Annotated in this window: 44 protein-coding genes; 24 read left to right on the top strand and 20 right to left on the bottom strand. The window is 71.8% G+C overall.

Features of this window, described 5'->3' with window-relative positions:
• Positions 1-216: 216 nt before the first annotated feature.
• The 3 genes from ABZX90_RS40425 (at position 217) to ABZX90_RS40415 (ending at position 5,521) form a co-directional block, all read left to right on the top strand.
• Positions 217-3,378 (top strand): molecular chaperone Hsp90, encoded by a 3,162-nt coding sequence (locus ABZX90_RS40425; protein WP_355213333.1) that lies wholly within the window; start codon positions 217-219, stop codon positions 3,376-3,378.
• Positions 3,379-3,608: 230 nt separating this feature from the next.
• Entirely contained in the window at positions 3,609-4,388 is a 780-nt protein-coding gene (locus ABZX90_RS40420) for a calcium-binding protein (protein ID WP_351120610.1), read from the top strand.
• A 281-nt stretch (positions 4,389-4,669) separates the two neighbouring features.
• Complete coding sequence (locus tag ABZX90_RS40415; protein WP_351120608.1) at positions 4,670-5,521, top strand: DUF5707 domain-containing protein; 852 nt, start codon at positions 4,670-4,672, stop codon at positions 5,519-5,521.
• Positions 5,522-5,535: 14 nt separating this feature from the next.
• On the opposite strand, the gene ABZX90_RS40410 is transcribed toward ABZX90_RS40415, so the two are convergent.
• Positions 5,536-7,935: a cation-translocating P-type ATPase gene (locus ABZX90_RS40410; protein WP_351120606.1), complete on the bottom strand. Its 2,400-nt coding sequence runs from the start codon at positions 7,933-7,935 to the stop codon at positions 5,536-5,538.
• 113 nt (positions 7,936-8,048) lie between these two features.
• Entirely contained in the window at positions 8,049-8,324 is a 276-nt protein-coding gene (locus ABZX90_RS40405) for a DUF2530 domain-containing protein (RefSeq protein WP_351120604.1), read from the bottom strand.
• Positions 8,325-8,586: 262 nt separating this feature from the next.
• Between ABZX90_RS40405 and ABZX90_RS40400 the strand changes: the two genes are divergently transcribed.
• On the top strand, positions 8,587-10,038 hold the full coding sequence (locus ABZX90_RS40400; RefSeq protein WP_351120602.1) for an NCS2 family permease: 1,452 nt from the start codon (positions 8,587-8,589) through the stop codon (positions 10,036-10,038).
• A gap of 22 nt (positions 10,039-10,060) precedes the next feature.
• Here ABZX90_RS40400 and ABZX90_RS40395 read toward each other — a convergent pair whose 3' ends face one another.
• Positions 10,061-10,243 carry a BrnA antitoxin family protein gene (locus tag ABZX90_RS40395; RefSeq protein ID WP_261701844.1) on the bottom strand — a complete coding sequence of 61 codons (183 nt, stop codon included), beginning with the start codon at positions 10,241-10,243 and terminating at the stop codon, positions 10,061-10,063.
• Positions 10,244-10,388: 145 nt separating this feature from the next.
• Here ABZX90_RS40395 and ABZX90_RS40390 point away from each other — a divergent pair, with 145 nt between their 5' ends.
• The 3 genes from ABZX90_RS40390 (at position 10,389) to thpR (ending at position 13,144) form a co-directional block, all read left to right on the top strand.
• Entirely contained in the window at positions 10,389-10,826 is a 438-nt protein-coding gene (locus ABZX90_RS40390) for a MarR family transcriptional regulator (protein ID WP_351120600.1), read from the top strand.
• Positions 10,827-10,975: 149 nt separating this feature from the next.
• On the top strand, positions 10,976-12,340 hold the full coding sequence (locus tag ABZX90_RS40385) for an MFS transporter (RefSeq protein WP_355213332.1): 1,365 nt from the start codon (positions 10,976-10,978) through the stop codon (positions 12,338-12,340).
• Positions 12,341-12,553: 213 nt separating this feature from the next.
• Complete coding sequence (thpR, locus tag ABZX90_RS40380; protein WP_355213331.1) at positions 12,554-13,144, top strand: RNA 2',3'-cyclic phosphodiesterase; 591 nt, start codon at positions 12,554-12,556, stop codon at positions 13,142-13,144.
• Between the two features lie 133 nt (positions 13,145-13,277).
• On the opposite strand, the gene ABZX90_RS40375 is transcribed toward thpR, so the two are convergent.
• The 3 genes from ABZX90_RS40375 to ABZX90_RS40365 form a co-directional block, all read right to left on the bottom strand.
• Positions 13,278-14,270, bottom strand: coding sequence for an aldo/keto reductase (locus tag ABZX90_RS40375; RefSeq protein WP_351120594.1), 993 nt, complete (start codon positions 14,268-14,270; stop codon positions 13,278-13,280).
• A 75-nt stretch (positions 14,271-14,345) separates the two neighbouring features.
• A complete protein-coding gene (locus ABZX90_RS40370) occupies positions 14,346-14,954 on the bottom strand; it encodes a Uma2 family endonuclease (protein ID WP_355213330.1) in 609 nt (202 codons plus the stop codon).
• Between the two features lie 88 nt (positions 14,955-15,042).
• The gene (locus tag ABZX90_RS40365) at positions 15,043-15,726 is read right to left on the bottom strand and encodes an SGNH/GDSL hydrolase family protein (protein WP_355213336.1); all 684 of its coding nucleotides are present in this window, start codon (positions 15,724-15,726) and stop codon (positions 15,043-15,045) included.
• Positions 15,727-16,007: 281 nt separating this feature from the next.
• Here ABZX90_RS40365 and ABZX90_RS40360 point away from each other — a divergent pair, with 281 nt between their 5' ends.
• Entirely contained in the window at positions 16,008-17,009 is a 1,002-nt protein-coding gene (locus ABZX90_RS40360; protein ID WP_351120588.1) for a WD40 repeat domain-containing protein, read from the top strand.
• Between the two features lie 99 nt (positions 17,010-17,108).
• On the opposite strand, the gene serC is transcribed toward ABZX90_RS40360, so the two are convergent.
• The 7 genes from serC to ABZX90_RS40325 form a co-directional block, all read right to left on the bottom strand.
• Entirely contained in the window at positions 17,109-18,227 is a 1,119-nt protein-coding gene (gene serC, locus ABZX90_RS40355; protein ID WP_351120587.1) for a phosphoserine transaminase, read from the bottom strand.
• 134 nt (positions 18,228-18,361) lie between these two features.
• Positions 18,362-19,585 carry a cytochrome P450 gene (locus ABZX90_RS40350; RefSeq protein WP_355213329.1) on the bottom strand — a complete coding sequence of 408 codons (1,224 nt, stop codon included), beginning with the start codon at positions 19,583-19,585 and terminating at the stop codon, positions 18,362-18,364.
• Positions 19,586-19,691: 106 nt separating this feature from the next.
• Positions 19,692-20,912 carry a cytochrome P450 gene (locus tag ABZX90_RS40345; RefSeq protein WP_355213328.1) on the bottom strand — a complete coding sequence of 407 codons (1,221 nt, stop codon included), beginning with the start codon at positions 20,910-20,912 and terminating at the stop codon, positions 19,692-19,694.
• The gene (locus ABZX90_RS40340; RefSeq protein ID WP_355213335.1) at positions 20,909-21,514 is read right to left on the bottom strand and encodes an ATP/GTP-binding protein; all 606 of its coding nucleotides are present in this window, start codon (positions 21,512-21,514) and stop codon (positions 20,909-20,911) included. Before ABZX90_RS40340 ends, ABZX90_RS40345 begins: the two co-directional genes overlap by 4 nt.
• Before the next feature lie 13 nt (positions 21,515-21,527).
• A complete protein-coding gene (locus tag ABZX90_RS40335; protein WP_351120581.1) occupies positions 21,528-21,884 on the bottom strand; it encodes a DUF742 domain-containing protein in 357 nt (118 codons plus the stop codon).
• Positions 21,881-22,288: a roadblock/LC7 domain-containing protein gene (locus ABZX90_RS40330; protein WP_355213327.1), complete on the bottom strand. Its 408-nt coding sequence runs from the start codon at positions 22,286-22,288 to the stop codon at positions 21,881-21,883. Before ABZX90_RS40330 ends, ABZX90_RS40335 begins: the two co-directional genes overlap by 4 nt.
• On the bottom strand, positions 22,285-24,171 hold the full coding sequence (locus ABZX90_RS40325) for an ATP-binding protein (RefSeq protein ID WP_355213326.1): 1,887 nt from the start codon (positions 24,169-24,171) through the stop codon (positions 22,285-22,287). Before ABZX90_RS40325 ends, ABZX90_RS40330 begins: the two co-directional genes overlap by 4 nt.
• Positions 24,172-24,621: 450 nt before the next feature.
• On the opposite strand from ABZX90_RS40325, the gene ABZX90_RS40320 reads away from it, so the two are divergent.
• On the top strand, positions 24,622-27,588 hold the full coding sequence (locus ABZX90_RS40320) for an FAD-binding and (Fe-S)-binding domain-containing protein (RefSeq protein WP_355213334.1): 2,967 nt from the start codon (positions 24,622-24,624) through the stop codon (positions 27,586-27,588).
• A 38-nt stretch (positions 27,589-27,626) separates the two neighbouring features.
• The gene (locus tag ABZX90_RS40315; RefSeq protein ID WP_355213325.1) at positions 27,627-28,751 is read left to right on the top strand and encodes a peptidoglycan bridge formation glycyltransferase FemA/FemB family protein; all 1,125 of its coding nucleotides are present in this window, start codon (positions 27,627-27,629) and stop codon (positions 28,749-28,751) included.
• 77 nt (positions 28,752-28,828) lie between these two features.
• Here the strand turns inward: ABZX90_RS40315 and ABZX90_RS40310 are convergent, their stop codons facing one another.
• A complete protein-coding gene (locus ABZX90_RS40310; RefSeq protein ID WP_355213324.1) occupies positions 28,829-29,806 on the bottom strand; it encodes an EamA family transporter in 978 nt (325 codons plus the stop codon).
• A 279-nt stretch (positions 29,807-30,085) separates the two neighbouring features.
• On the opposite strand from ABZX90_RS40310, the gene ABZX90_RS40305 reads away from it, so the two are divergent.
• The 8 genes from ABZX90_RS40305 (at position 30,086) to ABZX90_RS40270 (ending at position 40,342) form a co-directional block, all read left to right on the top strand.
• The gene (locus ABZX90_RS40305) at positions 30,086-30,889 is read left to right on the top strand and encodes a TIGR03084 family metal-binding protein (RefSeq protein WP_351120572.1); all 804 of its coding nucleotides are present in this window, start codon (positions 30,086-30,088) and stop codon (positions 30,887-30,889) included.
• Complete coding sequence (locus ABZX90_RS40300) at positions 30,886-32,580, top strand: acyclic terpene utilization AtuA family protein (RefSeq protein ID WP_355213323.1); 1,695 nt, start codon at positions 30,886-30,888, stop codon at positions 32,578-32,580. Before ABZX90_RS40305 ends, ABZX90_RS40300 begins: the two co-directional genes overlap by 4 nt.
• Positions 32,577-34,175, top strand: a complete 1,599-nt coding sequence (locus tag ABZX90_RS40295) for a carboxyl transferase domain-containing protein (protein ID WP_355213322.1) — start codon at positions 32,577-32,579, stop codon at positions 34,173-34,175. Before ABZX90_RS40300 ends, ABZX90_RS40295 begins: the two co-directional genes overlap by 4 nt.
• A gap of 8 nt (positions 34,176-34,183) precedes the next feature.
• Positions 34,184-36,124: a biotin carboxylase N-terminal domain-containing protein gene (locus ABZX90_RS40290; RefSeq protein ID WP_355213321.1), complete on the top strand. Its 1,941-nt coding sequence runs from the start codon at positions 34,184-34,186 to the stop codon at positions 36,122-36,124.
• 108 nt (positions 36,125-36,232) lie between these two features.
• Positions 36,233-37,423 carry an acyl-CoA dehydrogenase gene (locus tag ABZX90_RS40285; protein WP_351120564.1) on the top strand — a complete coding sequence of 397 codons (1,191 nt, stop codon included), beginning with the start codon at positions 36,233-36,235 and terminating at the stop codon, positions 37,421-37,423.
• 17 nt (positions 37,424-37,440) lie between these two features.
• On the top strand, positions 37,441-39,006 hold the full coding sequence (locus tag ABZX90_RS40280; protein ID WP_351120562.1) for a 4-coumarate--CoA ligase family protein: 1,566 nt from the start codon (positions 37,441-37,443) through the stop codon (positions 39,004-39,006).
• Positions 39,003-39,737: an enoyl-CoA hydratase family protein gene (locus ABZX90_RS40275; RefSeq protein WP_355213320.1), complete on the top strand. Its 735-nt coding sequence runs from the start codon at positions 39,003-39,005 to the stop codon at positions 39,735-39,737. The genes ABZX90_RS40280 and ABZX90_RS40275 overlap by 4 nt, the downstream gene beginning before the upstream one ends.
• Entirely contained in the window at positions 39,725-40,342 is a 618-nt protein-coding gene (locus ABZX90_RS40270; RefSeq protein ID WP_351120559.1) for a TetR/AcrR family transcriptional regulator, read from the top strand. The genes ABZX90_RS40275 and ABZX90_RS40270 overlap by 13 nt, the downstream gene beginning before the upstream one ends.
• A gap of 94 nt (positions 40,343-40,436) precedes the next feature.
• Here ABZX90_RS40270 and pdxH read toward each other — a convergent pair whose 3' ends face one another.
• A complete protein-coding gene (gene pdxH, locus ABZX90_RS40265) occupies positions 40,437-41,075 on the bottom strand; it encodes a pyridoxamine 5'-phosphate oxidase (RefSeq protein WP_351120808.1) in 639 nt (212 codons plus the stop codon).
• A 442-nt stretch (positions 41,076-41,517) separates the two neighbouring features.
• On the opposite strand from pdxH, the gene ABZX90_RS40260 reads away from it, so the two are divergent.
• Positions 41,518-42,618 carry a citrate synthase 2 gene (locus ABZX90_RS40260; RefSeq protein WP_351120557.1) on the top strand — a complete coding sequence of 367 codons (1,101 nt, stop codon included), beginning with the start codon at positions 41,518-41,520 and terminating at the stop codon, positions 42,616-42,618.
• Positions 42,619-42,655: 37 nt separating this feature from the next.
• Here the strand turns inward: ABZX90_RS40260 and ABZX90_RS40255 are convergent, their stop codons facing one another.
• On the bottom strand, positions 42,656-43,720 hold the full coding sequence (locus tag ABZX90_RS40255; protein WP_355213319.1) for a 2-oxoglutarate and iron-dependent oxygenase domain-containing protein: 1,065 nt from the start codon (positions 43,718-43,720) through the stop codon (positions 42,656-42,658).
• A gap of 694 nt (positions 43,721-44,414) precedes the next feature.
• Here ABZX90_RS40255 and ABZX90_RS40250 point away from each other — a divergent pair.
• A complete protein-coding gene (locus ABZX90_RS40250) occupies positions 44,415-45,797 on the top strand; it encodes a PAS domain-containing protein (RefSeq protein WP_351120553.1) in 1,383 nt (460 codons plus the stop codon).
• Between the two features lie 41 nt (positions 45,798-45,838).
• Here ABZX90_RS40250 and ABZX90_RS40245 read toward each other — a convergent pair whose 3' ends face one another.
• Entirely contained in the window at positions 45,839-46,594 is a 756-nt protein-coding gene (locus tag ABZX90_RS40245; RefSeq protein ID WP_355213318.1) for an SIS domain-containing protein, read from the bottom strand.
• Between the two features lie 360 nt (positions 46,595-46,954).
• Between ABZX90_RS40245 and ABZX90_RS40240 the strand changes: the two genes are divergently transcribed.
• Both ABZX90_RS40240 and ABZX90_RS40235 read left to right on the top strand, forming a co-directional pair.
• Positions 46,955-47,647 carry a metal-dependent transcriptional regulator gene (locus ABZX90_RS40240; RefSeq protein ID WP_261701816.1) on the top strand — a complete coding sequence of 231 codons (693 nt, stop codon included), beginning with the start codon at positions 46,955-46,957 and terminating at the stop codon, positions 47,645-47,647.
• 746 nt (positions 47,648-48,393) lie between these two features.
• Positions 48,394-49,260 carry an alpha/beta hydrolase gene (locus tag ABZX90_RS40235; protein ID WP_351120549.1) on the top strand — a complete coding sequence of 289 codons (867 nt, stop codon included), beginning with the start codon at positions 48,394-48,396 and terminating at the stop codon, positions 49,258-49,260.
• A 57-nt stretch (positions 49,261-49,317) separates the two neighbouring features.
• Here ABZX90_RS40235 and ABZX90_RS40230 read toward each other — a convergent pair whose 3' ends face one another.
• The 3 genes from ABZX90_RS40230 to ABZX90_RS40220 form a co-directional block, all read right to left on the bottom strand.
• On the bottom strand, positions 49,318-50,931 hold the full coding sequence (locus ABZX90_RS40230) for a transporter (RefSeq protein ID WP_355213317.1): 1,614 nt from the start codon (positions 50,929-50,931) through the stop codon (positions 49,318-49,320).
• Positions 50,928-51,725, bottom strand: coding sequence for an ABC transporter ATP-binding protein (locus tag ABZX90_RS40225; protein WP_351120545.1), 798 nt, complete (start codon positions 51,723-51,725; stop codon positions 50,928-50,930). Before ABZX90_RS40225 ends, ABZX90_RS40230 begins: the two co-directional genes overlap by 4 nt.
• Positions 51,726-51,837: 112 nt before the next feature.
• Positions 51,838-52,491, bottom strand: a complete 654-nt coding sequence (locus ABZX90_RS40220) for a bifunctional DNA primase/polymerase (RefSeq protein ID WP_351120543.1) — start codon at positions 52,489-52,491, stop codon at positions 51,838-51,840.
• Between the two features lie 305 nt (positions 52,492-52,796).
• Here ABZX90_RS40220 and ABZX90_RS40215 point away from each other — a divergent pair, with 305 nt between their 5' ends.
• Together ABZX90_RS40215 and ABZX90_RS40210 are read left to right on the top strand one after the other, a co-directional pair.
• Positions 52,797-54,182 (top strand): transcriptional regulator, encoded by a 1,386-nt coding sequence (locus ABZX90_RS40215; protein WP_351120542.1) that lies wholly within the window; start codon positions 52,797-52,799, stop codon positions 54,180-54,182.
• Positions 54,183-54,741: 559 nt separating this feature from the next.
• Positions 54,742-56,394, top strand: a complete 1,653-nt coding sequence (locus tag ABZX90_RS40210) for a hypothetical protein (RefSeq protein WP_355213316.1) — start codon at positions 54,742-54,744, stop codon at positions 56,392-56,394.
• The last annotated feature ends 348 nt before the right edge of the window (positions 56,395-56,742 follow it).

Here is a 56,742-nt window from a genome sequence, read left to right as displayed (position 1 = left end):
GCTTACGTTCGGATCGAGCAGCGGTTCCCTCGGAAGCTCACGTCTGATCCAGCGGCGACGGGCGGATGTACCGGCACGGCCCCGACCCACAACGAACCCGCAGACGCCCCACGCGGTGGCAAGCGGCGGCAGAAGTCAGGGATAGCGCGCGGTACCTTCATGCCGCGACCCGCCGCTGCATTCGCGGTCGCGCCAGGCGAGAGGGAGAGTGAACCCGTGAGTAAGTTCGTGCGGCCGGCTGCCGAGGGCGCGGACCCGTTCGGCACGGCGCGTCTGCGGCGCGGTGTGCTGGACGCCTGGGCGACCAGCCCGGCCCGGTTCCGTGAGGACGCCAACGCCGAGGAGGACCTCGTCCTCGGCGGGTACCGCGACCGGCTCGTCGTGGAGCTCGCCCAGAACGCCGCCGACGCGTCCGCCCGCGCGGGCACCCCGGGCCGTCTGCGCCTCACCCTCCGCGACGGCGTCCTCGTGGCGGCCAACACCGGCGCCCCCCTCGACGCCGCCGGCGTCGAGTCGCTGGCCACCCTCCGCGCCTCCGCGAAGCGGGACGCGCACGACACGGCCGTGGGCCGTTTCGGTGTCGGGTTCGCCGCGGTCCTCGCGGTGACGGACGAGCCCGCCGTCGTCGGGCGGCACGGCGGTGTCCGCTGGGCGCTCGCCGAGGCCCGTGACCTCGCCGCCGGCACCGCCGGGAACAGCCCGGGCCTCGGCGACGAGATCCGCCGCCGGGACGGCCATGTGCCGCTGCTGCGGCTGCCGTTCGCGGCCGAGGGCACCGCCCCGGACCCGTACGACACCGCCGTCATCCTGCCGCTGCGCGACACCGCCGCCGAGGACCTCGCCGAGCGCCTCCTGCGGAACATCGACGACGCCCTCCTGCTCGCCCTTCCCGGCCTGGAGGAGGTGGTCGTCGAGATCGGTGACGCGGAGGTCCGCACGCTGCGTCGCGGCGACGCCGAGCACGGGGCCGTCATCGACGACTCCCGTGACGGCACGACCCGCTACCGCACCGTCGCCCACCACGGCCCCCTCGACCCCGCTCTGCTCTCCGACCGTCCGGTCGAGGAGCGGCTGCGCCCGCACTGGTCCGTGACCTGGGCCGTCCCGGTCGACGCCGAGGGAGCCCCGGCCCGCCCGCGGACCAGCCCCGTCGTGCACGCGCCGACGCCGAGCGACGAAGCCCTCGGCGTGCCCGCGCTCCTCATCGCCTCCCTCCCGCTCGACACCACCCGGCGCCGCGCCGCCCCCGGCCCGCTCACCGACTTCCTGGTGGAGCGCGCGGCGGACGCCTACGCCGAACTCCTCGCCGCCTGGCGGCCGGTGAGCACCGGGATCATCGACCTGGTGCCCGGCCCGCTCGGCCAGGGCGAGCTGGACGGCACCCTGCGCCAGGCGATCCTGGACCGGCTGCCGCGCACCGCGTTCCTGCCGCCCGCCGCCCCGCCGGACCGGATGCCGGCCGCCGACACCCCCGCCGACTGGCCCGAGAGCAGCCCCGCGGAGAACCCCACCGCGCTGCGGCCGCGCGATGCCGAGCTGGTGGAGGGCGCGGGCGCCGAGACCGTCCGGGTGCTCGCCGAGGTGCTGCCCAGCCTGCTGCCCGCCGGGCTCGAACGGCGGGTGGAGCTGCGCACGCTGGGGGTGGCCCGGGTGCCGCTCACCGAGGCCGTGGACCGGCTGGCCGGTCTGGAGAAGGACCCGCAGTGGTGGCACCGGCTGTACGAGAGCCTCGCCGGGGTCGACCCGGACCGGCTGTCCGGACTGCCGGTGCCGCTGGCCGACGGCCGGACGACGATCGGGCCCCGCCAGATCCTGCTGCCCACCGCCGACGGGTCCCTGGTTGCCCCCGACACGCTCGCCCGCCTCGGCCTCAAGGTCGCGCACCCGGACGCGGCCCACCCGCTCCTGGAGAAGCTGGGCGCTCTTCCCGCCTCGCCCCGCGCGGTGCTCACCACCCCGCAGGTGCGGGCCGCCGTGGCCGCCTCGCTCGACGACGAGGGCGCAGCCTGGGACGAGGACACCCCGGACGCGGAGGAGCTGGCGGACACCGTCCTCGCGCTGGTCCGTGACGCGGCTCTCGAACCCGGCGACGAGCCCTGGCTCGGCGCCCTCGCCCTGCCGGACGACGAGGGGGAGCTGGTGCCCGCCGGTGAACTCGTGCTGCCCGGAAGCCCGTTCGCCCGGATCATGCGCGAGGACGAACTCGCCTTCGTCGACTCCGAGCTGGCCGAGCGCTGGGGCGAGCAGCCGCTCGCCGCCTGTGGCGTGCTCGCGGGCTTCGCCCTGGTGCGCGCCACCGACATCGTTCTCGATCCGGACGAACTGGAGCCGCGCGACGGGGACTTCGCCGAACCCGACGACGCGGGTCTGCTGGACGCGGTGGACGTGTGGTGCGAGGACGTGCTGGACCGGCTGCCCGAATCGCCGGTGCCGCCCGTCGCGACCGAGATCGTCGCCGTACGGGATCTGGACCTGGTGGACGACGACCGGTGGCCGCAGGCGCTCGCCCTGCTCGCGCAGCCGCCGCTGCGGGACGCGATCACCCAGCAGGTGCGCATCCTGCTGCCGGACGGCACGCACGAGATCGTCCGGCCGTACACGGCCTGGTGGCTGCGCGGGCATCCGGTGCTCGACGGGCGCCACCCGGCGGGTCTGCTCGCGGCCGGCGGTGATCCGCTGCTGCGCGGCCTGTACGACGAGGCCGACGCGACCGGCTTCGACGACGAACAGGTGCTGCGGGCGCTCGGCGTCCGTACGTCCGTGGCCGCCCTGCTCGACGAGCCGGGCGGCGCCGCCGAACTGCTCGACCGGCTCGCCGACCCGGACCGCGAGGTCTCAGGTACCCAACTGCACGCCCTCTACGGCGCCTTGGCCGATCTCGACCCCGAGCAGGTGACACTGCCGGACGAGCTGCGGGCCGTCGTGGACGGTGAGGTGCGGGTCGTGGACGCCGCCGACGCGGTGGTCGTGGACTCGCCGGATCTGCTGGCTTTCACCGACGGGATGCCGCTGCTGCCGGTGCGGCCGTCGCGGGCCGCCGAGCTCGCCGAGCTGTTCCAGGTGCGGCGGCTCAGCGAGTCCGTCACCGGAGAGGTGACCTCCGAGGGCACCGAGCACGACGTACCGGAGTCCGTACGGGTCCTGCTGGGCCCCGCGACCCCCGCCTCGTACGTCGAGCACGAGGAGCTCGTGGTCGACGGCACCGAACTCGACTGGCGCCGCACCCGGGACGGGGTGCTGCACGCCTCCACCCTGGAGGGCGTCGCCGCCGGACTCGCCTGGTCGGCGGGTCAGTGGCCGCGCCGTTTCGAGGTCGCGGCGCTGCTGGAGGACCCGTCCCGCACTGAGGAACTGGCGCGCGACCGCTGGTTCGACTGAGGCCGGGGCCGAGCCCCGGGGTCGTACACGCTGAGGGTGTGCGACCCCTTGGGCGGGCCTGTGCTGTGACCTTGGTCATACACGCATAAAGGTTTTCTGACTCGTACAACCATTCGCTTCCGTCACGGATCTGAGCACGCGAGTCAAGAGACTCACGATCATTTGGCCCCGTCCGTGACCGCGAGCCGTGGAACGAGGAGCGGCGGGGCCCTTCTCGACCTGGGGAATACATGCGCATGCGTGCCACCCTCGGCGTTGTCACCGGCGCCCTGGCCCTCTCCGCTTTCGTCGTGCCTGCCGCGCAGGCCGACGAGGTTCAGGGAGACACCACGATCTCGAACGTCGTGGTGAACGGCGGCAACCCGGTCGTCGTCGGCGCGACCGCGACGAAGACCATCACGGTCAGCTTCACCGTCAAGGACGCCTCGGGCGTCGACTGGGCGCAGGCGATCCTGTACCACGGTGCGAACATCGACGCGTCCGACAGCGGTGCCGTCGCCAACGGCAGCGACGGCCGTGCCACCTGCACCGTGGTCAGCTCCACGACGTCGACCTGCAAGTCGACCTTCGACCTGGAGCCGGGCTACAACCTGCTCAACTCGGTGGCCGGCGGCTGGAAGGTCTGGGCGATCGCCACAGGCAAGGACGCCGACTACACGCTGAAGGAGAACGCCAAGAGCTTCCAGGTCCAGCGCCTGTCGAAGCTGACGGTCAACGCCTCGCCGGAGCCGGTGAAGAAGGGCAGGACCGTCACGGTCACCGGCGCGCTGACCCGCGCGAACTGGGACACCGGCAGGTACGCGGGCTACACCGCCCAGTCGGTGCAGCTCCAGTTCCGCAAGAAGACCAGCGACACCTACACCACCCTCAAGACGGTCAAGACGGACAGCTCCGGCAACCTGAAGACCACCACGACGGCCACCGTCGACGGTTACTTCCGCTACAGCTTCGCGGGCACCTCGACCACCCCGGCCGTCAAGGCCACGGGTGACTACGTCGACGTGCAGTAACCCACGGCTCGACACGGCTCGATCTCGATCCCCGGCCCTCAGGGCCGGGGATTTTCGTTTGCCCCCGCCGGGCCGGGACCGCGAGGGCTCGGGGCCGTCCCCTCCCGTCCGTCGCGATGTGGTCCAGAGGAGAACAAAATTTCACCTCCCGTACAACCATTCGTACATCTGGGTGATCTTTTCTTCCGAGTCAGCAGACTCCACCATCACGTGGGCCCCGTGTGAAGGCGAGCCGTAAGGAACGACCACCCCCGGGGCCCCTTTCTCCACTTGGGGATCGCATGCGCATCCGTGCCACTGTGGCCGCCGTCTCCGGCGCCCTGGCCCTCTCCGCCCTTGCCGTGCCGGCCGCGCAGGCGGACGGCCACATCTCGCTCGCCTCGTTGGTGCCGACCACCTCGAAGATCACGCCGTTCACCGGCTCCTCGCCCGCGGACGAGGTCGTCGGTGACACCCAGATCACGGGTGTCACCGTCAACAGCGGCAAGGACATCGTGGTCGGCATCAGCCAGAAGAAGACCTTCACCATCTCGGTGACGGCCACCGACCCGTCCGGCATCTACGACGGCTACGCCATGCTCTGGCACGGTTCGGACCTCGACAACGTCGATGGCGCGATCGTTCCGGACGCCGACATGGGCACCTGCACCGCCACCAGCGACACCACCGGGACCTGCTCGGTCACGGTCGTCGCCGACCCGAACGACAACATCTACGCCAACATCCTGGCCGGCACCTGGAAGGTGTGGGCCGGCGCCGTGGGCAACGACGGCGACTACGTCATCACCGACGCCTACAAGACCGCCCGGGTCCAGCGCGCCTCCAAGCTGACGGTCAACGCCGCCCCGGAGCCGGTCAAGAAGGGCCGGACCGTCACGGTGACCGGCAAGCTGTCCCGCGCGAACTGGGACGACCTCGCGTACCACGGCTACACCGCCCAGTCGGTGCAGCTCCAGTTCCGCAAGAAGACCAGCGACACCTACACCACCCTCAAGACGGTCAAGACGGACAGCTCCGGCAACCTGAAGACCACCACGACGGCCACCGTCGACGGTTACTTCCGCTACAACTTCGCGGGCACCTCGACCACCCCGGCCGTCAAGGCCACGGGTGACTACGTCGACGTGCAGTAACCCATGAAGTAGCCCTACGCGGGAACGCGGCGGTCGACCCACCTCCACAGGAGTTCCAGGACGGCCGCCGCCACCACCGAGATCAGCACCGCGATCCATGGCATCGTCGCGCCGACCAGCTTCAGCGCGAAGAAGTGCTGCAACCTCGGCACGACGAGCACCAGCAGGAACGCCCCGCCCATCGCGGCGACGAGGCAGATCCGCCACCAGGTGTACGGCCGGGCGATGATCGCGAGCACCCACATCGAGATCAGGAAGAGCGTCAGCGTCGCGGCGCTCGTCTCCGCGTCCAGCGAACCCTCCCCCGTGTAGTAGTGGCGCGCGATCAGATACGTCAGGAAGGTGGCCACCCCCGCGACGACCCCGCCGGGGATCGAATACCGCATCACCCGCCGCACGAAGTGGGGCTGGGCGCGCTCCTTGTTGGGGGCGAGGGCGAGGAAGAACGCCGGGATGCCGATCGTCAGCGTGGACAGCAGGGTCAGGTGGCGGGGCAGGAAGGGGTATTCGACCTGCCAGCACACCACCAGGACGGCCAGCAGCACCGAGTAGACCGTCTTGACCAGGAAGAGCGTCGCGACCCGGGTGATGTTCCCGATGACCCGGCGGCCCTCCCCGACCACCGACGGCAGCGTCGAGAAGCTGTTGTTGAGCAGCACGATCTGCGCCACCGCGCGGGTCGCCTCGGACCCCGAGCCCATGCTCACCCCGATGTCGGCGTCCTTCAGGGCGAGGACGTCGTTCACGCCGTCGCCGGTCATCGCCACCGTGTGCCCGCGCGACTGCAGGGCGCCGACCATGTCCCGTTTCTGCTGGGGGGTGACCCGCCCGAAGACCGTGCCCTTCTCCAGGGACTTCGCCATCTCCTCCGGCTCGTCCGGCAGCCGGCGCGCGTCCACGACCTCGCCGGTGAGCCCCAGCTTGTCGGCGACCGCGCCCACCGACACCGCGTTGTCGCCGGAGACGACCTTGGCCTTGACGTCCTGGTCGGCGAAGTAGCGCAGGGTCTCGGCCGCGTCCGGGCGCAACCGCTGCTCCAGGACCACCAGCGCGGTCGGCCGCGCGGCCTTCGCGACGTCGGCGTCGTCGAGGTCCTTGGTGGTCCTCGCGAGCAGCAGGACCCGCAGCCCCGCCTCGTTCAGCCGCTCGGTCTCGGTGAGCGCCGCGTCCCCGTCGGGCAGCAGTACGTCGGGCGCGCCGAGCAGCCAGGTGCTCGACTCTCCGTTGCCCTCGCTGAACCCGGCCCCGCTGTACTTGCGCGCGGAGGAGAAGGGCAGCGACTGGGTGCAGCGCCACTCCTCGCTGTCCGGGTAGGCGGCGATGATCGCCTGGAGGGAGGCGTTCGGCCGCGGATCCGACTCGCCGAGCGCGCCGAGGACCTTGCGCAGATACGACTCGTCGCCGCCCTGCAGCGGCCGCAGCTCGGTGACGTTCATGCCTCCCTCGGTGAGGGTGCCGGTCTTGTCGAGGCAGACGGTGTCGATGCGGGCGAGGCCCTCGATGGCGGGGAGTTCCTGCACGAGGCACTGTTTTCGGCCAAGGCGGATGACACCGATCGCGAAGGCGACGGAGGTGAGCAGGACCAGCCCCTCGGGGACCATCGGCACGATCCCTCCGACGGTCCGCGCGATGGAGTCCTTGAAGCCGTGCTGTTTGACGACGAGCTGGCTGATGACCAGGCCGATGGCTGTCGGGATCATCATCCACGTCACGTACTTGAGGATCGTGGAGATACCGCTGCGGAGCTCGGAGTGGACCAGCGTGAACCGTGAGGCCTCCTCCGCGAGCTGTGCCGCGTACGCCTCCCGGCCCACCTTCGTCGCCGTGAAGGCGCCGGTGCCCGCGACCACGAAACTGCCCGACATCACCGGATCGCCGGCGTGCTTGACCACGGGGTCGGCCTCGCCGGTGAGCAGCGACTCGTCGATCTCCAGCCCGTCGGCCTCCGCGCAGCTGCCGTCGACGGCGACCTTGTCGCCGGGCCCGATCTCGATGAGGTCCCCGAGCACGATCTCCGACGCACGGACCTCGGCGGCGACCCCGTCCCTGCGGACGGTCGGCTTCACCTCGCCGATGACCGCGAGCGAGTCCAGGGTCTTCTTGGCCCGCCACTCCTGGATGATGCCGATCCCGGTGTTGGCGATGATCACGTAGCCGAACAGGCTGTCCTGGAACGGTGCCACGACCAACATGATCAGCCAGAGCACACCGATGATCGCGTTGAACCGGGTGAAGACGTTCGCCTTGACGATCTCGCCCACCGAACGGCTGCTGCGCACCGGGACGTCGTTCACCTCGCCGCGTGCGACCCGCTCGGCCACCTCGGCGGCGGACAACCCCTCCCGCCGCCGGGAGGCGGGTATGGGCACGGGGTGAACAGGATCGAGTTCGGCGCCCGCGTCGATGTGGGTCATGCCATCGACGGTACGGCCGGATATACGGCTTCACCCGCCGAGTGCACCAAAGATCCGACCTGCGAAGGACGGAGGCGGCGGGGAATGATGCCGTGGGTGTAGGGGAAGTCCCGTTACTCCGTCACGGGGGCGGAGGAGGAGTCGGCGGCGTGGGCGCGCTTGATCGCGGCGTCACGCCTGCGGACGTACCAGATGCCGATCAGTCCGAGGCCCGCGCCGGCCAGGCAGGTCCACAGCCACCACAGGTGTCCGTGGTCGTCGAACCAGCCGTAGAACGGCAGCTGCACCAGGAAGAGGACGAACCAGAGGATCGTGCCGCCCGTGATGGTGGCGACGACGGGGCCCTCCAGGGGCTCCGGCGCCTCGTGCTTGGGGGTCCACTTCGCCATGTGCACAGCTTACGAGGGTCGGAGTGCACAGCTTACGAGGGTCGGAGATCGGTTGCGCTCACCCCCGCCCTCCCCTTGCGCACCAAGGGTCTACGCGCGGAGATAGCGATTTCTGACTCATATGTTCATACTGAAACCGTCCGAGTCTGGCCAGTTGTATTCGTATAAATCACCAACAGCGACCTGGGGGAAACCTGTTGGTGAGCGACTGCTGACCAGGCTCGATCATGTTCACCGTCCCCCTGCACGCTTGAGGACCCGCATGTCCACCTCGGCCGCCACCAAGGCCCCCGCCCCGCAGGAGCCGGAGTCCCGGCCCGCGCAGAGCGCCCTCGACCGCTACTTCAAGATCTCCGAGCGGGGCTCCAGCCTCCCGCGTGAGATCCGCGGCGGTTTCGCCACCTTCTTCGCGATGGCGTACATCATCGTGCTGAACCCGATCATCCTGGGAAGCGCGAAGGACATGTACGGGCACCACCTCGACAACGGGCAGCTGGTCACCGCGACCGCGCTGACCGCGGCCTTCACCACCCTCCTCATGGGCGTCATCGGCAATGTGCCGATCGCGCTGGCGGCGGGCCTCGGCGTGAACACGGTCGTCGCCCTCCAGCTCGCGCCCCGGATGTCCTGGCCGGACGCCATGGGCATGGTGGTCCTCGCGGGCTTCATCGTGATGCTCCTGGTCGCCACCGGTCTGCGTGAGCGCGTCATGAACGCGGTGCCGCTGGGCCTGCGCAAGGGCATCGCGATCGGCATCGGCCTGTTCATCATGCTGATCGGCCTGGTCGACTCCGGCTTCGTCACACGCATCCCGGACATCGCCCAGACGACCGTCCCGCTCCAGCTCGGCACCGACGGTCACCTCACCGGCTGGCCCGTCCTGGTCTTCATCCTCGGCACCCTGCTCACCCTCGCGCTGATCGTGCGCAAGGTGCCGGGCGCCATCCTCATCTCGATCGTCACCATGACGGTCGTCGCGGTGATCATCAACGCCGTGGCCACCATCCCGTCCTGGGGTCTGACCACCCCGAAGTGGCCCGGCAACCCGGTCGCCAGCCCCGACTTCGGGCTCGTCGGCCAGGTCAGCCTCTTCGGCGGCTTCGGCAAGGTCGGCGTGCTGACCGGCATCCTCTTCGTCTTCACCGTGCTGCTGTCGTGCTTCTTCGACGCGATGGGCACGATCATGGGCATCAGCGACGAGGCCAAGCTGACGGACGCGCAGGGCAACATGCCCGGCATCAACAAGGTCCTCTTCGTCGACGGCATCGCCGTCGCCGCGGGCGGCGCCACGTCCTCCTCGGCCACCACGTGCTTCGTGGAGTCCACCGCGGGCGTCGGCGAGGGTGCCCGGACGGGCTTCGCGAACGTGGTCACCGGCGCGCTCTTCGCCGTCGCCCTCTTCCTGACCCCCGTCGCCACGATGGTCCCGTCCCAGGCCGCCACCCCCGCGCTGATCGCGGTCGGCTTCCTGATCATGTCCCACTCGATCAAGGAGATCGACTGGGCGGACTACACCATCGCCATCCCGGCCTTCGTGACCATGATGATGATGCCGTTCACCTACTCGATCACGAACGGCATCGGGATGGGCTTCATCACCTTCGTCGTGCTGCGTCTGGCGGCGGGCCGCGGCCGCGACATCCCGGTCGCCATGTACGTGGTGTCGGCGGTGTTCACGTTCTACTACCTGATGCCGGCCCTCGGCCTGACCTGAGCGGCACCTGCCGTACGGAGTCTCACGTGACCCCGTAGAACTTCTCCGTCTCCTCGACCGCGGTCTGGAACCGCTCGTCGAAGTCGTCGCGAATGAGCGTCCGGACCACATAGTCCTGGACGCTCATTCCGCGTTTGGCGGCATGTTGTCGGAGCCGGTCGAGCAGCTCCCCGTCCATCCGCAGGCTGAGCACGCTGGTCCCCATGCAGTCGAGGGTCGCCGCATCCCGACCGGATTCGGGTCACTTTCCGGAGCGATCTCACTCATATGAGTGATCCCGGGGTTCGGGTGGCTCGTTCCACGGGCATCCCATTGGTCTTTAGCGAGAGTAATGAGTTACGCTAAAGAACATGCCTGACTTCACCCATGGCGACGACGAGGCCGCCGTGAACGCCTTGCGCTCCGCAGTGATGCGGTTGTCGCGTCGACTCAAGCACCAGCGGGTCGACGAGTCGCTGAGCCCCACCGAGATGTCGGTGCTCGGCACCCTCGCTCGCTGCGGCACCGCCACGCCCGGCGAGCTCGCCCGCAAGGAACATGTGCAGCCCCCGTCGATGACCCGCATCGTCGCGCTGCTCGAAGCCAAGGGGCTCGTCAGGCTGGAGCCGCACCCCGAGGACCGGCGCCAGAAGGTCGTCACGCAGACCGACAAGGCGGAGGCGATGCTCGAAGAGAGCCGCAGCAAACGGAACGCGTTCCTGGCCGGCCTGGTCGAGGGCCTCGACGAGGACGAATGGGCCAAGCTCCGCGAAGCCGCCCCCGTTCTGGAGAAGCTCGCTCACATCTGAACACCGGCGGCCCTCTCCCGATCCCGGATCCCGGATCCCGGATCACGGATCCCCGATCACGGATCTCGCATCACCGAGGGCCGCCCTCTCCCCAAGCGCCGACGCCCCCATGACGCCGACGTCCACGACTGCCCTGGAGGCGAGCCCTTTTGAGTTCGGGACCCGGAGCACACTCCGCCCCCGCACCAGCCACCCACGACTCCCCGGCCGCCCACGACTCCCCCCGCTCCTCCTCGATGTTCAGCTCGCTGAAGATCCGGAACTACCGCCTGTTCTTCCTGGGGCAGGTCGTCTCCAACACCGGCACCTGGATGCAGCGCATCGCCCAGGACTGGCTGGTGCTCAGCCTCACCGGCTCCTCCGCCGCCGTCGGCATCACCACCGCGCTCCAGTTCCTGCCGATGCTGCTCTTCGGGCTGTACGGCGGTGTCCTCGTCGACCGGCTGCCCAAGCGCCCCACGCTCCTGGTGACCCAGACGGCGATGGCCCTCACCGGCCTCGCGCTCGCCTTCCTCACCCTCTCCGGCCATGTCCAGGTCTGGCACGTCTATCTCGCCGCCTTCGCCGTCGGTATGGCCACCGTCGTCGACAACCCGGCACGCCAGACCTTCGTCTCCGAGATGGTCGGCCCCGGCCAGCTGCAGAACGCGGTCAGCCTGAACTCGGCCAACTTCCAGTCCGCGCGCCTGGTCGGCCCCGCCGTCGCGGGCCTGCTGATCACCGGCGTGGGCACCGGCTGGGCCTTCCTGCTGAACGGCCTGTCGTTCGTGGCCCCGCTGGCGAGCCTCCTGCTGATGCGGTCCCGTGAACTGCACGTCGTCGAGCGGGCGCCGCGCGCCAAGGGCCAGCTCCGCGAGGGCCTCCACTACGTCGCCGGTCGCCCCGAACTGATCTGGCCGATCGTCCTCGTCGGCTTCATCGGCACCTTCGGCTTCAACTTCCCCGTCTGGCTGTCGGCGTACGCGGACGACATCTTCCACTCGGGCGCGGGGGCCTACAGCCTCTTCAACACCCTGATGGCGCTCGGATCGCTGGCCGGCGCGCTGCTCGCCGCCCGGCGCGGCACGGCCCGGCTGCGCGTGCTGATCGCGGCGGCGGTGGCGTTCGGCGCGCTGGAGGTGGTGGCGTCGGCCGCCCCCTCGCTCTGGCTGTTCTCGCTCCTGATGGTCCCGATAGGCATCTTCGGCCTCACGGTGAACGTCACCGCGAACACCTCGGTCCAGATGGCCACCGACCCGGCCATGCGCGGCCGCGTCATGGCGCTGTTCATGATGGTCTTCGTGGGCGGCTCGCCGCTGGGCGCGCCGCTGGTCGGCTGGGTCACCGACGCCTACGGTCCCCGGGTGGGCTTCGCGCTCGGCGGACTGGTCTCGATGGTCGCGGCGACAACGATCGGCCTGGTCCTGGCCCGCCTCGGCGGCCTGCGCGTCTCCCTCGGCTGGCACCACGGCCGCCCGCGGGTCCGCTTCGTCCCGCGCGCGCGGAGCGAGGAGCTACTCGCCACCGCGGTGTGAGAGACGTCCGAGACGCCTTGGAGGCGGCCGGTCCGCTCACGCGGCCGGCCGCCTCACGCGTACGGGAGCTCTCGGGCGGGCCGCCTCACGCGTACGGGAGCTCCGGGGCGGGTCGGCCGCCCTTGCCCGCTCCCGCGTGGCGCCCCGCCTGCTCCCGGGTGCCGCCTTTCCCGCTCCCGTGTGCTGATCGTCGAATCCTGGAAGGCTGGACGCATGAGACTCTTCGCGGCGGTACTGCCCCCGGCCGATGTGGTGCGTGAACTCGCCCCGGAAGTGGACGTGTTGCAGCGGATGCCGGGTGCGGACGCGTTGCGCTGGACGGGCCGCCCCGGCTGGCACTTCACCCTCGCGTTCTACGGGGAGGTGGCCGAGGAGACGGTCCCGGACCTCTCGGAGCGGCTGATGCGGGCCGCCCACCGTACGCACCCGTTCCCGCTGTCCCTGCGCGGCGGCGGGCATTTCGGCGGGCGCGCACTGTGGGTGGGGGCGGCGGGGGACCTGGAGACCATGCGGCTGCTGGCGGGCCGGGCGGAGGCGGCGGGCCGGAAGGCGGGCATCGAGATGGAGGAGCACCGCCGCTACCGGCCGCATCTGACGGTGGCCCGCAGCCGCGAATCCGCCGACTTCAAACCGTACGTCGCCGCCCTGGACGCCTTTGCCGGGAAGCCGTGGACGGTGGGTGAGCTGTGTCTCGTCCGCAGCAACCTGCCGACGTCCGGAATCCCCGGTGAGCAGCCCCGTTACGAGACGGTGGCGAGCCGGCCGCTGGGGGCGGGCGACGGGACCGTCCGGGCGGCCGGTTAACCTCGATGACGTGAACCCGAAGACCCGTAACCGGATCATGGCCGGTGTGCTCGTGCTGATGTTCGTCGTCGTGGCCCTGACGGCGGCGGTCAAGTAGCGACCGCCGCCGCCGGACGGCGGGCGGGCCGCCCGGCTACCAGGCGAACGCCTCGGGCGACGGTCCGGGTCCCGGGAAGATCTCGTCGAGAGCGTCCAGGACCTCCTCCGACAGCTCCAGCTCCACGGCGCGCAGCGCCGACTCCAGCTGCTCCGCGGTGCGCGGGCCGACGATGGGCCCGGTGACACCGGGACGGGTCAGCAGCCAGGCCAGCGCGGCCTCTCCGGGCTCCAGACCGTGCTTCTCGAGCAGATCCTCGTACGCCTGGATCTGGGCGCGTACGGCCGTGTTGGCGAGGGCGTCGGCGGACCGGCCGCTCGCCCGGCGGCCGCCCTCGACCTCCTTCTTGATCACACCGCCCAGCAGTCCGCCGTGCAGCGGCGACCAGGGGATGACACCGAGTCCGTACTCCCGCGCAGCCGGGATGACCTCCATCTCGGCGCGGCGCTCAGCGAGGTTGTAGAGGCACTGCTCACTGATCAGGCCGATGGTGCCTCCCCGGCGGGCGGCGATCTCGTTGGCCTGGGCGATCTTGTAGCCGGGGAAGTTGCTCGACCCCACGTAGAGGATCTTCCCCTGCTGCACAAGGACGTCGACCGCCTGCCAGATCTCCTCGAAAGGAGTGGAGCGGTCGACGTGGTGGAACTGGTAGACGTCGATGTAGTCGGTCTGGAGGCGCTTCAGGCTCGCCTCGACGGCCCGCCGGATGTTCAGGGCGGAGAGCTTGTCGTGGTTGGGCCACGGGTCGCCCTCGGCGCCCATGTTCCCGTACAGCTTGGTGGCGAGGACCGTCCGGTCACGGCGGTCGCCGCCCTGGGCGAACCAGTTCCCGATGATCGATTCCGTACGGCCCTTGTTCTCGCCCCAGCCGTACACGTTCGCCGTGTCGAAATAGTTGATTCCCGAGTCGAGTGCCGCGTCCATGATGGCGTGGCTGTCGGCCTCGTCGGTCTGCGGTCCGAAGTTCATCGTGCCGAGGACGAGCCGGCTGACCTTGAGCCCCGTGCGTCCGAGCTGTGTGTACTTCATGACTCACCAGCCAACGGCGTGGAGTGCGCTCTAGGCAAGAGCGGGACGGGTGACGGCACCGGAGCCGGACAGGCCCTAGTCGCGGGGAAACGCGTCGGTCTCGACGGTCAGGCCGACCACCGTGTCGGTGAGGTCGACGTCATCACCGAAGGCGATCTTCGTCTCGGTCGTGTAGTCCCCGCTCTTGGGCTGAGTGAACAGGCGGCACCTGCCCTGGTAGGGGTCGACGATCAGATAGACGGGGACTTCGGCGAGGGCGTAAGTGAGCCTCTTGGGGCCGTAGTCGTTGTCGGCGGTCTTCTTGGAGATCACCTCGGCGACGAACTCCACGTCTTCGTACCGCCAGCGCCCCTGGGGGTTCTTCTCGGCTCCGTCGCGGAGCTTCGCCACGTCCGGGGCGAAGCCGTTCAGCTCGCCGGGGAAGTCGATGCGGACGTCTGAGAAGACGTTCACATCCATGCCGAACCTGTCCTCCAGGAGCCGCACGATCCGGCGGATGATCTGCCAGTGGATGTCCCGCTGAGGCGCCATGTAAATGTTTCCCCCGACGATCTCGACCTTGTAACCCTCGGGGACGGGCATCTTCTCCAGAGCCTCGAACATGACGTCGAGCGTGAGCTCGGGACGGCTGTCGATGTCGTCGGCGTTGTCGGCCATCGCGATCCTGTCTTCAATGACGGTCATCGTGGCGCTCCTCCCCGGCCGCAACCCGGTCGAGTGCAGCCACGCGGAACAACGATACGCACGGCCACCGGGCAACGCCCGGCATCGGTCAGGTGGTTGCGGCCGCGTACGGCTCGCCCAGGTCCCAGGCCTGGTACATCGCCTCCGCGAAACCCTCCGCGATCTTGTGCTCGCCGCTCGCGTTCGGGTGGGTGCCGTCGTACGTGTCGAAGGTGATGTCGTACGAGGTGGGCGGGGACGCCAGCAGCAGCGGGGAGCGCTGCTCGTCGAGGTCGGCGACCGTCTTGGCGAGCAGCTCGTTGAAGGAGGCGACCTCGGCGGCGAAGGGGGTGTCGGTCTCGGCGCGCACGTTCGGTATCACCGGGAGCAGGACCATCCGGACGCGCGGGTTCGCGGCGCGCGCCTCCTCGACGAATGCGCGGGCGTTCGCGGCGGTCTGGACGGCGTTCGTGTAGAAGCCGAGGTCGATGAGGCCGAGGGAGACCAGCAGGACGTCGGCACGCTGCGCGCGGACCGTCTCGCGGATCAGCGGCGCCATGTGCAGCCAGCCCTCGCCCCAGCCGGCCAGGTGGGCGCGGGGGAACTCCGGGTCCGCGTACTCGCGGGAGTCGGGGGACTCCGTCGCCTTGTCGTACAGCGTCTCGCGCGGGCCGACGATCTTGAACGGGCCCCCGTACGTCGCGCGCAGGTGCTGCCACATTCGGTAACGCCATGTGTGTTCGCCCGCGCTACCGATCGTCATGGAGTCGCCGACGGGCATGAACCTGAGCATCCGCTCATCATGGACGATCGGTCCGGGTGCCATGGGCCGTCACGGTGTGAGGCTGGACACGCCGTCGCGGGGGCCGGCGGGGTCCACGGGGACTCGGGCCCGCGGGGTCCACAGGGGCTCCGGCCGGTGGGTGTGGGCTGCGTGGTCCTGGGCCGGGGCCGGTGGGCGCCGGGGGTCGTGGTCCCGGGTGTGGGGCCGGGCGGGTGCGGTGGCCGGGGTCGCTGTGGCTCCGGGAGGGCGGGGCCGACGTGAACGGGCCGGTGGGATGGCAGGCTTGGGCCATGCGCCGATCGCCCTCGTTCCCTTCCGGAGCCGCCGCCGGAGCCGTTGCCGGAGCCGCCCTTGTCGTCGCCCTGGCGGCGCCCGCCCTCGCCGACGGAGGGGACGGGGGATTCACCATCAAGGACCCGCGGATCACCGAGTCCAGCGGCCTCGCCGCCTCACGCGCCCACCCCGGCATCTACTGGACCCACAACGACAGCGACGACGGGGCCTATCTGTACGCCGTCGACAGCAGAACCGGCCGGACCGTCGCGACGATCACCATGAGCGGGGTCGGCGCGCCCCGGGACGTCGAGGCGATCTCCCTCGGCCCCGACGGCGACCTCTACGTCGGTGACATCGGCGACAACCTCGGCGGCACGTGGAAATACGTGTGGATCTACAAGCTCCCCGAGCCCAAGGTGCTCAAGGACCAGACGATCCGTGCCACCCAGTACGTCGTGAAGTACTCCGACGGACCCCGCAACGCGGAGGCGCTGATGGTGCACCCCAAGACGGGGCGCGTCTACATCGCCGACAAGGACGAGGACGGCGGCCACCTGTACGAGGGCCCCGCCGAGCTCTCCAGCACCGCCACGAACGTCTTCAAGCCCGTCGCCACCATCGACCTCTGGGTCACCGACGGCGCCTTCTCCCCCGACGGCCGACAGCTCGCCGTACGCGGCTACTTCGGCGGCATCGCCTACGACTGGAACGGCGGCCGGATCAAACGGCAGGGCCGCCTGAACGTCCCCCTCCAGGGCCAGGGCGAGTCCATCACCTACACCACCGACGGTTCGAAGCTCCTGTACGGCAGCGAGGGCGCCGACAGCACCGTGGAGTCGGAGAGCGCGCCCGGGGCCGGTGACTCCGACTCCAAGTCGCCCTCCAAGGACGGCGGTTCCGGAGCCGAGGGCGGAAGCGGCGGCACCATGAGCGGCGGGGTGAAGATCGGCGCCATCGCGGTCGCCGCCCTCTTCGCCGTGGTCTTCGGGTTCAAGAGACTGCTGCGCCGCGACTGACGACCGTCCGCACGACTCACCCGCACCACTCACCCGTACGAGAGAAAAGGGGCGCCCGGCACGCTCACGCGCCGGACGCCCCCGATCTCGTGGAAACGGTTACAGCTTCTCGATCACGTAGTCGACGCAGTGCGTCAGCGCCTCGACGTCCGCCGGGTCGATCGCCGGGAACATAGCGACGCGCAGCTGGTTGCGGCCGAGCTTGCGGTAGGGCTCGGTGTCGACGATGCCGTTGGCGCGCAGGGCCTTGGCGACGGCGGCCGCGTCGATCTCGTCGGCGAAGTCGATCGTGCCGATGACCTGCGAGCGCTTGGCCGCGTCGGTCACGAACGGGGTGGCGTACTTGCTGTCCTCGGCCCAGCGGTAGAGGCGGCTCGAAGAGTCCTTCGTGCGGGCCGCCGACCAAGCGAGGCCGCCCTGGCCGTTGATCCACTCCAGCTGCTCGTTGAGCAGGAAGAGGGTGGCGAGGGCCGGGGTGTTGTACGTCTGGTTCTTGCGGGAGTTGTCGATCGCCGTGGGCAGCGAGAAGAACTCCGGGATGTGGCGGCCGGAGGCGTGGACGCGCTCGGCGCGCTCGATCGCGGCCGGGGAGAACACGGCGATCCACAGGCCGCCGTCGGAGGCGAAGGACTTCTGCGGGGCGAAGTAGTAGACGTCGGTCTCGGCGATGTCGACGGGCAGGCCGCCGGCGCCGGAGGTGGCGTCCACCAGGACGAGGGAGCCCGCGTCGGCGCCCTGCACTCGCTTGATCGGGGCGGCGACACCGGTCGAGGTCTCGTTGTGGGTGAACGCGTAGGCGTCGATGCCCGCTTCGGCGACCGGCTCGGGGTGCGTGCCCGGGTCGGAGGAGACCACGGTCGGTTCGGCGAGCCACGGGGCGAGCTTGGCCGCCTTCGCGAACTTGGCGGAGAACTCGCCGAACGTCAGGTGCTGCGACTTGTTCTCGATCAGGCCGTGCGTCGCGACGTCCCAGAACGCGGTGGAGCCGCCGTTGCCGAGGACGACCTCGTACCCGTCGGGCAGGGAGAACAGCTCGCGCACGCCCTCGCGCACCTTGCCGACCAGGTTCTTGACCGGGGCCTGGCGGTGGGATGTGCCGAGCAGAGAGCTACCGGTCGCGGCCAGCGCGTCCAGTGCCTCCGTCCGCACCTTGGAGGGGCCAGCGCCGAATCGTCCGTCGGCGGGCTTGATGTCAGCGGGGATCTGGATATCAGCCACGCCGGGAGCCTAGCCGTTCCGGGAAACCTCGGCGAAACGTCGTCCGTCGGCTGAGACGGGGCGGGTTGACGGCCGCCGTCGCCGGAGGGGCCGTGGCAGGCCCCTCCGGCGATCAGCCGCTCCGTCGGTTCACCTCATTCGGCGATCAGTCGTACCGGCAGCTCGAACAGGTCGTTCTGCGTCACCACCGGCTTGTTGCGGAGCTCCGACACCGGGACGGCCAGGTCCAGGGACGGGAAGCGCTCGTACAGGGCGGGGAGGGCGACGCCCGCTTCCAGGCGGGACAGGGCCGCGCCGGGGCAGACATGGGGTCCGTGGCCGAAGGAGATGTGCCGGTTCTCGCTCGTGCGGCTGATGTCGAAGTCGCCCGCGGTGGGACCGTGGGCGTTCTCGTCGCGGCCGATCGCGCCGTACGACACGATCAGCGCGTCGCCCGCCGGGATCACCTTGTCGCCGACCGGGACGTCCTCCGTCGCGAAGCGGATGAGGACGTGCGAGGTCGGGGTGGAGTGGCGCAGGGTCTCCTCGACGACCGCGGACCAGTCGGCCTCGCCGGCGAGGACGAGGGCGCGCTGGTCGGGGTGGGCGGAGAGGTTGACCACGGCGTTGACGATCAGGGAGATCGTCGTCTCGTGGCCCGCCGCGACCATCAGCTGGAGCGTGGAGACGATCTCCGCGTCGGTGAGGTGGTCGCCGTCCTCGGAGGCCAGGATCAGTGCGCTGGTCAGGTCGTCGCCCGGCTCGGCACGCTTCGCCGCCACCGTCTCCGCCATGATCCCGGCCAGCTCGGTGAGCGTCGCGATGACCTCCGCGGGCGGGGTCTGCGTCGAGAAGAACTTCTCGAAGAGCACCTTGAGGCGCGGCAGGTGCGACTCCTCGATGCCCATGAGGTCGGCGATGACGTACATGGGCAGGGGGTAGGCGAAGTCGGCCTTCAGGTCGACGAACTCCCCCGTGAGGTTGTCGAGCAGACTCTCCGTCAGCTTTTCGATCCGTTCCCGCATCTGCTCCACGCGCCGCGGTGTCAGCGCCTGCGCCACCAGGGTGCGCATCCGCCGGTGGTCGGCGCCGTCCACGGTGAGCATCGAGCGGCCGGGGTTGGCGAGTCCGATCAGGGGCCAGTCGGGGGCGATCTCGCCGCGCTGCCAGGCGCCCCAGACGTTGATGTCCTTCACCAGCCGGGGGTCCGTGAGCAGGGCGCGCGCCTCGGCGTGGTGGGTGACCGCCCAGACCGGCACACCGCCGGGCAGTTCGACGGCGGCGAGCGGCCCCGCTGCGCGAAGCGCGGCGCTCTCGCCGTCGAGGTCGGTGACGAAGGGGTCCAGGACTATGCGGGTCTCTTCGGTACCGGTGGTCATGCGGGGGTGCCTCCAAGGGCTGGGGTGGGGGTACTGCGTCTTCCCGGGGGCAGGGGGCAGCCCCGGGCCCCGGCCGAACAGCGCGTCGGCCGGGCGCAACGGCGTCTCAGAGGACAGGTACGGGCGTGAACCGTACGGGCAGTTCGGTCAGGCCCCGCAGCCACGGGGAGGGGCGCCGGGTCAGCGACTCGGCGGGTACGGCCAGGTCGATGTCCGGCAGCCGGTCCAGGACGACCTCGATCCCGGTGCGCGCGATGACCTCGGCGACCTCCTGCGCCGGGAACGGGCAGCGGTGCTCCCCGTGACCGAAGGAGAAGTGGGCGTTGTTGCCCCCGGTGAGCGCGGAACTGTCGGTGCGGACCTGGGGGTCGGAGTTGGCGCCCTGCAGACCGAGCAGCAGCAGGTCGCCGGAGCGGACCCGGCGGCCGCCGAGCTGGGTGTCGCGGGAGGCCCAGCGCCCTGCCACGTTCTGGGTGGGGGTGTCCTCCCACAGCACCTCGTTCATGGCTTCGGCGACACTGTGCCGGCCGCCGAACAGGGAGGCCGCGAACCGCTCGTCGGTGAGCATCAGGCGCAGCGAGTTGCCGATCCAGTCGGCGGTCGGCTGGTGACCGGCGGCCATCATGACCATCAGGTCCTGGGCGATCTCCTCGTCGTTGAAGCCCGAGGTGTCCGCGAGCATCCGGGAGACGACGTCGTCGGCCGGTGTCTCCTTGCGGTCGGCGAGCAACCGCGCCATGGAGCCGGCGAGATGCTGTTGTCCCGCCAGTGCGCCCTCGCCCCCGTTGACCATGTCGTTCAGGGCGGTCACCAGGCCGGGACCCTGCTCGTCCGCGAAGCCGTAGAGCGTCGCGAGGACCCGTACGGGCAGCAGGGCCGCATAGTCGCCGACGAGGTCCGTCTCGCCCTTGGGGCAGATCGCGTCGATCAGTTCGTCGGCGAACTGCTCGGTCCGGGCGCGCAGTTCGAAGGGGTTCACGGCTTCGAGGGCGTCGCTGATCATCGCGGCGCGCTCGCGGTGCCGCTCGCCGACCGTGTACAGGATGGAGGGCTGCTTGCGGCCGATCATCGGCAGCAGCGGCCAGTCGCCGGGGACGCGGTCCCACTGACTCCACAGGTCCGAGTCCCGGCTGAACAGCTGGGGATCGCCGGTGACCTGGTGCAGTTCGCGGTATCCCAGCACCAGCCACGCCGGGATGTCGCCGTCGAGGACGACCGGCACGACGGAACCGTGGTCGCGCCGCATCTCCCGGTACAGCTCGGCGGGTTCGGTCTGGAACCGCGGCCCGCCGAGGGGGACGGGCGCGGATGCGGCGGTGGGGGTCACAGCGCCAACTCCGGGAATTGAAGGGCGCCTTCCGCGGCTGCGGCGCCGTGACGGGCGTGGATGGACTGGAGGTGTTCCACCAGGGTGATCAGCACCCGCTTGCTGGACTCCCGGGAACGGGCGTCGCAGTCGAGCAGCGGCACGTGCGGGTCGAGGTCGAGCGCCTCGCGGATCTGCGCGGGGGTGTGCGGGGGCCCGCCGAAGTCGTTGCACGCCACGATGAACGGCGTGCCGTGGTGCTCCAGCCGGTCGATGGCGTACCAGGAGTCGTCGATACGACGGGTGTCGACCAGGACGATCGCGCCGAGTGTTCCGGAGAACAGCCGGTCCCACAGGAACCAGAACCGCTCCTGACCGGGCGCGCCGAACAGGTACAGGACGTTGTGGGTGTCCAGCGTGATGCGGCCGAAATCGAAGGCGACGGTGGTCGCGGACTTGCCGCGCACCTCGCTGATGTCGTCGACGGCCTCGCCGGCCTGCGTCATCGTCTCCTCGGTGTTGAGGGGACGTATCTCGCTGACCGAGCGGACCAGGGTCGTCTTGCCGACGCCGAAGCCGCCCACGATCACGATCTTGAGGCCGTTGTCGGCCGACGCCGACAGGGGCGCACGGGCGTCAGAGGTTACGGAGTCCAACGAGCACCTGCTCCAGAATGTCGGGATCGGGAAGACCGGAAGGAACAGTGGTGTGCGGGTGACGGGCGCTGACGCGGCCCGTGGAGAGCAGGTCGGAGAGCAGGATGCGGGTGATCGACACCGGCAGCTTCAGCTCCGCCGCGATCTCCACGACCGCCGTCGGCCGCTCGCACAGCCGCAGGATCGCGGCGTGCTCGGACTGCATGCCCACCACCGGATCGCACTCGGCGACCACCAGCGTCACCAGGTCGAAGGGGGTGTCGGGCCCGGACCGGGTGCGCCCTTGGGTGAGGGTGTACAGCCGGTCGGGCGCGTCGTCCCTGCCAGGACGGCTCATGACGACCGGGGCGGCGTACTCAGGTGCTCGCCGAGTTGTTCCACGAGTTCGCTCATGTTGTGCCCGACCAGTCCGGCGTCGGCGTCCTCGGCGGTGACGACGGCGAGATGCGCGCCGTCGCCGGCCTCCACGATGAACAGCACCCCTCCGTAGAACTCGGCCATCGCCGAGCGCACACCCCCGCTGCCGTCGCCGAACTCCACCGACGCCCCGTGGGACAGCGACTGGATGCCGGCGGCGATCGCGGCGAGCTGGTCGGCCTGGTCGACGGACAGCTCCGGAGTACGGCACAGCTTCAGGCCGTCGCGGGAGAGCACGAGCGCGTGCCGTGCGCCCGGGGTGCGCTCAAGGAGGCCCTCGATGAGCCAGGTGAGCTTCTCGTCGGCGGTGATGGTGCCGGTCATGGGGTGGTGTCGCCTTCCGGGAGCGCGTACGTGGTGGGGGTGGTGGAAGTGGTGGGGGCGGCGCCCCGCACGGCGGCTTCGTCGCGGACGTCGTCCGCGGCCCGAACGGGATGCGCGTCCGGGACGCGGTCCTCGGCTCCTGGGCGGTGCTCGGCCCGTGCAAGGTCCTCGGCCCGTGCAAGGTCCGCGGCCTGTGGGGCGTCATCGGCCGCTACGGCTTCGGGGGTGCCCGGCGCCGTGCCGCGTACCGCCTGGCGGAAAGTGCCGAAGCGGGCGGCCGACCGGGTCTTGGGGTCGTCGCCGCTACGGGGTTCCGGGGTGGCCTGGGGCGTGGCGTGCGAGCGGCTGCGCTCGGCGTGGGCGAGGGTGCGTCCGCGACGGCGCTTGGGAAGGCCGCCGGTGGACGACGCGGGACCCTGTTCGTGCCGGGGCGAGTCGTGGGCCGGGACGGGGTCCGGGTCGAGGTCGCCGACCGCGTGGGCGGCGGCGTACGACACGGGCGACGCGGGGGACACGAGGGATTCCTGGGGCGACCGGGACTCCTGCGGGCCCGGTGGCCTCTGCGGCTCCGGCGTTCCTTGGCCGGCCGGGGAACGTGGCGCGGAGGTGCGGCCTTCGACGGCTGTCGGGGCCGACGCGGCGGGCTCGTGTCCGGCCGACAGCGGGGCCGTGCCGTACGGGGAGTTCGCCGGCGTGAGGAGGTCCTGCGGGATCAGCACGAGAACGCCGGTGCCGCCGCGGGCGGAGGGCCGGAAGGACACCTTCAGGCCGTACTTGCGGGCCAGCCGGCCGACCACCACGAGGCCGAGGCGGGTGCCGGTGAGTCCGCCGAGATCGGACGCGTTCACGATGTCCCCGGAGACGGCGCGTTCGGCGCGGCGCAGCTGGACGTCGCCCATCACCAGACCGCTGTCCTCGACGGAGACGATGACACCCGCCGGGACCTCCTCGACGTACACATGCACTTCGGCGGTGGGCGGCGAGAAGTTGGCGGCGTTGTCGAGGAGTTCGGCGAGCGCGTGCATGACGCCCTCGGCGGCGTGTCCGGCGACGGCGGCATCGCTGGTCGAGTGGACGCGCACGCGCTGATAGCCGCCGATGCGGCCCATGGCGCCGCGCAGGATCGACTCCATGACGATCGGGCGGGCCCAGCGGCGCCCCGAGCGCGCGCCCGTCAGGACGGCGACGGAGTCGGCGAGGCGGCCCGCCTGGGCGGTGCGGTGGTCGAGGTGGAGGAGGTCGGCGAGGACGTCCTCGTCGGAGTGCCTCTCCTCCATGGCCCGCAGGTCGGCGAGCATGCCGGTGGACAGTGCCTGCATGCGCCCGGCCGCGTTGGCGGTCGCCGCGACCGCGGAGGTCCGGTTGCTGTCGGCCTGCCGGGCGCGCTCGGAGAGTTCGGCGTTGCGCTCGGTGAGCCGGGCGCGGTCGGCGACGAGCAGCTCCCGCTCCTCGGTGAACTCCTCGGTGAGGCGGGCGCGTTCGCGTGCGGCGGCCTCGGTCAGACGAATCCGCTCCTGGGCCGCGGCCTCCGCCGCGCGGGCGCGTTCGCGGGCGGCGTCGTCGGCCAGCCGGGCCCGCTCCTGGTTGAACTCCTCGGTCAGCCGGGCCCGTTCCTGCAGGAGCCGGCCGGCGTCCTTGGTCACGTTGTCGAGGCGACGGAGTATCAGTCGCCTGGTCTGTACGGCGCGGGCGGCCACCGTGACGGCCGCGCACAGCAGCACCGCGGCGACGCCGGTGCCCCAGGCGAGGGGGACGCGGGCCGGCTCGGGCGCCAGCAGGACGGCGGCCACCACCGCGATCGCGGCCGGGGCGGCGGCGGTCAGCGCGGCTGTCGCCGTGGCGCGCGGGGTGGGTCGTTCGCCGGAGGGCAGGGGCGGGGTCATCAATCGGTCCTCGGTCGTGTTCTTGGGGGAGAACGTGTCCTCGGTCGTGTCCTCGGTCGGTCCTGGGCGAGAAGTGACACCTGATGCTCAACTCGCCGTCACTATATGAGAGTTCGAGATCCGATTGGGAGGCTTCGGGAAGCGGTTTCATGATCGCCTCCGCGTATCGGGGCCTTTCGGGTGCGCGGCCGGGCGGCGGGTGCCGGTGCCCGGCGGCATCCTGGAGACATGACGGATCTGGGTGGACGGTCGGAGGGGCTGCCGGAGGGACGACCCGGGGGGCGAGCCCGGGGGCGAACCGGTGGACGGCTCACTGGACCGCCCGGGGCTGTGCCGAAGGGGCTTGCCGAGAGGGAGCCGAATGGCCTCCCGGAGAAGCTGCGGTCCGAGCTGCTGAGCACCGTGCGGGGCGAGGTCTCCTTCGACGCCACGGCGCGGGCGCTGACCACCATGGACGCCTCAAACTACCGGCGCGTACCGCTCGGCGTCGTGGCCCCGCGCGACGCCGACGACGTGACGGCGGCCCTCGCGGTGTGCCGCGCCTACGGAGTGCCGGTCGTGGCGCGCGGCGGCGGTACGTCGATCGCCGGACAGGCCACGGGCACCGGCGTCGTCCTGGACTTCACCCGCCACATGAACCGGATCGTCGCGCTCGACCCGCAGGCCCGTACGGCCGTCGTCCAGCCCGGTGCCGTCCTCGACCGCCTCCAGGAAGCCGCCGCCCCGCACGGCCTGCGCTTCGGCCCCGACCCCTCCACCCACAGCCGCTGCACCCTCGGCGGAATGATCGGCAACAACTCCTGCGGCTCCCACTCGGTCGCCTGGGGCACCACGGCGGACAGCGTGCGGGAACTGTCCATCGTCGGCGCGGCCGGGGACACGCGCCGCCTCGGCCGCAACTGGCAGGGCGCCCCGGACGGCCTGCGGGCCCTGGTCGAGGGCGAGTTGGCGCTGCTGCGGACCGGCTTCCCGGACCTCCCGCGGCGGATCTCCGGGTACGCCCTCGACGCGCTGCTGCCCGAGAGGGGCGCGGACGTGGCCCGCGCCTTCTGCGGCTCCGAGGGCACCTGGGGCGTCCTCACCGAGGCGGTCGTACGACTCGTCGACGCACCCCGCGCGCGGGCGCTGGCCGTCCTCGCCTACCCCGACGAGAGCGCCGCCGCGGACGCCGCCGCCGGTCTGCTGCCGCTCCGGCCGCTGACCGTGGAGGGGATGGCCGCCGATCTCGTACCCGCCGACGCCGGGCTGCCGCGCGGCGGGGCCTGGCTGTTCGTGGAGACGGGCGGCGCGTCGCAGGCGGAGGCACGCGCGCGTGCTGACGCGATCGTGCGGGCGGCGGACGTACAAGGCGCCCTGGTGGTCACCGACCCGGCGGGGCAGCGGGCGCTGTGGCGGCTGCGGGAGGACGCGAGCGGAACGGCGACCCGGATGCCGGACGCCGGGGGCGGCTCCCTGCCCGGCCGTGCCCGCGGCCTCGGCGGCGAGGCATGGCCCGGCTGGGAGGACTGCGCGGTGCCGCCCGCCCGGCTCGGCGCCTATCTGCGGGACTTCCGGTCCCTGCTCGCGGCCCACGGCCTGCACGGCACGCCGTACGGGCACTTCGGCGACGGCTGCATCCACGTCCGCATCGACTTCGACCTGATCTCCACGGCGGGCGTCGCCCGCTTCCGGCGCTTCTCGGAGGAGGCCGCCCACCTCGTCGTCTCCCACGGGGGCTCCCTGTCGGGCGAGCACGGCGACGGGCAGGCGCGCGCGGAACTGCTGCCGACGATGTACGGCGCCGAGATGGTCCGCCTCTTCGAACGGGCGAAGGACCTCTGGGACCCGGACGGCCTGCTCAACCCCGGCATGCTCGTCCGGCCGCACCGGCTGGACGAGAACCTGCGGTTCGCGGTGCTGCCGCACCGCCCGGTGGACGTGGAGTTCGGCTACCCGGCGGACGGCGGCGACTTCTCGGCGGCGGTACGCCGCTGCGTGGGCGTCGCCAAATGCCGTACGACATCGGTACAGGGCGCGGAGGTCATGTGTCCCTCCTTCCGCGCGACCGGCGAGGAGGAGCACTCCACGCGCGGGCGGGCCCGGCTGCTGCACGAGATGCTCGCCGGCGAGATCGTCACCGACGGATGGCGCTCGACGGAGGTCCGTGACGCACTGGACCTGTGCCTGTCCTGCAAGGGGTGCAGGTCCGACTGCCCGGTCGGCGTCGACATGGCCACCTACAAGGCCGAGTTCCTGCACCACCACTACGCGGGCCGCCGCCGCCCCGCCGCGCACTACGCCCTGGGACGGCTCCCGGCCTGGCTCGCCGCGGTCACCCGCATCCGCTCGGCACGGCTCGTCAACTCCCTCGCGTCCGTTGGTCCGTTGGCCGCCTTCGCCAAGCGCCTGGGCGGTATCGCGCCGGAACGGGAGATCCCGGCCCTGGCACCGGAGACGTTCAGCCAGTGGTGGTCCAGACGATTCCGGGACCGGGTGCGGGCGTACGTGCGCAAGGGACGGGCGGGCGCGTGGGACGGTCCGGGCGGGGGAGGGGACGGGGAGCGGCGGGCGGCGGACGAGCTGTTCCCGGGCTTCGGCGGGAAGACGGTCCTCCTGTGGCCGGACACGTTCACCGAGCACCTGGCACCCTCCGTCGGACGCGCGGCCGTACGGGTTCTGGAGGCCGCGGGACTGGCCGTGCTGCTGCCTCCGAGGACCGTGATGCGGCACGGGCCCATCGGCGACGGAGTCACCCGGGGCCCCCTCCGCTTCAACACGCTGCTGCCGCGCCGCCGCCACCGCGTCTGCTGCGGACTGACGTACGTCTCGACCGGCCAGCTCGACCGCGCCCGCACCGTGCTGCGCCGCACCCTCGACCTCATGGAGCCCTACCTCGCCCTGGAGGACCTCTCGGTCGTCGTCCTGGAGCCGAGCTGCGCCGCCGCGCTGCGCACGGACCTCCCCGAACTGCTGCGGGACGACCCGCGCGCGGCGCGGCTGGCGGCGGCGGTGGCGACCTTCGCGGAGGCACTGGAACGGCACGCGCCGGACTGGACGCCGCCCCGCGTCGACCGCCCGGCCGTCGGCCAGACGCACTGCCACCAGCACGCGGTCCTCGGCGACGCCGCCGAACGCAGGCTGCGCGAAGCGGCGGGTCTGACCGGCGCCCTCGTCGGCGGCTGCTGCGGTCTCGCCGGCAACTTCGGCTTCGAGAAGGGCCACGAGAAGGTGTCGACGGCCTGCGCGGAGGAGCAACTGCTCCCGGCGGTACGGGCGGCCGACGACACCGCGGTGATCCTCGCCGACGGCTTCTCCTGCCGCACCCAACTGGCCCACCTGACCGACCGGCGTGGCCGCCACCTGGCGGAGGTCCTGGCGGAAGCGCTGGAGAACGGTGCGCAGGGGGGCGGGTCCGCGGGACCCCCGTCAGTACGCTGACGTTTCGACCGACCCCAGGACTTCGAGGAGCAGCGCGTATGACCCTCCGCCTGCAGACGATCACCCGTGACGAACACCTGGCGTTCGTCCGCTCGCGGCCCTCGGCCAGCCATATGCAGGTGCCGTCGTGGGGCGATGTGAAGCCGGACTGGCGCGCGGAGAGCCTCGGCTGGTTCGACGCGGACGGCCGGCTCCAGGGGGCCGGTCTCGTGCTGCTGCGTCCCCTGCCGAAGGTCAAGCGGTACCTCGCGTATCTGCCCGAGGGCCCCGTCATCGACTGGCACGCCCCGGACCTCGCCGAACGCTGGCTCCGGCCGATGCTGGCGCATCTCAAGTCACGCGGCGCGTTCACCGTGAAGATGGGCCCGCCCGTGGTCGCGCGCCGCTGGAGCGCGGACGCGGTCAAGGCGGCCATCGCCGATCCGGCGGCGCGGCGGCTGGGCGACGTGGCGGCGACCTCGCGGGAGCCGGGTGCCGCCGAGATCGCCGACCGGCTGCGGGGCATGGGCTGGCGGCGGACCGAGCCGGGCGGCGAGGACGGCTTCGCGGCGGGACAGCCGCGCTACGTCTTCCAGGTCCGCTTCGCCGGACGGTCCCTGGAGGAGATCCACAAGGGCCTGAACCAGCAGTGGCGGCGCAACATCAAGAAGGCCGACAAGGCCGGCGTCCAGGTGGTCCGGGGTGGCTACGACGACCTGCCCGCCTTCTACGAGCTGTACGCGGAGACGGCGCAGCGCGACCGGTTCATCCCGCGCCCGCTGCCCTACTTCCAGCGGATGTGGACCTCGCTGACGGCCGAGGACCCCGACCGTATGCGGCTGTATCTCGCCCGCCACGACGGCGACGTCCTCGCCGCGGCCACCATGCTGACCGTCGGCACCCACGTCTGGTACTCCTACGGCGCCTCCACCGGCCGCAAGCGCGAGGTCCAGCCCAGCAACGCCATCCAGTGGCGCATGATGACCGACGCCCACGCGCTCGGCGCTGCCGTCTACGACTTCCGCGGTATCACCGACACCCTCGACGAGACCGACCACCTCGTCGGCCTCCTCCGCTTCAAGGCGGGCGCGGGCGGCGAGGCCGCGGAGTACCTCGGCGAGTGGGACTTCCCCATCAACCGGGTGCTGCACAAGGCGCTCGACCTGTACATGAACCGCCGCTGACCGGCCGCTGATCCGCCGCTGATCCGCAGTTGATCCGCTCGGAGGCTGGCAGGGGCGGGCATCGGAGCGAAGGGTCGTCAGCCGTCCAGGTTCGCTTCGAGGCTCTTGGACTTTCCGCGGCCCACCTGGGTGCGCACCGCGCCCATGCTCGCCGCGATGACCAGGGCGATGGCGAGGGACTCGGTGAGGGAGAGGGCCTGGTCCAGGACGAGGAATCCGGCGGTGGCGGCCACGGCCGGTTCCAGGCTCATGAGGATGGCGAAGGTGGCGGCGGGGAGGCGGCGCAGGGCGAGGAGCTCGAGGGTGTACGGGAGGACCGAGGAGAGCATGGCCACCGCGGCGCCCAGCGCGACGGTGGTCGGGACGAGGAGCTTCGAACCCGACTCGACGAGCCCGAGGGGCAGGAACGCCACCGCCGCGACCACCATGGCCAGGGCGAGGCCGTCGGCCTGGGGGAAGCGTCGGCCCGTACGCGCGCTGAAGATGATGTACGCCGCCCACATGGCTCCCGCGCCCAGGGCGAAGGCGACACCTACCGGATCGAGGCTGCTGAAGCCTCCGCCGCCGCCGAGCAGGAAGACGCCGCCGAGGGCGAGGCCCGCCCAGAGCAGGTTCACGGCGCGGCGGGAGGTGAGGACGGAGAGGGCGAGCGGGCCGAGCACTTCGAGCGTGACGGCCGTGCCGAGCGGGATGCGGGCGACGGACTGGTAGAAGAGGCCGTTCATCGCGGCCATGGTGAGGCCGAAGACGACCACCGTGTTCCAGTCGGCGCGCGAGTGTCCGCGCACCTTCGGACGGCAGACCAGCAGCAGCACGATCGCGGCCACCAGCAGCCGCAGCGTCACCACGCCGAGGGCGCCCACCCTGGGCATCAGGCTCACCGCGAGCGCCCCGCCGAACTGCACGGAGATCCCTCCGGCGAGCACCAGGCCCACGGGCCCGAGGGCACCGCGTCTACCGGGACCGCCCGCGGTGGGCGCGCCGGCCGCGGGCACGGGTGCCAGGGCGGGGGCAGCCGAGGCCGGGGAGGACGAAACGGCGCTGGGGGTGTTCACGGGGCCTTCCACGGGATCGACTCGGTTCGTTCATCATGCTGCACTTGTCAGTCCAGAGTAATGGACTTGGTCAGGCGTGTGAACTCGTTATGCAACTGTCCCAGAGAAACGGGCGGGGCGCCCGAAGAAGAGGGCGCGGCCATGGCGAGCGTCGGACGAGGTCCCGCGTCGCCCCCCTGCCCAGGAGGCGGCCCGAATTAATGCAAGCATGCTTGCTTGTTTCTTCCAGCGCTGCCATGCTCCGTGCCACACACCGTCGTGTCCCGAGGGGAGCGCATCGTGTCCGACGCGTCGTCCGTGGTCTCCGTGATCGACGACCTGCACCGGGAGAGTGAGGAACTCGACCGGCTGGTGGCGGAGTTGAGCGAGGGGCAGTGGGCCCTCCACACGCCCGCCGCAGGCTGGTCCGTCGCCCACCAGATCGCGCATCTCGCCTGGACCGACCGGTCCGCCCTGCTCGCCGTGACCGACGCCGAGGCCTTCGCCAAGGAGGTCGAGAAGGCGCTCGCCTCTCCCGACGGCTTCGTCGACGAAGGGGCGGAGGAGGGCGCCGCCCAGCCGCCCGCCCTGCTGCTCGCGGGCTGGCGCGAGGGGCGGGCCGCCCTGGAGACGGCCCTGCGCGCGGCACCCACCGGAACACGATTCCCCTGGTACGGCCCACCCATGTCCGTCGCCTCCATGGCCACCGGCCGGCTCATGGAGACCTGGGCCCACGGCCAGGACGTCGCCGACGCCCTGGGTGTGGTCCGTCCCCCCACCGACCGGCTCAGGCATGTGGTCCGCATCGGGGTACGCGCCCGTGACTTCGCCTTCGCGGTGCACGGCCTCACCGCACCCGCCGAGGAATTCCGCGTGGAGCTCGACAGCCCCTCCGGCGAGGCATGGACCTACGGACCGGCCGACGCCCCGCAGCGCGTCACCGGCCCCGCCCTCGACTTCTGCCTGCTGGTGACCCAGCGAGCCCACCGCGCCGACCTCGCCGTACGGGCGACGGGCCCCGACGCCGACCGCTGGCTGGACATCGCCCAGTCCTTCGCCGGCCCGCCGGGCGCCGGGCGGGAGCCGAAGGGGGCCGCGCAGTGACCCCGGGAGCCGCGACCCGCCCCCTGCGCGTCGGCAACGCCTCCGGCTTCTACGGCGACCGCTTCGACGCGATGCGCGAGATGCTCACCGGTGGCGAACTCGACGTCCTCACCGGTGACTACCTCGCCGAGCTGACCATGCTGATCCTGGGCCGGGACCGGCTGAAGGACCCCGCCGCCGGATACGCCCGTACCTTCCTGCGTCAGCTGGAGGACTGTCTCGGCCTGGCGCACGAGCGGTCCGTGAAGATCGTGACGAACGCCGGCGGCCTCAATCCGGCCGGGCTCGCCGACGCGGTGCGGACCCTGGCCGGCCGGCTCGGCATCCCGGTGCGCGTCGCCCACGTCGAGGGCGACGACCTCACCGCCGCTTACCCGGGCAGTCTCGCCGCCCACGCCTACCTCGGCGGCTTCGGCATCGCCGAGTGCCTGTCGGCGGGCGCGGACATCGTGGTCACCGGCCGGGTGACCGACGCGGCACTCGTCACCGGGCCCGCCGCCGCCCACTTCGGCTGGCGGCCGGGGGACTACGACCGGCTCGCGGGTGCCGTCGTCGCCGGGCACGTGCTGGAGTGCGGAACCCAGGCCACCGGCGGCAACTACTCCTTCTTCGGCGACGGCGACGTACGCCGCCCCGGCTTCCCGCTCGCGGAGATCCACGAGGACGGAAGCTGCGTCATCACCAAGCACCCCGGCACCGGCGGCTTCGTCGACGTCGGCACGGTCACCGCGCAGCTTCTGTACGAGACCGGGGGCGCCCGGTACGCGGGACCCGACGTCACCGCCCGCCTGGACACCGTACGGCTCGTCCAGGACGGCCCGGACCGGGTGCGGATCGAGGGCGTGCGCGGTGAGGCCCCGCCCCCCACCCTCAAGGCCGGCCTCAACAGGCTCGGCGGCTTCCGCAACGAGGTGACCTTCGTCCTGACCGGACTCGGCATCGAGGCCAAGACCGCGCTGGTGCGCGAGCAGATGGGCGACGCGCTCGCCAAGACGCCGCCCGCGGAGGTGCGCTGGGAACTGGTGCGCACCGACCGGGCCGACGCGGACACCGAGGAGACGGCCAGTGCCCTGCTGCGGCTCGTCGTCCGCGATCCCGACCAGGCCACCGTGGGGCGCGCGCTGAGTGGGGCGGCCATCGAGCTGGCGCTCGCCAGCTACCCCGGATTCCATGTGGTGGCGCCACCAGGGAAGGGTGCGCCCTATGGGGTCTTCGAGGATGTGTACGTCCCCCATGGCGCCGTGGACCATGTGGCCGTCCTCCACGACGGGAGCCGCCTCTCGGTGATCCCGGCCCAGGACACGCTCGTACTGGAGACACTCGAAGAACCGTCCCTGCCCGAGCCGTTGCCCGCGGGTCCGGCCCGCCGGGCCCCCCTCGGCCTGATCGCCGGTGCCCGCAGCGGCGACAAGGGCGGCAACGCCAACGTCGGCGTCTGGGTCCGCACCGACGAGGCCTGGCGCTGGCTCGCCCACGAGCTGACGGCCGACCGCTTCCGGGACCTGATCCCGGAGAGCCGCCCGCTGAAGGTCGTCCGTCACGTCCTTCCCGACCTCCGCGCCCTCAACTTCGTGGTCGAGGGAATCCTCGGAGAAGGCGTCGCCTCCCAGGCTCGTTTCGACCCCCAGGCCAAGGCCCTCGGCGAATGGCTCCGCTCCCGTCACCTGGATATCCCGGAGGCCCTGTTGTGACCGTGCTTTCCTCCGCGCTCGACCTCAGGAGTCCCGAGTACGCGGCCCACCGCGCGACCATGCTCGGCAAGCTCGCGGACCTGGAGTCGGAGCACGCCAAGGCGCTCGCGGGCGGCGGCGAGAAGTACGTCGCCCGGCACCGCAAGCGCGGCAAGCTTCTGGCCCGGGAGCGGATCGAGCTGCTGCTCGACCCGGACACGCCCTTCCTGGAGCTGTCGCCGCTCGCGGCCTGGGGCAGCGACTACGCGGTGGGCGCCTCCCTCGTCACCGGGATCGGCGTCGTCGAGGGGGTCGAGTGCCTGATCACGGCGAACGACCCGACCGTGCGCGGCGGCGCGAGCAATCCGTGGAGCCTGAAGAAGGCGCTGCGGGCCAACGACATCGCTCTCGCGAACCGGCTGCCCTGCATCAGCCTGGTCGAGTCGGGCGGCGCGGATCTGCCCTCGCAGAAGGAGATCTTCATCCCCGGGGGCGCGATCTTCCGCGACCTCACCCGGCTGTCGGCCGCCGGAATCCCCACGGTGGCCGTGGTCTTCGGGAACTCGACGGCCGGAGGCGCGTACGTCCCCGGAATGTCCGATCACGTGATCATGGTCAAGGAGCGGGCGAAGGTCTTTCTCGGCGGGCCTCCGCTGGTGAAGATGGCCACGGGCGAGGAGAGCGACGACGAGTCGCTGGGCGGCGCCGAGATGCACGCGCGCGTGTCGGGACTCGCGGACTACTTCGCCGTCGACGAGCAGGACGCGCTCCGCCAGGCCCGCCGGGTCGTCGCCCGGCTGAACCACCGCAAGGCGTACGGCGATCCGGCTCCGGCGGCACCCCCGAAGTACGACGAGGACGAACTCCTCGGGATCGTTCCGGGTGATCTCAAGCATCCGTTCGACCCGCGCGAGGTGATCGCCCGGATCGTCGACGGCTCGGACTTCGACGAGTTCAAGCCGCTGTACGGGACGAGTCTGACCACCGGCTGGGCGAGTCTGCACGGCTATCCGGTCGGCATCCTCGCCAACGCCCAGGGCGTGTTGTTCAGCGCCGAGTCCCAGAAGGCCGCCCAGTTCATCCAGCTCGCCAACCAGCGCGACATCCCGCTGCTCTTCCTGCACAACACCACCGGCTACATGGTCGGCAAGGAGTACGAGCAGGGCGGCATCATCAAGCACGGCGCGATGATGATCAACGCGGTGAGCAACTCGCGGGTCCCGCATCTGTCGGTGCTGATGGGCGCCTCCTACGGCGCCGGCCACTACGGGATGTGCGGGCGCGCCTACGACCCGCGCTTCCTGTTCGCCTGGCCCAGCGCCAAGTCGGCCGTGATGGGCCCGCAGCAGCTCGCGGGCGTCCTGTCGATCGTCGCCCGGCAGTCGGCCGCCGCGAAGGGGCAGCCCTACGACGACGACGCCGACGCGGCGCTGCGCGCCCTGGTGGAGCAGCAGATCGAGTCCGAGTCGCTGCCGATGTTCCTGTCCGGGCGGCTGTACGACGACGGGGTCATCGACCCGCGCGACACCCGCACTGTCCTCGGCCTGTGCCTGTCCGCGATCCACACCGCGCCCTTCGAGGGCGCGCGCGGTGGCTTCGGCGTCTTCCGGATGTGAGGAATCACGTGATTTCGAGTCTGCTGGTCGCCAACCGGGGCGAGATCGCCTGCCGGGTCTTCCGTACCTGCCGCGAGGCGGGGGTGCGTACCGTCGCGGTGTACTCCGACGCCGACGAGAACGCCCTGCACGCGCGCATGGCGGACGCGGCGGTGCGGTTGCCGGGCGCGACGCCCGCGGAGACGTATCTGCGGGGCGATCTGATCGTGCGGGCCGCGCTCGACGCGGGCGCGGACGCCGTGCACCCGGGGTACGGGTTCCTGTCGGAGAACGCCGGGTTCGCGCGGGCGGTGATCGACGCGGGTCTGGTGTGGGTCGGTCCTTCGCCGGAGGCGATCGAGGCGATGGCCTCCAAGACCCGTGCGAAGAAGCTGATGGGGCTCGCCCCCTTGGAGAGGGTCACCGCCGCGGACCTGCCGGTGCTGGTCAAGGCGGCGGCGGGCGGCGGCGGACGCGGGATGCGGATCGTCCGCGAACTGGCCGACCTGGACACCGAGCTGGAGGCGGCCCGCGCGGAGGCGCTGAGTGCCTTCGGGGACGGGGAGGTGTTCGTCGAGCCGTACGTGGAGGGCGGCCGGCACGTCGAGGTGCAGATCCTGGCCGACGCGCACGGCACCGTCTGGCCGCTGGGCACACGGGACTGTTCCCTCCAGCGGCGCCACCAGAAGGTCATCGAGGAGGCGCCGGCTCCCGGACTCGGCGACGAACTCACGCGGACGCTGTACGACCTGTCCGTGCGGGCCGCCCGCGCGGTGGACTATGTCGGCGCCGGCACGGTCGAGTTCCTGGTCGCCGACGGCACGGCGCACTTCCTGGAGATGAACACCCGCCTCCAGGTCGAACACCCGGTGACGGAGGCGGTGTTCGGGGTCGATCTGGTGGCCCTGCAGCTCCGGGTCGCGGAGGGCGAACGGCTGGAGAGCGAGCCCCCACGTGCGCGGGGCCACGCCGTCGAGGCCCGGCTGTACGCGGAGGACCCGGCGGGCGCGTGGGCGCCGCAGACGGGCACGCTGCACCGGATCGCCGTCCCCGACGGCGTCCGGCTGGACACGGGCTTCGCCGACGGGGATTCCGTCGGCATCCACTACGACCCGATGCTCGCGAAGGTCGTCGCGCACGCCGGTACGCGCGCGGAGGCCCTGCGGAAACTGTCCGGCGCCCTGGAACGGGCCACGATCCACGGACCGGTCACCAACAGGGATCTCCTCGTACGGTCGCTGCGGCACGAGGAGTTCGCCGGGGCCCGGATGGACACGGGCTTCTACGACCGTCACCTCGCCGCGCTGACCGAGCCCGCCCCGGACCCGTACGCCCCGCTGGCAGCCGCCCTCGCCGACGCGCACGGCCGTTCGCGGTTCGGCGGCTGGCGGAACCTGGCGTCGCAGCCGCAGACCAAGCGCTATCGGATGCACGGCACCGAGCACGAGGCCGCCTACCGGCACACGCGCGAGGGGCTCGCGGCCGACGGGGTGCGCGTGGTGCACGCCGACGCGGGCCGTGTGGTCCTCGAAGTGGACGGTGTGCGGCGGACGTTCGAGGTCGCGCGGTACGCCGACGGCCAGGTCTTCGTGAACGCCACCGCGCTGACCGCGCTGCCCCGGTTCCCCGATCCGGCGGCGGACCGGGCTCCCGGCTCGCTGATCGCGCCGATGCCCGGCACCGTGGTCCGGGTGGCCGAGGGACTGGCGGAGGGCGCCGCCGTGCGGGCGGGCGAGCCCCTGCTGTGGCTGGAGGCGATGAAGATGGAGCACAAGATCTCCGCGCCGACGACAGGAACGCTCAGCGCCCTGCACGCCGTCGTCGGACAGCAGGTCGAGGTGGGCGCGCTACTGGCCGTCGTACAGGAGGCGCCAGCGAAGGAACCGGCAGCGCGGGAACCGGCAGTGCTGGAACCGGCAGTGCTGGACCAGGCAGCGCAGGAGCAGGCGCCGCGGGCCGACGCCCGGTGAGTACGCGCCCCGGTTCCGGGACGCCGGGGCGCACCACCGCGCGGGTCTCCGCCGCGCGGACGCGAACAGCTACGTAACAGGCCGCACTTTCCTTACCGAGGAGCCGTCATGAGCCCTGTCACAGAGACCGATGAACACAAGGCGCTCCGTTCCGCGGTCGCCGCTCTCGGCAAGCGCTACGGCCGCGAGTACCTCACCAAGGTCGTCGCCGAGGGCGGCCACCCCGACGAGCTCTGGTCCGAGGCGGGCAAGCTCGGCTACCTCGGGGTGAACCTCCCGGAGGAGTACGGCGGCGGAGGCGGCGGCATCGCGGAACTGTCCATCGTGCTGGAGGAGTTGGGCGCGGCGGGCTGCCCGCTGCTGATGCTCGTCGTCTCGCCCGCCATCTGCGGCACGGTCATCGCCCGCTTCGGCACCGAGGAGCAGAAGCGGCAGTGGCTGCCGGGCCTGTCGGACGGCACCCGCACCATGGCGTTCGGCATCACCGAGCCCGACGCCGGCTCCAACTCGCACCGGATCACCACCACGGCCCGCCGCGACGGCACCGACTGGGTCCTGAACGGCCGCAAGGTGTTCATCTCCGGCGTCGACATCGCCGACGCGACGCTCATCGTGGGCCGCACGGAGGACGCGCGCACCGGCAGCCTCAAGCCCTGCCTGTTCATCGTCCCGCGCGACACCGACGGGTTCGGGCGGCGTCAGATCGACATGGAACTGGCCAGTGCCGAGAAGCAGTTCGAGCTCACCCTGGACGAGGTACGGCTGCCGGCCGACGCGCTCGTCGGTGGGGGCCCCTCCCACGCTTTCGGCAGTGGGGGAGAGGACGCGGGACTGCTCCAACTGTTCGCCGGGCTCAACCCGGAGCGCGTGATGACGGCCGCGTTCGCGATCGGCATGGGCCGTTTCGCGCTCGCCAAGGCCGTCGAGTACGCGCGTGAGCGCACCGTCTGGAAGGCGCCGATCGGCGCGCACCAGGCCATCGCGCACCCGCTGGCGCAGGCCCACATCGAACTCGAACTGGCCCGGCTGATGATGCAGAAGGCGGCGTTCCTGTACGACTCGGGGGACGACGTCGCGGCGGGGGAGGCCGCCAACATGGCCAAGTACGCGGCGGGAGAGGCCTGCGTACGGGCCGTCGACCAGGCGGTGCACACTCTCGGCGGGAACGGCCTCACACGGGAGTTCGGCCTCGCCTCCCTGATTACGGCGGCGCGCGTGTCTCGTATCGCGCCGGTCAGCAGGGAGATGATTCTCAACTACGTCTCCCACCAGACCCTGGGCCTGCCCAAGTCGTACTGACCGCTCTAGGAGGAACCGTGTTCCGCAGCGAGTACGCAGATGTACCGGCCGTCGAGGAACCCATCCACGACGCCGTCCTGGGCCACGCCGCCGAGCGCGGCGACACACCCGCGCTCGTCGACGGCGTCGACGGCACCACGCTCACCTACGCCCAACTCGACCGGTTCCACCGGCGGCTGGCCGCCGCGTTCGCCGAGGCGGGGCTGCGCAAGGGCGATGTGCTGGCCCTGCACAGCCCCAACACCATCGCCTTCCCGACGGTCTTCTACGGGGCCACGCGCGCGGGGGCGTCGGTCACGACGGTGCACCCGCTCGCCACTGCGGAGGAGTTCGCCAAGCAGCTGCGGGACTCCTCGGCCCGCTGGATCGTGACCGTCTCTCCCCTTCTGGAGGCGGCCCGCCAGGCAGCCGAACTCGCGGGCGGCGTACGGGAGATCTTCGTGTGCGACCAGGCGCCGGGGCACCGCTCGCTGGTCGACCTGCTGGGCAGCACCGCGCCCGAACCGCAGGTCGACATCGACCCCGTTCAGGACGTGGCGGCGCTCCCGTACTCCTCGGGCACCACGGGCGTCCCCAAGGGCGTGATGCTCACCCACCGCTCCATAGCCACCAACCTCGCCCAGCTCTCGCCGGCCATGCCGATGGGCCCGGGCGACCGCATCCTCGCCGTGCTGCCGTTCTTCCACATCTACGGACTGACGGCCCTGATGAACGCGCCCCTGAGGCAGGGCGCCACCGTCGTCGTGCTGCCCCGCTTCGAACTCGACACGTTCCTGGGCGCCATTCAGGAGCACCGCATCACCGGCCTGTACGTGGCACCGCCGATCGTCCTCGCGCTCGCCAAGCACCCGGCCGTCGCAGAGTACGACCTGTCGTCCCTGCAGTACATCGTCTGCTCGGCCGCGCCCCTGGACGCCGCGCTGGCGGCCGCCTGTTCGGCACGGCTGGGGCTGCCGCCGGTGGGCCAGGCGTACGGCATGACGGAGCTGTCACCCGGTACGCACGTCGTTCCGCTCGACGCCCAGAACCCGCCCCCGGGAACGGTCGGCAAGCTCGTCGCGGGCACCGAGATGCGCATCGTCTCCCTCGACGACCCCGGCAAGGACCTCGGTGTCGGTGAGGCCGGCGAGATCGTCGTCCGCGGCCCCCAGGTCATGAAGGGCTATCTGGGGCGTCCCGACGCGACCGCCGCGATGATCGACCCGGACGGCTGGCTGCACACCGGCGACGTCGGCCATGTGGACGCGGACGGCTGGCTGTTCGTCGTGGACCGTGTCAAGGAACTCATCAAGTACAAGGGCTTCCAGGTCGCCCCCGCCGAACTGGAGGCGCTGCTGCTCACCCACCCCGGCATCGCCGACGCCGCCGTCATCGGGGCCTACAACGAGGACCACAACGAGGTCCCGCACGCCTTCGTGGTGCGCCAGCCCTCCGCCGCCGACCTCACCGAGGGAGAGGTGATGATGCACGTCGCCGAGCGCGTCGCCCCGTACAAGCGGGTCCGTCTCGTCACCTTCATCGACGCGGTCCCGAGGGCGGTCTCCGGGAAGATCCTGCGCCGGGAACTGCGAGGCCGTTCATGACCGTCGTCCGTACGGCGCGGGACCGCGCCGTCACCACCCTCACCCTCGACTCACCGGCCACCCGCAACGCCCTGTCGGCCGCCCTCGTGGGCGAACTGTCCGACGCGCTGACCCGCTGCGGCAAGGACGACGACACCCGCGCGGTCGTCCTGACCCACACCGGGAACACCTTCTGCGCGGGCGCCGACCTGCGGGAACCGCCGCATCCAGACGCCTTCGTCGGCCTGCTGCGGCAGATCGTCGAGCTGCGCAAGCCCGTCGTGGCCCGGGTGGGCGGACACGTCCGGGCGGGCGGCCTCGGGCTGCTCGGGGCCTGTGACATCGCGGTGGCCGGCCCGGAGGCGAGCTTCGCCTTCACCGAGGTACGCATCGGGGTCGCCCCCGCCGTGATCTCGCTCCCGCTGCTGCCCCGCGCCGACCCGCGCGCACTCGCCCGCTACTACCTCACCGGCGAGCGCTTCGACGCCGCCGAGGCGGTCCGCACCGGGCTCCTGACGGCGGCCGGGGACGACGTGGACGCCGTACTCGCACCCGTTCTGGACGGGCTGCGCCGGGCGGCCCCCGAAGCCCTCGCCGAGACGAAAGCGCTGCTCACGGCTAAGGTGCTGGAGGCCTTCGACCGGGACGCGGCGGACCTGACCGCGCTCTCGGCCCGGCTGTTCTCCTCCGCGCCGGCCCGCGAGGGGATGACGGCCTTCCTCGAACGACGGGATCCCGCATGGGTGGTGTGAGCGCGACGGAACACGCGGCACGTACTCCGCACGTCCCCAAACAGGACCGCAGCCGGGCCACCCGGCAGCGGCTCCTGGCCGCCGCCGTGGCCTGCCTCGCCGAACACGGCTGGGCGGGCTCCACGGTCTCCGTCGTCGCCGAACGCGCCGGCGTCTCCCGGGGCGCCGCCCAGCACCACTTCCCCACCCGCGAGGATCTCTTCACCGCGGCGGTCGAGTACGTCGCCGAGGAACGCTCCACCGCCCTGCGCGAACTCTTCCCCGACGGCCCCGCCGACCGGCGTGTCGTCGTCACCGCCCTCGTCGGCCTCTACACCGGGCCGCTGTTCCGCGCCGCCCTCCACCTGTGGGTAGCGGCGTCCAACGAGGACCAGCTCCGCTCACGCGTCACCGAGCTCGAAGCCCGCGTCGGCCGGGAGAGCCACCGCATCGCGGTGGACCTGCTGGGCGCGGACGAATCCCGGCCCGGGGTGCGCGAGACCGTGCAGGGCGTGCTCGACATGGCGCGCGGGCTCGGCCTCGCGAACCTGCTCACCGACGACGCCGTACGCCGGGAGCGGGTCGTGGCGCAGTGGGGGGCGATCGTGGAGGAGGCACTGGGCTGAGCGCGCCGAACGGGTGAGCGGCGGCCGGTGCCGCCCCGGCCCACCGTTCCGGTACCTCCCCGCCCGCCGTTCCCGGTACCGCCCCGCCGGCCGTTCAGGGGCTGAGACGCTCGGTCCGCCAGCTTCCGTCGGGCTCGGCCACATAGCGGAGCCGGTCGTGGAGGCGGTTCTCGCGGCCCTGCCAGAACTCGACCGTCCGCGGGGCGATCCGGAAACCTCCCCAGTGCGGTGGCACCGGCACCTGCTCGCCCTCCGGATAGCGGGCGCTCAACTCCGCGTACGAGGCCTCCAGTTCGGTGCGCGAGGAGATGACCGCGGACTGCTCGCTCGCCCAGGCGCCGAGCTGGGAGCCGTGCGGGCGGGTGCGGAAGTACGCGGCGGTCTCGTCCCGGCCGGTGCGCCGCGCCGTCCCGGTGACGATGACCTGTCTGGCCATCGGGTGCCACGGGAAGAGCAGCGAGATGTACGGGTTGCGGGCCAGTTCGAGCGCCTTGCGCGAGTCGTAGTTGGTGTAGAAGACGAAGCCCTGCTCGTCGTACTGCTTGAGCAGAACCGTGCGCGAGCTGGGCCGGCCCTCGGCGTCCGCCGTGGAGACGACCATCGCGTTCGGCTCGTGCACGAAACCGTGCACCGCGGCCTGCGCCGCCTGCTTGAACCAGTGCGAGAACTGCTCCATGGGGTGCGCGGCGAGATCACCCTCGTCGAGGCCCTCGGCGCGGTAGTGCGCCCGCATGGCGGCAGGGTCGGCGGCGAGTTCCTCGTCCGCGGCCTCGGCGGCCGCGGCCGCGCGCTGGATGAGGGGTTCGGTCACGGATTCGTCCGGGAAACGATCGTTCACGCCGTCATCCTGCCGTATCCGGGCCCGCTCCCGGGGGCGGGTGGGCTTCATCACGCAGTGGCACTCAGTGCCGCGTACTCTCCCCAAAGGTGGCACTCGGAGATATCGTGCTGGTGCCGTTCCGGTTGGAGGACCAGCCGTACGGGGCATCACCGGGGTGACCGCTTCGGACCGCGAGTCGGCGGAGACTGTTCGAAGAGCATTCGAGAGGCTTCGCGGAACGACCGTGGAACCGGCCGGCGAACCGCACGACCGTCGACCGTCCCCCCTGCAAGGGCACAGGGTCACACACACCCCGACAACACCATCCGTCGTACACATCACGAGGAGCCGCCTGATGTCCGACTTCGTACCCGGACTCGAAGGAGTCGTCGCGTTCGAGACGGAGATCGCCGAACCGGATAAGGAGGGCGGCGCTCTCCGGTACCGGGGCGTCGACATCGAGGACCTCGTCGGGCATGTCTCCTTCGGCAATGTCTGGGGACTCCTCGTCGACGGCGCCTTCAACCCCGGCCTGCCGCCCGCCGAGCCGTTCCCGATCCCCGTCCACTCCGGCGACATCCGTGTCGACGTGCAGTCCGCGCTCGCCATGCTCGCCCCCGTCTGGGGCCTCAAACCCCTCCTCGACATCGACGAGCAGCAGGCCCGCGACGACCTCGCCCGCGCCGCCGTCATGGCCCTGTCGTACGTCGCCCAGTCCGCCCGCGGCCAGGGCCTGCCGATGGTTCCGCAGAACGAGATCGACAAGGCCCACTCCGTCGTCGAACGGTTCATGATCCGCTGGCGGGGCGAGCCGGACCCCAAGCATGTCGCCGCCGTCGACGCCTACTGGACCTCGGCCGCCGAGCACGGCATGAACGCCTCCACCTTCACCGCGCGCGTGATCGCCTCGACGGGCGCCGACGTCGCCGCCGCGCTCTCCGGCGCCGTGGGAGCCATGTCGGGTCCGCTGCACGGCGGCGCCCCCTCCCGCGTCCTCGGCATGATCGAGGAGATCGAGCGCACCGGCGACGCCGACGCCTACGTCCGGCACGCCCTCGACAAGGGCGAACGCCTGATGGGCTTCGGTCACCGCGTGTACCGCGCCGAGGACCCGCGCGCGCGGGTGCTGCGCCGCACCGCGCGCGAGCTCGGCGCCCCCCGCTTCGAGATCGCCGAGGCCCTGGAGAAGGCGGCCCTCGCCGAGCTCCACGCCCGCCGCCCGGACCGTGTCCTGGCGACGAACGTCGAGTTCTGGGCGGCCATCGTCCTCGACTTCGCCGAGATCCCGGCGCACATGTTCACGTCCATGTTCACGTGCGCCCGTACCGCGGGCTGGTCGGCGCACATCCTGGAGCAGAAGCGCACGGGCCGCCTCGTACGCCCCTCCGCGCACTACGTGGGCCCCGGCTCGCGCGGCCCCCAGGAGATCGAGGGCTACGGGGGCATCGCGCGCTGACCCGCGTCGCGCACCGACCCGCGTCCGCCGCCGGTCATCACGCGGGAGTGAGCAGCTCCGCGTGGTGGCGGGCGGCGACGAGCGGGTGCGCCCGCAGCTTGCCCTTCAGCTCGTTGAAGCCGTACTCGGCGAAGAGCGGATTCGACGGATCGTCGGTGACGCCGGGCGCGGCGGAGGCGTGCGGGAACGGCAGCGGCTCGACCCGGGCGTCGAGGCGGGGGTTGTAGAAGAACGGCACCGAGAACCGCTCGGTGGCCCCGGCCGGGCTCACCACCCGGTGGTTGGTGGCCACGAGATACCCGTTGGTGGCGACCTCCAGGAGCTCACCCAGGTTGACCACGAAGGCGCCCGGCAGAGGCGGCACGTCGTGGAAGAGACCGTCCTCGCGTTGCACCTGAAGGCCGCCGACCTGATCCTGGAGCAGCAGCGTCAGGAACCCGTAGTCCTTGTGCGCGCCCACGCCCTGGTCGCCTCCGTCGCCCGCGCTGCCCGGATACCGCACCAGCTTCAGATGCGGGTGGGCCCGCTCGCCGAAGATCGGGTCGTAGAAGCCGGCCGGAGCCCCGATCGCGGTCAGCAGCTCGCGCAGCAGGCGCGCGGCGACCTCACTCAGCCGTTCGATCCAGACCAGCGCGGCCGTCCGCAGCTCCGGCAGCGCGGCCGGCCACTGGTTCGGCCCCTCCAGCCACCAGTACGCGGGCTCGTCGGGACCGGGTGTCCGCGCGGCCCGCTCGGCCCCTATGTCGAGCTGGTCCCGCCAGTCGCGGCTGCCGCCGGTCCGCTCGTCGCCCGTCCGCGTGTACCCGCGAAAGTGCGGCGAGCCGACGTTGTCGATGGCCAGCCGGTCGGCCTCGGGGAGCGCGAAGAACCGGTGCATGGCCCGCAGCAGCGCGCTGGTCTCGGCCTCGCTCACCCCGTGCCCCGTGAGCTGGAAGAACCCCACGTCGTGGGCGGCGCTGTGCAACTGCGCGTGCAGCAGCGCCCGTGCCTGCGGGCCGCGGTCGGCGGCGGAGAGATCGATGATCGGAAGCTGCTGGTACGAGGGGAATCGCCGTCCGGTCGGGACAGGCGTGGAATACGTGGAAGACGTGTTCGTCGTCATGAGATGCGTCCGCGGGGTGTACGGGTGCCCGGGCGGCCGCCAGGGATGGGGCGGGGGCCACGGGTGCCAGGTGACGGAAGGAAGTGCGAAGGGGGCTGGGTCAGACGGAGCGCCGACAGCCCATGCTCGTGACGCGCACGTAATCCACGTGGCGGCGTCGAACGAGCATCGGAAGCATGGACACAGCGTACTGCGACCCACGCGATCCATCTGTGACCCGGGTCACGCCGGACGAACGCTCACCGTGGGCGAACGCAGACGACCCGCGAGCTCGGGTCCCTCCGCCTTGCGGCGAAGAGGCCGGCCGGACGCACCGGCGAGCTCGCGGGTCGGGTGACTGCGTTGGATTGGGCCGGCTGCATGCACATCACACATGCTGGTCCGGCGCCGAACCGAGTCCGACAACGGGCCGCTAGCCCGCAGTCACCTCGTATGTCCGGGTTTCCGTCATGAGCCGAACCACCTCCTCTCCTACGTGGGCAGCACTCTAGGAAGACATCCGGGCGGCCTCAAGTGATTTACGGCGAGATACGGGACGGGTGCCCCTGGGGCGTGCGGGGCGGAAATCCGGCGTACAACGATTTCGTCCAATCTTTGGGGAACGAGGTGTGGGCTGGGTCACGTTCGAGTTGAATGATGACGAGTGAGCGAACTGTCGCGCCGTTCACGCGGACGCAGCCTGCAGGGGGTCCAGGTGAGTGCTTCCCGGCGTAGTGGGACCACCGACGAGCTGGGGCCGGACGAGCCCGAGCCGGACGGCTCCGATCTGCTTGCCGCACTGTTGGACGGCATGGACGCGGCCCTGTGCGCCTTCGACGCCGACGCGGTGGTGACGCACTGGAACCGCGAGGCCGAGCGCATCCTCGGCTGGACGGCGGCCGAGGCCGTGGGGCGGCACGGCTTCGCCGGGTGGGCCGTGCGGACCGCGGACGCCGAGGAGGTCGAGGCCCGGCTGATGTCCGCCATGCAGGCCCCCGGCCGCCAGGTGCACGAGTTCGCGCTCCTCACCAAGGACGGCGGCCGCGTGCTCGTCCGCACCCAGTCCGCCGCCGTCCGCGGCCCGGACGGCAAGCCCGCCGGGGTGTACTGCGCCTTCAGCGAGGTGCACGCCCAGATCGACCTCGAACGGTCGATAGCCCTGAGCGAGGCGCTGTTCGAGGATGCCAGCTGGGGTGTCGTGCTGGTCGACGCCGACCTGCGGCCCGCCGTGGTCAACGCGCACGCCGCACAGGCCCTGGGGACCGGCCGCACCTCCGTCCTCGGCCGCCCCCTCGGCGAGCTGCTCTCCCAGGGTGTCGAGGAACTGGAGAGCGCCTTCACCCACGTACTGGCCGAGGGCGCGCCCCCGGCACCCGCGGAGCTGTGGGTGAGCGTGCGCACGCCGGAGGGCGAGAAGCGGCGGTGCTGGCGCAGCGGCTTCCTGCGGCTCGCCTCGCCGCTCGCGGAGGAGCCCGTACCCCTCGGTGTCGGCTGGCTCTTCCAGGACGTGACCGAGGCCAAGCAGACCGAGCAGGAGGCGGCGCTGCTGCGCTTCCGCGCCAACCAGCTGCACCGCGCGGCGCGGGCCGCGGCGGAGTGCGAGGACCCGGGCGAGGCCGCCACCGTCCACCTCGACTTCGCCCTCGCGGGCTTCGCCGACCACGCCCTGGTCGACCGGGTGGCCGGGGGCCCGGTCGCGGACGGGGAGCGGCCCGTGCGGCTCGTCCGGACCGTCGCCACCCCCGCCGGGGCGCCCGGGCCGAGCATCCTGACCGGGAAGGCCGGGCTGCCCGTGCGGTACGCGGAGGGGCACCCCGCGCTGCAGTGCGTGGAACGCGCCGGATCGGTACGGGCCGACGCGGCCGCCGCCGACCCCGAGCAGGCGCGCGAGTGGGCTCTCGCCCGCCAGTGGCCGCGGGACTCCGTGCACGCCCTGTGCGCGGTGCTGCGCAGCCGCGGGCGGACCCTGGGAGTCGTGACGTTCCTGCGGAGCGCGGGCCGCACCCGTTTCGAGCGCACGGACGCGATGTACGCGGAGGACGTGGCCGTACGGATCGCGATGGCGCTGGACCTGGAAGGGCTGGCGGGGCGGCCGTAGGACGACCGAGGGGTGGTTCCGGGGATGCCCCGGACGCCCGCTCAGCGCCGGTAGAAGATCCGGTCCCCGTACTCCGTCATGACGCGTCCGTTCCACTCGTGCCCGCCGTCGACGTTGCCGGAGCGGAGCAGCGGCGGTTCGATGCCGCGGTCCGCGAGGGCGCCCGCCGCGGTGGCCATGACGGCCTGGAGCAGCGCCGTGGTGACGACGGTCGAGGCGGGGGCGAAGGGTGCCTCGATGGAGTCCACGCTGAGTTCCGCGTCGCCGACCGGGATCCTCGAGTCGAGGACGAGGTCGCAGTGGTCCTTGAGGTAGGTGCCCGACACGTGCCGGGACGTCGTCTCGGTGGCGTAGGCGACGGAGGTGACGCCGATGACCTTCACGCCGAGGGCGCGGGCGGTCATGGCCATCTCCACGGGGAGAGCGTTGCGCCCGGAGAGCGAGATGATCACCAGCAGGTCGCCGGCGCGGAGCGGGCTGGAGTCGAGGACCGCGCTCGCCAGGCCGTCGACCCGCTCCAGGGCGGAGCCCAGCGTCGCGGGCATGACGTCGACACCGACGACCCCCGGCACGGTGAGCAGGTTCATCAGGGCGAGGCCGCCCGCGCGGTAGACGATGTCCTGCGCGGCGAGCGAGGAGTGCCCGGCGCCGAAGGCGAAGAGCCGGCCGCCGTCGGTGACGGTGTCGGCGATCAGGGTCCCGGCCGCCTCGATGCTCCCGGCGTCCTCGTCCCGTACCTGCCGCAGCAGGCCGATGGCGGCGTCGAAGAACTGCCCGGCCAGCTTGCTGTCGCTCATCGGCGAAGCCCCTCAGAAGTCTCGTCGGCTTGGACGTCTCGTCGGCGTCGGATCGGCACGGGACGGGTGGGCGGCTGAACCGGTCTCCCGGCGCGGCCGTACTCCCGTCGTGTCGCGGATCACGTTGCGGTCTGGACCAGTGCCCTGTCAATACGTCCTTCGGGGGCGCCGCCGAGCGGGGCGCCCGCGCGCGTGAGCGCCGGCCGGGTCCCGTGTCCGCCCGGTTTCCCGGGCATTCGGCACCATGCGGTTTCGACGGCGAGGCACGGTTGTCAGTGGTATGCGTCAGAATTGAGTTCAGCGCCAGCGCACAAGCCGGTGGGCCATCGAGTCTTCGGCAGAGCTAATCGAGGGGCACGAATGTCCGGACTGATCGACACCACGGAGATGTATCTCCGCACCATCCTCGAGCTGGAGGAGGAAGGCGTGGTCCCCATGCGCGCCCGGATCGCGGAGCGGCTCGACCAGAGTGGCCCGACGGTGAGCCAGACGGTGGCGAGGATGGAGCGCGACGGCCTGGTGGCGGTGGCCAGCGACCGGCATCTGGAGCTCACCGACGAGGGGCGGCGGCTGGCCACGCGTGTCATGCGCAAGCACCGCCTCGCGGAGTGTCTCCTCGTCGACGTGATCGGTCTGGAATGGGAGCAGGTGCACGCGGAGGCCTGCCGCTGGGAGCACGTGATGAGCGAGGCGGTGGAGCGGCGCGTGCTGGAGCTGCTGCGCCACCCGACCGAGTCGCCGTACGGGAACCCGATCCCGGGCCTGGAGGAGCTGGGCGAGAAGGACGGTGCCGACCCGTTCCTGGACGAGGGCATGGTGTCGCTGGCCGAGCTGGACCCGGGTCTGGACGGCAAGACCGTGGTCGTACGGCGGATCGGTGAGCCGATCCAGACGGACGCCCAGCTGATGTACACGCTGCGGCGGGCGGGCGTGCAGCCCGGCTCCGTGGTCAGCGTGACCGAGTCCGCGGGCGGGGTCCTCGTGGGCAGCGGCGGCGAGGCCGCGGAGCTGGAGGCCGACGTTGCCTCCCATGTGTTCGTCGCCAAGCGCTGACGCCGTCGGGCGCACCGACACCGGCCGGTATCCCTGGTTCCGGATCCCGGCCATTTCCCCACCCGCGCTTCCGGTGCCCGCGAGGGGCAGCTCCCGGGGGCCGACCGAGGGGCCGGCAGCCGCTGACCTCCACGTCGGCGCCCGGGCGCCTGCCGGACACCGCGCGGCGCACGTCGTCCGGCGCACCCCGGGAGTGTCAACTGCTGGGGCTGTAGGGGTAGTTGTGATGTTTTCGCGACCTGGCCGAAACCAAGATTCAGTGTGCGGAATCGCAGCGCCGCGACCGTTTGCGTGCGACGCTGTCGCGTGAGGCATATGACCTGAGGGCTCTTGACCGTGTCCGAGAGCGATGGTGTGCGGTCGGGGAGGGGGCGTAAGGATGTGCCGTAGATGTGGAGAGGGCCCCGGCGCCGTCTGGCGCCGGGGCCTGTCCTCCCCTGTGCTGACCCGGAGCCCCGAGCTCTCAGGGTCATTCCCCTCGGACCGGTTTCCCCGAGCGGTCCGCCTCCCGCTGAAGATCTCCCCGCGGCGACGGCGGTCAATCCTCATGGGCGGTCACTCGAACGAGGGGTGTTGCGGCCAGAAAGGCCAGCTTCGAAACCCCATTCGATAACGTGGCGATGTGGCGGGAGTACACAGAGGAACACCGAACGGCACAGGAGCAGGGGCAGGAAGCGGTACGAGTGGACCGGCCGGGTCGAGCGGGAGCGAGCCGGTCCGAGCGAGCTAGGGGGGTGCCATTACCGATGGTGCGGCGCATCGACGTGACGGGAGCGGGCGGCGTACGCCTTGCTGCCTGGGAGTTCGCCGATCCTCCCAAGAGCGATCAGCCGAGGGCCTCCGAGGCGCCCGGCGTGCTGTTACTGCACGGCCTCATGGGCCGTGCCTCGCACTGGGCGTCCACCGCCCGCTGGCTCTCGGAGCGGCACCACGCCGTCGCCCTCGACCAGCGGGGACACGGCCAGAGCGACAAGGCCCCGGAGGCCGAGTACACCCGTGAGGCCTACGTCGAGGACGCCGAAGCCGCCCTCGACCAGCTCGGTCTCGGACCGGCCGTCCTCATCGGCCACGCGATGGGCGCACTGACCGGCTGGCAGCTCGCCGCCAAGCGCCCCGATCTGGTCCGCGCCCTGATCATCTGTGACATGCGGGCCTCGGCACTGGGTGCCGCCTCTCAGCGCGAGTGGGAGGACTGGTTCAAGGCCTGGCCCGTCCCCTTCGCCACGCTCGCCGATGTACGGAAGTGGTTCGGCGAGGACGATCCCTGGGTGGAGCGCCGCACTCCCTCCCGCGGCGAGTTCTACGCCGAGGTGATGCACGAGTCCCCCGACGGCTGGCGCCCGGTCTTCGAACCGGAGCAGATGCTCAAGTCCCGCCAGACATGGGTGTACGACGCCCACTGGGAGGAACTCGCCCAGGTCCAGTGCCCCGCTCTGGTCGTACGCGGCCTCGACGGCGAGCTCGGCCGGGCCGAGTCCCAGGAGATGGTCCGCGTCCTGCCGCGCGGCCAGTACGCGGAGGTCGCCGACGCCGGCCATCTCGTGCACTACGACCAGCCGGAGGCGTGGCGCGCCGCGATCGAGCCGTTCCTGGACGGCGTGCTCACGAGCTAGCAGCCCGGCCGGGGCCCGGCCGGAGGCCCGGCTGGGGGCGGCGCCGCCGCCGCACGCTCATCCCTTGCTGACCGCCGCCAGGATCTCCGGCAGACGCCGGGCCGTCCGGGGCGCCGCCAGCCGGAGCCCGAGCAGCGTGATCAGCGCCCCGTAGGCGGCCCCCACGGGCAGCAGCAGCCAGGTCCACCGGTCGCCGTCCGCGCTCACGTTCAGCCAGATGGTGAGGGCGATGACGGGGGCGGCGAGCAGGGCGGCCGAGACCATGCCGCCGAAGATGGCGATCCAGGCGAGGCCGGCCTGGCCGGGGGCCACGTTCTTGTAGCCCTCCTGGGGGATGGAGTACGGGAAGCGGGCCGAGGACCAGGCACCGGTCGCGAGCATCGCGCCGAGCAGCGCGAAGGACAGGCCGAGCACCTCGGGCAGCTGCCGCCAGGCGCCGAGCAGCGCGGCCGTCAGGGCGGTCACGAGCGTCGCGTACGGCAGGGTGATCACCAACAGGGCCAGCGCACGCCCGCGCAGTTCGACGTACGCGTCACGGGTCGAGGAGATCGTCATCGCCACTATCCAGAACGCGGACGTGTCCTGCCCGAACTGGTTGTACATCTGGATCCCGAGCATCCCCGCCGCGAAACACGCGAAGTAGACCGAGCCAGTGCCCTGAAGGGCGTTGAACACCGGCACGATCAGCCCGATGGCAAGCGAGGTCACCCACGCCGCCTTGGTCTTCGGATCGCGCCACACGTACCGCAGGCTGCGCTCCATGACCGTGCCGGTGCGACCGGCCGGCAGCAGCCGCCCGATCCCCGACGAGCCCCGCTCCCGCGCGGCGGGCTCCGCCGCCTGGAGCGTGGACCCGTCGGGCGAGGTCATCAGCCGCGTCAGATGGCGGGACCAGAGCGCCAGCAGCCCCACCAGGGCGGCCGCGCACAGCACGAGCTGGACGATCCCGCTCCCGTACGACCCCTCGCTCACCGAGTCCACCGCACCGATCGCCGAGGCGGGCGGCACCCAGCGCAGGACGTCCGCCGCCGGGTCCAGCCTGGACAGCCCGCCCGCCGAACCGAGCCGCTGCGCGCCGAAGTTGACGAGCTGCACGCCGACCGCGACGACCAGTCCGCTGAGCACCGCCAGATCGCGGCCCTTGCGGCTGGACAGCAGCCGGATGTTGGCGGCCGCGACAGCCCGCGCGAGGGCCACACAGACCAGCAGGGCGAGCACGACGGCGACGGCCGCCGTCCCGTACGCCGCCGCCCCGTGCGCGACCGCGATCACCGAGCCGAGCAGCAGACAGAGCGTGAAGATCGGCCCGATACCGACCAGCGAGGCGGCCAGCAGCGCCCGGACGAGCGGCCGCGGCCGCAGCGGCAGCATCACCAGCCGCGTCGGATCGAGCGTCTCGTCGCCGCCGGGGAAGAACAGCGGCATCACGGCCCAGCCGAGCGCCAGGATCGTCACGAGCGGTACGGCGACGGTGGTGGCGTGCGCGTTGCCGCGCAGCGCGATGAGCGCGATCAGCTGGAGCGCGGCGAAGAACAGCACGAGCACCACGGACACGATGTACGCGGCCCGCCGACCGCCGGACTGCCGCAGCCCGTTGCGCAGGAGCGACAGCTTCAGGCGTACGAGGACGGGGGTGATCGACGCGGCGGAGGCGCCGGTGGCGGCGCTCACCGGGGAGCCCCGCCGCCCAGCCAGTCCAGGTCGGCCGTGACACCGCGGCCGTGCGCGCCGACCAGCTCCAGGAAGGCCTGCTGGAGCGAGGGCGCGGTGCCGCGCACGTCCGCGAGCGGTCCGTGCGCGCGGATGCGTCCGGCGGCCATGACGGCGACCCAGTCGCACAGCGACTCGACCAGCTCCATCACATGGGAGGAGAAGACGACGGTGGCGCCGGAAGCCGTGTACCGCTCCAGGACGCCGCGGATGGTCTGCGCGGAGACCGGGTCGACTCCCTCGAACGGCTCGTCCAGGAAGAGGACTTCGGGGTTGTGGAGCAGGGCGCAGGCCAGACCGATCTTCTTGCGCATACCGGTCGAGTAGTCGACGACGAGTTTGTGCTGCGCGCCCGCGAGGTCGAGGACGTCGAGGAGCTGGGTGGCCCGCTTGTCGACCTCGGCCCCGGGCAGACCCCGCAACCGGCCGGTGTACGCGAGCAGTTCCCGCCCGGAGAGCCGCTCGAAGAGCCGGAGTCCCTCGGGCAGCACTCCGATCCGCGCCTTCACCTCCACGGGGTCGCGCCACACGTCGTGGCCCACGACCTCGACGGTGCCCTGATCGGGCCTGAGCAGCCCGGTCACCATCGACAGGGTGGTGGTCTTGCCGGCCCCGTTCGGCCCGACGAGCCCGATGAACTGCCCAGCGGGCAGCTCCAGATCGATCCCGGCGACGGCGACCTGTTCCCCGAACCGCTTCCAGAGCCCCCGTACACGTACGGCGGGCACGCCGTCGTCCTTCGCTCCCTCGCTCATGTAGGCACCCTAAGGGCCGACGGCCGACCCGGGGGCGTGGAGAACCGTGCGCTACCAGCCAGGACGGACCGTGGCCGCCGAACCACCGGTCCGGCAGCGCGGATCGCGCCCGCTACCGATCCCGTCCGCAGGCGTAGGCCAGCGGCGAGATCAGCTCCTCCGCGTCCGGCAGCCACCGGTTCGCGGGCGTCGGCCGACAGGCCCACTGCACGGCACCCCGGGAGCCGAACCGGGTCGGAGGCGCGGCCACGTAGGCCCCCTCGCCGAGCGCCACCAGGTCGAGCGAGGCCGGCGGCCAGCCCAGCTTCCGTACGAGATCGGGGACCTTCGCCGCGGCGCCGGGCAGCACGAAGAAGTGCATGCGCCGGTCCGGTGCGCACGTCACAGGACCGAGGGTGAGCTCCATCCGCTCCATGCGGGCGAGCGCCAGGAACCCGGCCGTCTCGGGGACGTCGATCGCGTCGAACGTACGCCCCGTGGGCAGCAGGATCGACGCCGTCGGCTGCTTCGACCAGAGCCGGCGAGCGGCGGTCGCGCTGCCCGTCGCCAGAGTCGCCCAGTCCTCGCGCGCCGGATGCGCCCCGGCCACGGCACAGGAAGGATCGCCGCAGGAGCAGTGCTGCACCCCGTCGGCTACTTCCAGCCAAGTGCCGGGAAACACGTCCCAGTGGCGTTCCTCCGCATAGCGCACGGCGGCTTCCTGCAGCGATTCGCCACGCTGCTGGGGGATCTGTGCGGTCTCGGTGCCTGCGATGGTCTCGTCCACATGGATCTCAACTCCCCGGTCCACCTCGGGTTACGGGGGACACGCGCGCGGGGGAGGAGCATCCGTTCCGTGCCTGGGGCGCATGGATGCACGTGTGGGGGCGCGCAGGGGGAACGGCAGCCGGTAGTGGGTAACCAGGGGTGGGGTCGGGCAACCGCCCTTACCCCGGCAATCCTCACATGTCTCGCATCTTCGGTATGTCTGCGGGGCATTGATCTTCCTGGCCGACTTCTTTCGACCCGCCGGCCGGTGAAGACACGTCAACTCGGTGCGTGGGCAGGCACCGCAGCCACAGGGGGTACGCCATGGCCGCAAGGCCTCTCATCGCCAGGCAGCCGAACGAACGACTGCAGGCACTCATCCAGGAAGCGGGCTGTTCGAACGCCGGGCTGGCCCGCCGGGTCAACATGTGCGGCGCTGAACACGGACTCGATCTGCGCTACGACAAGACGTCCGTCGCGCGCTGGCTGCGCGGCCAGCAGCCGCGTGGACGGGCTCCGGCGATCATCGCCGAGGCGCTCGGCCGCAAGCTCGGCCGGACAGTCACGATCGACGAGATCGGCATGGCCAACGGCAAGAACCTCGCGTCCGGCGTCGGTCTCCAGTTCTCGCCGACGATACTGGGCGCGATCGAGCAGGTCTGCGAGCTGTGGCGCAGCGACGTGGGGCGGCGGGACTTCCTGTCCGGCTCGTCCGTCGCCTCCTCCGCGCTCGTCGAGCCGAGCCGCGACTGGCTGATCTCGTCGCCGGACTCGCAGGTCGCCCGCTCGGCGGGCCCGCGCGTCGGCCTCTCCGACGTGGCGGCGGTCCGCGCGATGACCCAGGCCCTCGTCGAGCTCGACCACCAGTACGGCAGCGGGCACGTGCGCCCGGTCGTCGTGCACTACCTGAACAGCGTGGTCTCCGGGCTGCTCGCCGGCTCCTACCGGGAGGCGGTCGGACGCGAACTGTTCGCCGCCGTGTCCCGGTTGACGGAACTCGCCGGCTACATGGCCATCGACACCGGTCAACCCGGGCTCGCCCAGCGCTACTACATCCAGGCGCTGCGGCTCGCCCAGGCGGCCGGGGACCGCGGCTACGGCGGTTACGTCCTCGCCGCGTCCATGAGCCACCTGGCCGCCCAACTCGGAAACCCGCGCGAGATCGCGCAGTTGGCGCGCGCGGCGCAAGAGGGGGCACGCGGCCGGGTGACACCGCGCGCGGAGTCGATGTTCCACGCGGCAGAGGCCCGTGGGCACGCGCTGATGGGCGACGCGCGCGCCGCGCAGGTGGCCTCCGGGCGGGCCGTCACCGCTCTGGAGGGCGCCGACACGGCCTCCGGGGACGACCCGACGTGGATCGCGCACTTCGACGAGGCCTATCTGGCCGACGAGTTGGCCCACTGCCACCGGGACCTCGGCCAGGCCGAGGCCGCCGCGCGGTGCGCCGAGGAGTCCCTCGCCGGTCATCCCGAGTCGCGAGCCCGCCGCCGCGCCATCGGCTATGTCCTGCTGGCCACGGCACAGGTCCAGCAGCGCGAGGTGGAGCAGGCCTGCCACACCGGTCTGCGCGCCGTCGAACTCCTCGGCACGCTCCGCTCCAACCGCGGCGCCGAGTATCTGGAGGACCTGCAGCAGCGCCTGGAACCGTTCCGGGACGAGGCCGTGGTGCGGGAGTTCGGGGCGCGCATGGAGTTGCAGGCGGCGGCCTGAACGTACGCGTGGGGCGCGTGGGGCGAGGGCGCGCGTCCTGGCGTGGACGGATCGGCGAAGGCCCCGGCGGGGGCGCACGCCGCGTGCGCCCCCATGTGAACTGCGGCGTGGGAGCCCTGGAGTGAGGGCACCGCGTGAGCGTCTGCCGGGCGCCCGGTGCGGACGCTGCCGCGTGAGCCGGTGATGGGGCGCGGCACGCGCCGGTGAGGGGTGTCGTGCACGTCGGCGAAGGTGCGTTGAGCGGGGGCGTGGCCACCCGCGTCCGTACGGTGTGCGGTCACGCGGCCGCGTGAGTCCGTGCGGGTGTGATCATTTTTCTTTCCGCTCCTTTCCGCCCTCCTGCCGCAGTGCGCATGAACATTCGCTCAGTACTGGCGTGAACGCCGGGAAAACGAAGGCGCCGTGAGGGAAGGGAGTGAGATACAGCGCATTCGGGGGCGGTTTCGTTACCCGTGTCACAGGGTGCCGGGATCAGGTTCCGTGCTGCGTGGCACCGGGTTGTGGGGACCCGGTAGCGTGAGCCGACGATTCCGAAGGTCCCCCATACGTAGGAGTCCCGGTGACGCAGAGTGGACAGGGCGAGGAGCCCTTGGCGCGGCCCGCGCGCGAAGGCATCGTGCTGCCCTCGGACGGCAGTGAACCGCTGCTGCCGGGTGCGACGGGTGACCGTGCGACCCCGGCGGGCGGTCAGGCCTGGGGCGGGCAGTGGGGTCCCGACCAGTCGGCCGCCCCGGCCCCGCAGCCCGGCGACAGCTGGGGAGCGCCGGTGAACGGCGCCCCGGCATGGGGTGCCTCCGAGGCCCAGGGCTGGTCGGCCTCGGACCCGCACGGCGCCCAGCAGGCCCAGGGCTACACCCAGCAGCAGGCGTCCGGCGCCGGACCGCTGCCGCCCGAGGGCGCGCAGCCGCCGTCGTACGGTGCGCAGAACGGCTATGCGCCGGGGGCGCACGGCTCCCACGCGGCTGTCGGATACGACACCTATGACGCCTACGGGGCCCAGGGACCGCAGGGCGGGCCCGCCCCGCAGAACCAGCACGGCGGACCGTCCGCGCCTCTGCCGCCCGGCGGCGATGACGGGGCGACACAGTACATTCCGTACATTCCGGCCACCCCGGGTGGCGACGAGGGTGCGACGCAGTTCATACCGCCGGTGGGACCGGGCGCGCTGCCGCCGGAGGTCCAGGCCGACGCGACACAGTTCCTCGGACGGGCGCCGCAGGGCGGCCCGGGCGCCGGATCGCCGCCGCCCGCCGCCGGCTCGGACGCCGACGCCACGCAGTACATCGCTCCCGTGCCCGCGCAGCCCGACGGGTCCTACGGGATACGTTCCGGCGCGCCGGAGGAGCGGCAGCCCCCGGCGGAGTTCGACAGTCTCTTCCGCAGCGAGCCGGAAGTGGCCGGGGCGACGCAGATGCTGCCGCGCATCGACGAAGCCGTCCCGCAGGGCCCGCGCGGCGCGCAGAACCCGTATGGCGCGCACGACGCGTACGGCGCGCAGTCCGCACCGGGCGCGCCCGGTGGCCGGGCCGCGGCCCGGCGTGGTGGCGCCTCCGACGGCGACGGAGCGGGCGGCGGTGGCCGCACCGGCTCGCGCCTCCCGGTGATCGCGGCCGTCGGCATCGGCATCATCGTCCTCGGGTTCGGCGCCGGCGCGCTGCTGAGTGGCGGCGGAGGCGACGACGACGGCAAGGACGACACCGGCAAGACTGTGGCCGCGACGGCACCCGCCACGCAGGACTCGTCGAAGGCCGCCGACCCGGTCAAGGCACAGGCCGTCGAGCTGGACAAGCTCCTCGCGGACAGCACCAGCAGCCGTGACGCGGTGATCAGGGCCGTGGCGAACGTGAAGGCGTGCAACAACCTCGACCAGGCGGCCAGTGACCTGCGCGACGCGGCGAAGCAGCGGGGCGAGCTGGTCACCCGGCTCTCGGCTCTCGCGGTCGACAAGCTGCCCAGCCACGACGAGCTGTCCGCTGCTCTGACCAACGGCTGGAAGGCCTCCGCGGCTGCGGACAACCACTACGCGGCCTGGGCCGACCAGGTCAACGACAAGAAGGGGTGCCGCAAGGGCAACGCCCGCCCCACCGGGCAGAGCCGGGCGGGCGACGCCGCCAGCGGCACGGCCTCCACCCAGAAGGAGAAGGCCGCGAGGCTGTGGAACTCCATCGCGTCCAAGTACGGCCTGACGCAGCGGGCCCGCACCCAGCTGTGACCGGTACGGGAGACCGGCCCCGCCGCTGAACGGCGCGGGGCCCGGCCCTGTGGTGAGCGGCACGGGTCCGGCCCTGCTGCGAGTGCGCGAGGGGCCAGGACCCAGTGGTGAGTGGCGCGAGGGCCGCCCGGACTCCGGGTGGCCGGGGCGGGAGTCCGCCCCGGCCGTGTCCCGGGTCCGTCCCCGAATTGCTCCGGGACTAGGGCCTGTCCGGCGGATCATGCCGGAGACGCGGGGCCTGGCACCCCCACCTGCGGCGTTGTCGTCGGTTGCCGATGCTCCGCATCGACGCCCTCCTCCGCCTTGCAGTTGGACGCACCAGGCCCCGCTCACGTGCGCTGATCAGGC

Origin of the sequence: Streptomyces sp. NPDC002935, assembly GCF_040611295.1 — a bacterium.
Lineage (GTDB): Bacteria > Actinomycetota > Actinomycetes > Streptomycetales > Streptomycetaceae > Streptomyces.
This window is presented reverse-complemented; position numbering and strand designations above follow the sequence as displayed.

Excerpts from the sequence above, each read along its gene's own strand:
- ABZX90_RS40325 (WP_355213326.1), bottom strand. The coding sequence starts at position 24,171 with ATGACCCCGCCCCTGCCCTCCGGCGAACGACCCACCCCGCGCGCCACG.
- ABZX90_RS40400 (WP_351120602.1), top strand. The coding sequence starts at position 8,587 with ATGTCCACCTCGGCCGCCACCAAGGCCCCCGCCCCGCAGGAGCCGGAG.
- ABZX90_RS40375 (WP_351120594.1), bottom strand. The coding sequence starts at position 14,270 with ATGAAGTACACACAGCTCGGACGCACGGGGCTCAAGGTCAGCCGGCTC.
- ABZX90_RS40415 (WP_351120608.1), top strand. The coding sequence starts at position 4,670 with ATGCGCATCCGTGCCACTGTGGCCGCCGTCTCCGGCGCCCTGGCCCTC.
- ABZX90_RS40255 (WP_355213319.1), bottom strand. The coding sequence starts at position 43,720 with ATGACGACGAACACGTCTTCCACGTATTCCACGCCTGTCCCGACCGGA.
- ABZX90_RS40245 (WP_355213318.1), bottom strand. The coding sequence starts at position 46,594 with ATGAGCGACAGCAAGCTGGCCGGGCAGTTCTTCGACGCCGCCATCGGC.
- ABZX90_RS40275 (WP_355213320.1), top strand. The coding sequence starts at position 39,003 with ATGACCGTCGTCCGTACGGCGCGGGACCGCGCCGTCACCACCCTCACC.
- ABZX90_RS40335 (WP_351120581.1), bottom strand. The coding sequence starts at position 21,884 with ATGAGCCGTCCTGGCAGGGACGACGCGCCCGACCGGCTGTACACCCTC.
- pdxH (WP_351120808.1), bottom strand. The coding sequence starts at position 41,075 with ATGCGGGCGCACTACCGCGCCGAGGGCCTCGACGAGGGTGATCTCGCC.
- ABZX90_RS40360 (WP_351120588.1), top strand. The coding sequence starts at position 16,008 with ATGCGCCGATCGCCCTCGTTCCCTTCCGGAGCCGCCGCCGGAGCCGTT.
- ABZX90_RS40235 (WP_351120549.1), top strand. The coding sequence starts at position 48,394 with ATGGTGCGGCGCATCGACGTGACGGGAGCGGGCGGCGTACGCCTTGCT.
- ABZX90_RS40285 (WP_351120564.1), top strand. The coding sequence starts at position 36,233 with ATGAGCCCTGTCACAGAGACCGATGAACACAAGGCGCTCCGTTCCGCG.
- ABZX90_RS40390 (WP_351120600.1), top strand. The coding sequence starts at position 10,389 with ATGCCTGACTTCACCCATGGCGACGACGAGGCCGCCGTGAACGCCTTG.
- ABZX90_RS40395 (WP_261701844.1), bottom strand. The coding sequence starts at position 10,243 with ATGGGGACCAGCGTGCTCAGCCTGCGGATGGACGGGGAGCTGCTCGAC.
- ABZX90_RS40350 (WP_355213329.1), bottom strand. The coding sequence starts at position 19,585 with ATGACCACCGGTACCGAAGAGACCCGCATAGTCCTGGACCCCTTCGTC.
- thpR (WP_355213331.1), top strand. The coding sequence starts at position 12,554 with ATGAGACTCTTCGCGGCGGTACTGCCCCCGGCCGATGTGGTGCGTGAA.
- ABZX90_RS40240 (WP_261701816.1), top strand. The coding sequence starts at position 46,955 with ATGTCCGGACTGATCGACACCACGGAGATGTATCTCCGCACCATCCTC.
- ABZX90_RS40320 (WP_355213334.1), top strand. The coding sequence starts at position 24,622 with ATGGACGCCTCAAACTACCGGCGCGTACCGCTCGGCGTCGTGGCCCCG.
- ABZX90_RS40260 (WP_351120557.1), top strand. The coding sequence starts at position 41,518 with ATGTCCGACTTCGTACCCGGACTCGAAGGAGTCGTCGCGTTCGAGACG.
- ABZX90_RS40370 (WP_355213330.1), bottom strand. The coding sequence starts at position 14,954 with ATGACCGTCATTGAAGACAGGATCGCGATGGCCGACAACGCCGACGAC.
- ABZX90_RS40365 (WP_355213336.1), bottom strand. The coding sequence starts at position 15,726 with ATGCTCAGGTTCATGCCCGTCGGCGACTCCATGACGATCGGTAGCGCG.
- ABZX90_RS40315 (WP_355213325.1), top strand. The coding sequence starts at position 27,627 with ATGACCCTCCGCCTGCAGACGATCACCCGTGACGAACACCTGGCGTTC.
- ABZX90_RS40270 (WP_351120559.1), top strand. The coding sequence starts at position 39,725 with ATGGGTGGTGTGAGCGCGACGGAACACGCGGCACGTACTCCGCACGTC.
- ABZX90_RS40420 (WP_351120610.1), top strand. The coding sequence starts at position 3,609 with ATGCGCATGCGTGCCACCCTCGGCGTTGTCACCGGCGCCCTGGCCCTC.
- ABZX90_RS40330 (WP_355213327.1), bottom strand. The coding sequence starts at position 22,288 with ATGACCGGCACCATCACCGCCGACGAGAAGCTCACCTGGCTCATCGAG.
- ABZX90_RS40215 (WP_351120542.1), top strand. The coding sequence starts at position 52,797 with ATGGCCGCAAGGCCTCTCATCGCCAGGCAGCCGAACGAACGACTGCAG.
- ABZX90_RS40410 (WP_351120606.1), bottom strand. The coding sequence starts at position 7,935 with ATGACCCACATCGACGCGGGCGCCGAACTCGATCCTGTTCACCCCGTG.
- ABZX90_RS40405 (WP_351120604.1), bottom strand. The coding sequence starts at position 8,324 with ATGGCGAAGTGGACCCCCAAGCACGAGGCGCCGGAGCCCCTGGAGGGC.
- ABZX90_RS40225 (WP_351120545.1), bottom strand. The coding sequence starts at position 51,725 with ATGAGCGAGGGAGCGAAGGACGACGGCGTGCCCGCCGTACGTGTACGG.